Origin of the sequence: uncultured Sphingomonas sp. (genome assembly GCF_964243315.1) — a bacterium.
GTDB lineage: Bacteria > Pseudomonadota > Alphaproteobacteria > Sphingomonadales > Sphingomonadaceae > Sphingomonas.
The window spans coordinates 55657-111873 of the sequence record NZ_CAXTEM010000002.1; the positions used below are offsets into that span (position 1 = coordinate 55657).

Here is a 56217-nt window from a genome sequence, read left to right on the forward strand (position 1 = left end):
CGGTCGCGCCTTCGGCAAGCAGCGCGTGCTCTGGGTCGATTACGCCAATTCGGTGGCGCTGCACGCGGTGATCACCACCCACAAGGCGGAGCGCCGGATCGAGCGCCTGCTGTCGCCCACGCCCGACGACAATCGGATCAGCTTCGGCTGCATCAATGTCGGCTCGCGTTTCTATGCGAACCAGCTCAGCCCGATGTTCCGCAAAGCGGGCGGCCTGGTCTATATCACGCCCGATACCAGGAGCCTCGACGACGTGTTTCCCCGCGTGCGCCTGCTACAGTATCTCAGTCAGGCTCGCACAAATTGAACGGCGCGCCGTTCGGACGACCGAGGAACCGGATATGATCCTGCAGCTGCTGCTGGCGCTGGCGACGCCGTCCAAGGCACCGGTGGTCGTGAGTTCGCTGACCACGTCCGGGCTGATCGAGCAATGCCGCGGCAAGGACAACGACGCGACCGCCAATTTCTGCACGGGCTATATCCTGGGCGAGTTCGACACGCTCTCGCTGGCGCGGCAGATCTGCCCATCGCCACGGCGCGCGTCGAACATCGAGGTGGTTACCGTGACGCGCAAATATCTGCGCAAGCGGTCCGACAAGAAGGATGTCGCGCCGTCGTTCATCGTTCGCGATGCGTTGCGCGCCGCGTTCCCGTGCAAGCCGGTGAAGGCGCGCTAGGCGTTCAGCGCGATGCGGCTCGGGCTTTCGGCAAGCTGCGCGATCTGGCTGCTGGTCAAGGTCATCCGAGCGCCGGGTTCGTCGCCCTCGACCACCAGATAGCAATGCGCCCTCGCGACACCGTCCAGCGTGGTCCAACGCTCCAGGCACGCTGCCAAGGTCGAGCGCATGGGCTGGTGGATCGATTCGACGAGCTGCGCCGCGCGACTGGATTCGAGAATGGGCATGTGGGGCCACCGATGCTGTGAGCCGAAGCTTCTGACACGCCTGCCCTACCAACGCATTAACCTGCGGCGCAATCGGCGCCGCGAGCGGGATGAACCGATCGCGGCGCTGGCGGTTGATCGACCGGGTTGATGGTCGGATTGCTCGGCCATTCGCGTTCGGGAGCCACAAATGAGCGTTGAACCACTTAATCCGGGCGACGATGCCGCGCCCGGCACCCCGGGGACGGGCGAGAATGTCTGCCCGACATGCGGCGGCAGCGGCCGTATCGATAGCGCGGAATGCAACGTCTGCGGCGGCAGCGGCCGGGTGATCGAAGGCATCGGCGGCGGCTGATCTCCGCAGCCAGGTCACTCGCCGATCTTGCCCGGCTCCTTCCACCACGACAGCGTGTGGACGTCGTGCGAGCTCGTCCAGACGCCCGCATCGGTATAGCGCAGCGCGCCGCTGCCGGTCGCCTTGCCGACGCGGGTGCGGATCGCCAGCGTAGCGGGATCGATCACCACGAAAGTCTGCCCGGCGGTGGTGCGCAGCCAGATCTTGCCGCCGCCCGCGTCGATATCACCGTATTTCAGCGTCGGATCGACCGTCACTCGGCCCGAGACTTCACCCGTCACCGGATCGACCCGCGCGACGGTGCCGTCATCCTGTTCCTGCACCCACACCGCGCCCTCGCCCGCGACGAGGAAGCCCGGCGCACGGCCGAGCTTGGTCCGGTGGACGACCGCGCTGGTCGCGGGGTCGATCTTCTGGAGACTCTGCCCCAGCGCGCTGACCGCCCATAGCGAGTCGAACCCGAAGCTCAGATAATAGGTGCCCGGATCCACCGGGATCGACGCTGTCACCATGTTCGTCGCGGGATCGATGCGCGCGACCATGCCCTTGTCGTCGCTCGCCACCCAGATCGATCCGGCCCCCGCGGTGACGTTCAGCTCTCCCTTGGGGTTGGCGATGCCGGTGGCGATCGTCGCGATCTTCTTGGCGGTCTTCAAGTCGATGCGGCTCACGGTGCGCTCGTCGCAATCGGCGACCCAGAGCGATCCGAACGCGACCGTCATCGCACCGCACGGGTGCGCCATGGCTACGTCGGCAAGCTTGCCCTCGGTGGACCAGCGCTCGACACGCCCTTTGTTGGTCGCCCAAACCGACGATCCGTCGACCGCGAGGAAGTCGGCGAAGCCCGGGACCTGGATCACCTTCTCCTCGGGCTCGGCCGCGATCGCAGGCGCGGCAGTCAGGCACAAGGCGGCGATCGCCGCTGCTCGGTATGGCTTCACGATTTTGGTCCGATCATGTCAGCGTTCCGCGATCATGGCGGGCGAGGCCTCGTCGTCCGAGCTATGCCGGCGCCGGGCCGTCACCGCATCGATCATCGGTCGGAACGGAAATAGGGTCTGTTCGACGATCGACAGCCGCCGCCGCTGATCCTGGCCCACCGCCTCCGCCTCGCCGTCGCGGAAGGTGCCGAAGATCCGGTCGAGCAGGATCAGCGAGTTGCCGAAATTGCACCGCGTCTCTTCATAGCCCACCGAATGATGCAGGCTGTGGTTCTTGATCGTGGTGAAGAAGAACGCGTACCACCGCGGTGGATCACACCGGGTGTTGGCATGCGCGAAGGTCGATACCACCGACAATACGTTGAACGCGCAGAACACCGCCGGCACCGGCAGATCGAACAGCGCGACGACGCTGAGGCTGATCAGGAAAAGCTCGATCGGATTGCCGACCGCGCCCTTCATCGCGTTGAGCTGGGTCAGATGGTGATGCGGCGCATGCACCAGCCAGAGCGGCGCGGTGTTGTGCATCAGGCGGTGCATCCAATATTGCCCGAACTCGACGAGGAACACGACCAGCGCGACCTGCAATACGAACGGCAGGTGCATCGCCCATTCGGTGGTGATCCCCATCGACGCCTTCGCGGCCTTCAACGGCTCCTCGGCGAACTTCACCGTCGCCCACGAAATCGCGGTCAGCCCGAGGGTCAGGTAGAACAGGTCGGTGAAGAACTCCTTCGGGGTCAGCCGCCAGCTCGCATGCCGCTCGTTCGCCCATTCCAGCCCGAGCACCGTGAAGGTCGTCACCAGGATGGCGACGAGGAGCGACGATCCGTTCGTCGTCCAGGCGGTTGGCCCGAACGCCCAGAACAACAGCACCAGCCCTACCATCAACGGCTGCACGATGCTGAACATGAACCGCTTCATGGCCGTCGCTCCCGTTACCCTCATAGATGCACCCGGAAGTCGATGCCGACGCGCCGCGGCGTCACCACCCCCCGCGAATAATAGCGCTCGACCACATCGGTACGCACCTGGTTGAACGACGAGATGTCGTTGCCGATCGAGCTGATCGCGTATTTGTCGAACAGATTGTCCGCGAACAGCCCGATGTCGTAGCGATCGCTGGAATAGGTCAGCGAGGCGCTGTGCGTGACATAGCCCGGGATCTTCTCGCCATTGCCGCGCAGACCCACCCGCGAATAGATATTGCCACGGTAGATCGACGCCCAGATCGCCTGGATCGACCGCCCCTCGCCGAGCGGATAATTATAGACGAGCCGCGCACTACCGGAATTCTTCGCCGAGCCCGGCAGCCGGTCGCCCTTCGACGCGTCGAAGCGCTCGCCCTGACTAACGACCAGTCCGGCCACGTCCTGGGTCAGATGCGCGTCGACATAGGAATAGGTGCCGATCAGGTCGAGATCGGGGGTGATCTTGAGCGCCCCCTGGAAATCGAAGCCCTTGGACACCGCATTGGCGCCGTTCACGGTGATCCCGATCGCACCGTTGACGGTCTGGCTGGGCACCTGCACTCCCGTCCAGTCGACCTGGAAGCCATCGAGCGTCAGTTGCAGGCGTTTGTCGAACAGGCTCGCACGGGCACCCAGCTCGAAATTCCGGGTCTTGTCCGGACCGAAGATCAGCTCGTTGGGCAAGGCGCAGAGGTTCTGCCCAGGGGCGAGCGTCGGGGGACACGGGACCACGCGGTTGACCCCGCCGACGCGATACCCGGTCGTGTAGGTGAAGTAGGCCAGCAGATCGTCGCTGAACTTGTAGGAGGTGTTGCCTTTCCACACGAACCCGTCCTTGCCGGTCGACCCGGTGCGGATGCGGGAGGGCGCGATCGTGATCGACGGGAAGGGCATGCGCCGCAACCCGCCACCGGTCAGCGGCAGATCCGAACCGCCGGAGACGTCCGCGTCATATTTGAAATAGCGCAGCCCGCCGGTCACCTGCCACTTTTCGGTAAGATGGAGCGTGGCCTCGCCATAGGCCGCTTTCTCCACGAGCTTGGTATTCACCGCGGAGAGATATTCGAGATTGTCCGGGCGCGGGATGTCGAAATATTCGGCGAACCCCGGCGTATATTCGAAGCGGGTAGAGGCGAATTTCTGACGGTTGTAGAAGCCGCCGATCACCCAGTTGACCGGGCCGCCATGCGTCGACACCAGCCGCACTTCCTGGTTGAACTGCTTCGTCCGGCTCGCATTGTTGCCATAGGACGAGAAGTTCGGGAACGCTTCATAGCCATAGTCGAGATCGAGCAGCAGATCGGTGTTGTCGTCGACGCTGGTGTTTCTCTGCTTGGTATAGGCGGTGGTGCTGACCAGCTGCGCGACGTTGAACACGTTGGCGAAGATCTCCGCCGAGAATAGATCTGACTTGCGGCTGATCGGTTCGAGATAGCGCGCCGGCGACTCATATCGGTCGGTGCCGAGCACGCCTGCGCCATTGGCCTGGCGGCCGCCGGTCTTGGTGGTCTGGTGCGCGTAGGTCAGATACGCCTTCAGGTCGGGGTTGTATTCGAGCAGCAACTGGTTGCGCGTGGTGAAGGTGTGTTCGTAGTTCACATCCTCCTTGCGCTTGAAATTGGCCGCATAATCGTCGGTCGTGCCGAGCCCGCCCGGCGAGGTCGCGGTGGCGCGTACCGGCTGGGGATCCGACACGCCCGGCTGCTGCAACAGGTAGTTGTAGTCGATGAAGCCGGCGTTGCTGTAATAGCCCGTCGCGGTGCGGAACGCGATGTGATCGGCCACGATCGGCAGGTTGAGCGAGAAATCGCCGACCGCGCCGAACTGGTCGGAATGCGATTGCGCATAGCCGCGACCGTGTACTTCCGCGGCGATGTTGGTCGCGTCGGGGCGATTGGGAAGGTAGCGCACCGCACCCGCAAGCGTGCCGAGGCCGTAGAGCGTACCCTGCGGCCCCTGCAGCACCTCGACCCGCGCGATGTCGATCAGCTTGAAGTCGAGGTACAGCGGGACTTCGCCGAGATAGACGCCGACTGCGTTGTTGGCGTTGGCGCCGGTGTCGCTGGTGTCGGCCGAGGAGATGCCGCGCAGGATGATCCCGCCCGACGATGCCGGCCCGGTGTCGGCGACGGTTACTCCCGGCGTGAAGGACGCGAGCGACCGGATATCGTCGAGCCGCTGGTTCCTGATCGTCTCGGCGCTGATCGCGCTGATGTTGATCGGCGCGTCCTGCAGCGTGGTCTGCCGGCGGCTGCCCGTCACGATGATGTCATTGTTGTCGGCTTCGTCCGCGCCGGGGGCGGGGGCCGCGACCTGCTCGGTGGCGGGAGCCTCCTGGGCGAATGCCGGCGACATTGCGCCGCTCGCGAGCGCGGTCGCACATAGCAATGCGGTGCGAGGAAAACCTCCAGCCATAATCTTTGCCCCTTGTCTCGTTTTGTCTTGTTCTTTGCGTCGAGGCCTCCTGGAACACCCCCACCCTCCGGACCGGCTTCTTCGAACCGCTCGGATATTACCGATAAGCTAATCGATAATAATGCGCCGAAGACATGGGGTATTTGACGTAAGCGAGCGACCACTCTGATGGCCCGGTAAGCGGTGCCCCTACGTCAAACGGCCCATTTCGCCGCTCGCGTCCGTCACGCACTATTTCGCCATGCAAGATCGTTTCCCGCTTCCACCCATGTCCGTGATGTCGCAACTCGTCATCGGGCTCGCCTTGGTCGCCCTTCCCGGTATTGCCGCGGCCGGGCCTAGCGCGCGGCTGGTGCATTGCGGCAGCGATACGTGCCTGCGCCTCAGCGGCAACCGCGCCGACCCAGCGGCGACGGTCCGAATCGCGGGTCGTGTGATCCCCGTCGAAGGCGCGAAGGCGTGGCGCGCGACTCTGCCGCTCACCGCGGCGCGCGACATCGTCGATCGCTCGGGGCAGACGATGACGATCACGCTGACCGATCCTCGTACCGGAATCGAGCAGAGCGAAGCCGCGATGCTGCCGCCAGGCGCGCTGGGCAAGCCCGTCGAACTGGCGAGCCTCACCGTCTATGCACACTAAAGGATCAACTAGTATTACGCGTCACGAACAATACTACTGAGTCACTGCCAAAGTAATATCACTCGTCTTACTTGTGCTTGCACGGGTTGGGGACTAAATATTCGCGACCTACTCGCCACGGAGCGGGATGCACGCAGGAGACGATGATGATGATGAAGTTCGGGCTGGCGGCACTCGCCGCGATCATGGCGACCACTCCCGCACTCGCGGCGAACACCGACAATCCGTTCGCGGCGGACCAGGCAAAGCTCAGCCTGCGCGGTCTCGATCTTACCACCGTCGACGGTCAGCAGCGTCTCGCCATCCGCATGGATCAGGCAGCGCGCACCGTATGTGGCGAAGGCATGAGCTCGATCCATCTCGCGCTGGAAGCACAGGCGCGCTCGTGCCGTGCGGACGTGTTCGCCGACATCCGCTCGCGGATCGCGGTCGCAACGGCTGCCGCGACGCCCGCCAAGCCGACCCAGCTCGCGTCACGCTGACGCGTAGCGGGCTGGCTAAACACTGCGGCAATTACCGTGCTCCTGCGCATGCAGGAGCCTAGGATCACGAGTGTCCGCGCTCGTTACTCTGGGTTCCTGCGTTCGCAGGAACACGGCTAATTCTCTAACTCACCACACCGTCTCTTACTCCACAGCGATCCCCTGCGCCTCGAAGAACGCCCGCACGGGGCCAAGCAACGCCTCGTGCCGGCGCCACCGTGCCACCGAGTCGCGATAGATCGGACGCCGCACCTGCGCTGCGCTGGGCGTCGACACCGCGCCGGCATGGCGGTGGAAATCGAGGCAATCGTCGGTCCAGTCCAGCCCGCAATGCGCAAGCAACTTGCGGCTCTCACCCTCCTGATCGTCGATCAGCGATTCGTAGCGCAGCTCCAAGATTCGCCCGGGTAACGCGGCACGCCAGAACGCCATCAGCCGGTCGAACCGCGCATAATAGGCGGCGATGTCGAGCAGGTCGTAGCTGTAGTCGTAATAGCGCGAGCCGGTCGCGAACAGGTTGCGGAAATTGGCGAGCACCGTGTCCATCGGACTGCGGCGAAGGCAGACGATCGCCGCGTTCGGCAAGGCGCGCGCCGCGATCCCGGCATACAGAAAGTTGCCCGGAAACTTGTCGACGAAGCGACGTCCCGACTGCCGCCGGAAATGGACCGCCCGCGCAAGATAATCGCGTCCGATCTCGGCAGGATCGTGCGCCGCGGCGGCTCGGATGGTCTCGGCGTCGAGCACCGTCCGGGTCCGCGTTCCCGCCGCCGCCTTCACCGCCAGCGGCAGTGCCTGAAGTTCGCCGACGCTTTCCACATCGGAGTGCGACGCGAGGATGCGGTCGACCAGCGTCGTGCCGGTCCGCGGCATGCCGATCACCAGGATCGGTGCGTCGGTCGCAGGGCGATCGACCGGCGCCGCGGCGACGCTGGGCCACGCCGCCTCCACCGCATCGAAGATCGCCGCATCGCGCGCGAAGTCATAGGCCAGCCGCTCGCGGTGCGCCGCGTTGATCGCGACGAGCCGCTCCAACGCCTCTTCGCCCAGCCCGATATCCTCCAGCTCCTTGGCCAGTGCATAGCCGGTCAACAGCCGGTCCGGCCCCGGCGCGGCGCGATCATGGACCGCGCGGAGGCGCCCGACATGGTTCTGCGCCGGTGTCTGTTTGCGCAGCCCCGCCAAAAGATGATGCGCGCGCGCCGCGTCGGGAGTACGTGTGACGATCAGCTCCAGCGCGGACTCCGCCTCCTTGACCCGGCCGAGAAAGCTCAACGTCGCGGCGCAATTGTACCGGAAACTGTCGTTCGCCGGATCGAGATCGACCGCGACGAGGAAGTGCGGCAGCGCCGCTTCGTGATCGCCGAGCCGCGCATAGACGCACCCCATCGTGTCGCGCCCGAGCGCGTCGGCCGGCGGTGCATCCTCCGCCGTCGCCAACACCCGCGCGGCGTCGCCATCGCGGCGAACCAGCGTATACAACCGCGCCAATTGCGCGCGATATTCGCCGTGCGGCGCGCGGTCGACCGCCTGTTCGATCCGGCCGATCGCGTCGTTGATCCGTCCGGTCTCGGCGTCCGCCATGCCGATCAGGAAATGCCCCTCGGCTGCGGCCGGACCTTCCGCGATCAGCATCGCCCCACGCCGCCGCGCGCCGTCGAGGTCGTGCCGCTCGAGCAGCGCCAGGCTTTCCGGGCCGAGCGGCGGCGTCATTGCGACAAGGTGCCGACCGCGATCGCGGTGGCCGACGCGCGGTTCTCCACGCCCATCTTCTCGAAGATCTGCTCCAGATGCTTGTTCACGGTCCGCGGGCTGATCTCCAATATCTCGCTGATCTCGCGGTTCTGCTTGCCGCGACTGATCCAGACCAGCACCTGCGCCTCACGCGAGGTCAGCCCGTGACGCTCAGCGAGCAACCGCTCGGCGTCGCCCTCCCGGCGTTCGGCCAGCCGGAACAGCCATTGCCTCGCACTCGTCCGGCGCAGCATCGTGCACTCGATCGCGCAGCCCCCGATCTCCAGCGTCGCCTGCGCGCCCGGCGGCACGTCCACGCCGCGCAATCGCGAGACGATGGTGGCGAGCGCATCGGGCAAGCTACCATCGCGCGGCTTCCACCCCGCGAAGTTGCGCTCGATCACCGCGGAAGCGAGCGGCGTCAGCCATTCAATGGCGCCGTCATCGTCGAGTGCGAACGAAGGCCGGCCGGCGGTGTCGAGCGCGAGCTGGCTGCCCTGCGCGATGCGCGCATTCGCCAGGTGCACCGACACTCGGGCGAGCAATTCGTCGACAACGATCGGCTTGTGGACGTAATCGACACCGCCCGCGTCCAGGCCCTGCACGACATGCTCGGTCTCGGTCAGCCCGGTCATGAAGATCACCGGCAGATGGCGGAACCGGCCGTCCGCCTTGATCCGCCGCGTCGTCTCGAACCCGTCGAGCCCGGGCATGACGCCGTCCATCAGGATCAGGTCGGGCGTGATGTGGTCGAGCAGGTCGAGCGCCGCGAGCCCGTCGATCGCGATCAGCACGGTCATGCCGGCGCTTTCGAGCGTGGCGGTAAGGAAGCGCAGCGACTCCGGCGTGTCGTCGACTACCAGGATCGTTGGGCCGCGCCCGGCCGGGGGCGCGCTAGCCGACATCGTCGATCCTCCGCGCCAGGCTGCGCAAGTCGAAATGGTCGAGCATCCGCCGCATCTCCGCGACCGCGCCCTCGCTGTCCGGCACCGCGGTCTCCAGATCGTCGAGGACGGTCGCGATCGCCCTGACATGCCCGACCTTGATGTGCCGCCGCAGCGTCTCGAGGTAGGGCGCCGCCGCTGCGGGGAGCGCCGCGGGAGCGGTCGCGTCCTCATCCGCCGCGCCGTCGCTATCCGCAGCGATCCAGCCGATGCCGAGCTGGCGGCCGACGACATCGAGCAACGCGTCGAGATCGACCGGCTTGGTCAGGAACGCGTCGTGATCCGCGGCGCCGTCGCCGCCGGCGCGATATTCATGCGCGTTGGCGGACACCATCACGACTTTCAGTGTCGCACCGAAGGTCGCGCGCAGTTCGGTCGCGATCTCCCAGCCGTCGCGACCCGGCATCTGCACGTCGAGCAGGACCAGATCCGGCGCGCACCGCTCCGCCAGCGCCAGCCCCTCCGTCCCGCCGGTCGCCGCGAAGACGTGAAAGCCGAGCGGGCGGAGCAGGTGCTGCACCACCACGAGCTGTGCCGAATTGTCGTCGATGATCAGGATCGTCTTGCGATCGCCCCGATAGCCGACCAGCCGGTCGTGCGCCGGCGTACTTTCCGGCGCCTCCATCGGCTCGGGCAGCAGCATGCGGAACTGGAAGCTGCTCCCGCGCCCCGGTTCGCTGGTCGCGGTGACCTCGCCACCGAGGATCCGCGCGAGCACCCGCGTGATCGCGAGGCCGAGCCCGATCCCGGGCTGCAGCGCCGCCTGGGGCGAACTGCCGCGCTCGAACGGCTCGAAGATCCGCTCGATGTCCTCGGGGGAGATGCCGATGCCGGTATCGGCCACCTCGATCAGCGCGGTCTGGCTGCGATAGCGTACCGTCAGCGTCGCGCCGCCTACCTGGGTGTATTTGATCGCGTTGGACAGCAGGTTGATCAGGATCTGGCGCAGCCGCTTCTCGTCGGTCCGCACGAACGGCGGCAGCCGCCCCTCGACCTTATAGTCCAGCGTCAGGTTCTTGGCCGCCGCCTGCATCCGGAACATGTCGACGATGTGATCGAGCAATGCCGGCAGACGGACGACGTCGCGCCGCAACTGGAGCACGCCGCTCTCGATCCGCGAGATATCGAGCAGCCCTTCCACCAGATTGGTGAGATGCTCCGCCGACCGCCGGATCACGCCCCCGGCCTCGGCCGGCGGGATCGCATCGTCGCGTTCCAGCAGCTGGGCATAGCCGTAGATCGCGTTCAGCGGCGACCGAATCTCGTGGCTAACCGCGACCAGGTAGCGCGTCTTGGCGGCGTTGGCGGCCTCGGCGGCTTCTTTCGCCCGGCCGAGCTCGTCATGCGTCCGGCGGTGAGCGGCGATCTCGTGCTGCAACATCTGCGTCTGCTGCCGGCACTCTCCCTCCGCACTGCGCTTCGCCCGGTGCACCAGGAAGATCAGGACGCCCGCGACCGCGATCGCGACGAAGACCAGGATTACCGCAAGCGTGGTCGACACCGCGGCCCGACTCTCAGCGCCGGCCGTGGCGCGCAGAACGCTGCGCATGTGCACCGTCGGCGACCGATTTCATCATCCGCCAAGTGCGCGAATGACGCATTGCAGCATCCCGGTGCGAGGTGACACGAGCCATGAATTGACCCTATATGTTATTACTGGATTGCACAAACGTAATATCGGCGCCACAGTCCGACCACCATGTAGACCAGTCCTCGCACGAGCAACGGGAAATTGACGATGGCGAACCCGATCCTGAACCCGCGTACCGCACTCATGGCCATCGCGCTGCTGCTGACCAGCGCGTGCAGCGGCGGCGACCCGCAGAATGCTGCGCCGCGGAAGGATTTTTCGATCGGCTGGTCGATCTACGCCGGGTGGATGCCGTGGCCCTATGCGCAGCAGGCCGGGATCGTGAAGAAATGGGCCGACAAATACGGGGTCAAGATCAACTTCGTGCAGGTCAACGACTATGTCGAATCGGTCAACCAGTTCAACGCGGGCAAGCTCGACGGCGTGACCGTCACCAACATGGACGCGCTGACCATTCCCGCGGCGGGCGGCAAGGACACCAGCGCGATCATCGTCGGCGACTATTCGGACGGCAATGACGGCATCGTGCTCAAGAACGCTTCCAGCCTCGCCGATATCAAAGGCCGCACCGTCTATCTGGTCGAGCTGTCGGTATCGCATTACCTGCTCGCGCGCGGGCTCTCCACGGTCGGTCTGAAGCTCAGCGACGTGAAGACGGTGAACACCGGGGACGCGGACATCGTCGGCGCCTTCGCCAATCAGAATGCGACCGCCGCGGTCACCTGGAACCCGCAGCTCACCGAGATGGCGAAGATGCCGAACGCCAAGCTGGTGTTCGACTCGCACCAGCTGCCCGCCGAGATCCTCGATCTGCTCGCGGTCGACACCGCGACGCTGAAAGCCAATCCCAATCTCGGCAAGGCGCTGGCGGGGATCTGGTACGAGACCATGGCGCTGATGCAGCGCAAGGACGCCACCGGCGCCGCGGCGCGCGCGACGATGGCGAAGATGGCAGGGTCGACCCCGCAGGGCTTCGACGCGCAGCTCGCCACCACGCACCTCTACGCGACGCCGAAGGACGCGGTCGCCGCGGTGACCTCCCCCGCGCTTGCCGGGACGATGACCAAGGTGCGTGACTTCAGCTTCGCCAAGGGCCTGTTCGGGGCGGGCGCGAAATCCGCGGACGCGATCGGTATAGCGCTGCCCGGCGGCAAGACGATCGGCGATCCCGCCAACGTGAAGCTGCGCTTCGACCCGACCTTCATGGAACAAGCCGCGGCAGGCAAGCTCTGAAGGGGTCGCCGCGATGCGCTGGGTAAACGTCAGGCCAAGGCGCGGCAGCGCGATCCTGCTCGGCATCCTGCCGATGCTGGTCGCGGTGATCGCGTATCTCATCGCCTCCGCGGTACGTCATGCCGCGAATGGCGCGGACAAGATCCTGCCGACGCCGCTCGCGATGATCGAGGCGATGCGCGGCCTGATCGTCGACGTCGATCCACTCAGCGGCCGGATCGCGTTCTGGGCGGACACCGCCGCCAGCCTCGAACGGCTCGGCCTTGGATTAGGCATCTGCGCGCTGTCGGCGCTGCTGGTCGGCATGGTCCTGGGCGTGCTGCCCGCGGCCCGCGCGACCTTCGGCCCGCTGGTCACGACGATCGCGGTGATCCCGCCGATCGCGCTGCTGCCGATCCTGTTCATCGTCTTCGGCCTCGGCGAGACCGCGAAGGTCGCGCTGATCGTGATCGGGGTCACGCCCTTCCTGATCCGCGACCTCGCCGATCACATCGCCTCGCTGCCGCAGGAACAGATCATCAAGGCGCAGACCTTGGGCGCGAGCAGCCTGCAGCTCGCATTGCGCGTCGCACTGCCCCAGGCGCTGCCCCGCCTGATCGCCGGGCTGCGGCTGTCGCTCGGGCCGGCCTGGGTCTACCTGATCTCGGCGGAGGCGATCGCGGCTGATACCGGGCTCGGCTACCGGATCTTCCTCGTCCGCCGCTATCTGTCGATGGACATCATCATACCGTACGTCGCCTGGATCGCGCTGCTGGCGATCGCGATCGACGTCATACTCATGCAGATCAGCCGGCGCGGGTTCGCCTGGGCGCATCAGGTCGCGCGATGACGAGCGAATTGCTGACCTTCGAGAATGTCTGGCTGGAATATGCCGACAAGGTCGTGCTCGAACGCGTCAACGTCGGCATCGCGGAGAAGAGCTTCGTCTCGATCGTCGGTCCATCGGGGGCGGGCAAGAGCAGCTTCCTGCGGCTGACGCTCGGCCAGGAGGCACCGACCCGCGGCCGCATCCTGCTCGACGGCACCCCGCTGGCGCCCGAATGCGGGCCCGATCGCGGCGTCGTGTTCCAGCGCTATTCGGTGTTCCCGCACCTCACCGCGGTCCGCAACGTGATGTTCGCGCACGAATGCGCGAAGGCGCCACTGCTCGGGCGGCTGTTCGGCGGCGCCCGCCGGCGCGCGGCGGAAGAGGCGGAGGCGATGCTCGCCGAGGTCGGGCTCGGCGATTCGCTGCACCTCTACCCCTCGCAGCTGTCGGGCGGCATGCAGCAGCGGCTGGCGATCGCGCAGGCGCTGATTGCGCGGCCGCGGGTGCTGCTGCTCGACGAGCCGTTCGGGGCGCTCGATCCGGGCATCCGTCGCGACATGCATCGCCTGATCCTGGGGCTGTGGGAGCAGCATGCGCTGACCGTGATGATGGTCACCCACGACATCACCGAAGCCTTCAAGCTTGGCACCCGCGTGCTCGCCTTCGACAAGCGCCGGATCGATCCGCACGCTCCGCATCGGTACGGCGCGACGGCGGTCTACGATCTGCCGCTCAAGAACAAATTACCGCTCGATACGCCGGAGATCTCGATCTCCGGTATTACGATTGACACAATCAGTAATAACAACCAGAGGTGAATTCCGTGAAGGACACACTCTCCGCAAGCCTCGCCAGGCTCAGCATGAGCCTGCCGGCCGAGCTCTCCCGCCAGCTCGATCTGATGGTCGAGGAACGCGGCCTGCCCTCCCGTTCGCAGTTGATCGCCGAGCTGATCCGCAACGAACTCGCCGAACACGGCGCCACGATCCGCCCGGAGGACACGCTCGCGGGAACGATCACCCTGGTCTATCGCGGCGACATGGGGCGGGTGCGCCATCAACTCGCACAGACTCAGACCGATTATCTGAAGGAGGTCATCTCCTCCCAGCACGTGTTCCTCGAAGACGACCAGTCGCTCGAGGTGTTGCTGGTACAGGGGCCGGCGGCACGGCTGCGCGACCTGTGCGATTCGCTGCGCAAGCTGCGCGGCGTGCAGCAACTGCGGCTCTTCACCACGACTGCGCTGTTGCCGCCGCTGCATGAACAGGGCCGCGACGCGTCGCCTTCGCGGAGCAAGGCGGCATGAGCGCGACCCTGGCCGATCCGGGCGCCGCCCGCGCCCATGCCCGCGCGATGGAAGGCACCGTCGTCGAGGCGATGCCGATCCTGCCGCCGCGCGCCGACGATCTCCCCGCCGGGGTCGCTGCCGGCGACCTGCTTTGGGAGGAGACCATCGCCGGCGGCGGCTATGCGTCGCGCACCGTCGCGCGCGGCACCCGGCTGCGGCTGATCGACCTACGCGGCGATGCCTGCGCGTCGCTTCTCCTGTTCAACGCCGAGACGCCTGCCGAACGGCTCAACATCGCCGACACGATCAAGGTGCAATGGGACGCCTATCCCGCCGCGGGCAGCCTGTTGCTGTCGGACATGGGCCGGGTCATGGCCAGCATCGAACAAGATGAGGCCGGCACCCACGACGCGTTCTGTGGTCCGTCGAACGCGGCGTCCAACCAGCGCCGCTATGGTGACGGACGCAACTCGGGCGCCCATCCCAATGCGCGCGACCGGTTGCTGCTCGGCGCGGCCAAGCACGGGCTGGCGCGGCGTGACGTCCATCCCTGCATCAACCTGTTCAAGGGCGTGAAGATCGCCACAGACGGCGCGGTCGTGCCGCAGCTCGGCCCGTTCGAACCCGGCCGATCGCTCGTGCTGCGCGCGGAGATGGACCTGATCGTCGTCATCGCGAACTGCCCGCACGTGCTCGACGATCGCCCGTGGAGCATCGCCCCGCTGCGCGTCACCGCTTGGCGCGGCCCCACGACGGCGGAGGACGATCCGATCCGCACCGCGACCGCCGAACGCCGCCACGCCTTCCTCAACACCGAAGATCTGTATCGCCGCTGATGACCAACGATCCCCATCTCGATGGCCTCGCCGGCCCGATCCTCCACGACGAGACCGTCGCCGCGCGCGCGCCGTGGCGCCACCGCGTCAACGCGGGCGAGACGCTGCGTGTCGTCGACCTGGAAGGGAACCAGGCGGTCGACTTCCTGCTCTACGCTGCCGACGACGACGCCGAACGCTACAGCGCGCAGGACACGATCGCCGCGCAAGGCAACATCTTCCTGCGCACCGGCAGCATCCTGCTATCGAGCGAAGGGCGGCCGATGATGACGATCGCGGCCACCTCAGTCGACTATCACGACACGATCGGCGGCGCCTGTTCGTGCGAATCGAACAGCCTGCGCTACGGCCATCACACCGCAGCCCAGCACAGCTGCGTCGACAATTTCCTCGAGGCCAATCTCCGCGACGGCCGCGGCAAGCGCGACATGGTCTCTAACGTCAATTTTTTCATGAACGTGCCCGTCGAGCCCGACGGCGTGCTCGGCATCGTCGACGGCATCTCGGCGCCCGGCATGACCGTCGATCTGCGCGCCGAAATGGATGTGATCGTGATCGTCTCGAACTGCCCGCAGATCAACAATCCCTGCAACGGCTTCAATCCAACGCCTGTCCGCATGGTCGTCACCGCATGAAGTTCGACACGGTTCTGATCGCCAATCGCGGGGCGATCGCCTGCCGGATCATCCGTACCCTGCGCCTGATGGGCATCCGGTCGGTCGCAGTATTCTCCGAAGCCGACGAAGCGTCGCTCCACGTCGCGGAAGCCGATGTCGCGGTGCGGATCGGGCCGGGTCCGGCGGGCGAGAGCTATCTCGACACCGCTCGCATCCTCGCCGCCGCGCGGGAGACCGGCGCGAACGCGATCCACCCCGGCTATGGCTTCCTTTCCGAGAATGCCGGCTTCGCGGAGAGCTGCGAGGCGGCAGGCATCGCCTTCATCGGCCCGACCCCCGACAACATTCGCGCCTTCGGGCTGAAGCACAGCGCCCGCGCGCTCGCCGAAGCCGAAGGCGTGCCGCTCGCCCCCGGCACCGGGTTGCTGAACGATGCCGACGCCGCGATCGAGGCGGCGGCGCGGATCGGCTATCCGGTGATGCTGAAGGCGACCGCGGGCGGCGGCGGCATCGGCATGCGGGTGTGCACCGACGAGAGCGCGGTGCGCGAGGGCTTCGCCACCGTCGCGCGGCTCGGCGCGGGCAATTTCGGCGACGCCGGGCTGTTTCTCGAACGTTTCGTGCCGCGCGCGCGGCATGTCGAGGTCCAGATCTTCGGCGACGGCACCGGCCGCGTCGTGTCGCTCGGCGAACGCGATTGTTCCCTCCAGCGCCGCAACCAGAAGGTGATCGAGGAAGCGCCCGCGCCGCATCTGCCCGATCACGTCCGTGCCGCGCTGATCGACGCCGCGCTCAGGCTCGGCGCCGCCGCGCGTTATCGGTCCGCGGGAACGGTCGAGTTCCTCTACGATGCAGAGCGCCAGGACTGGTTTTTCCTGGAGGTCAACACGCGCCTGCAGGTCGAACATGGCGTGACCGAGGAGATCACCGGGATCGACCTCGTCGAATGGATGGTGCGCGGCGGGGCGGGCGATTACGCGTTCCTCGACACCCCGGTGCCCGCCCCGCGCGGCTGGGCGCTACAGGCACGCCTCTATGCCGAGGATCCTGCCGTCGATTTCCGCCCCGCGGCGGGTTCGCTGACCCAGGTCGCCTTCCCGGACGACGCGCGGATCGAGACCTGGGTGGAGAGCGGGACCAAGGTGTCGCCCTTCTACGACCCGATGATCGCCAAGCTGATCGTCCACGGCGAGGATCGCGACGCGGCGGTGGCGAAGATGCAGGCGGCGCTCGACGCCACGCGGCTCGCCGGGATCGAGACCAACCTGCGCTGGCTGCGCGACGTCGCGCGCAGCGGCGATCTCGTCTCGGGCAACGTCTCCACCCGCTCGCTCGACGCGGTCGAGCATCGTCCGCGCAGCATCTCGGTACAATCGTCGGGCACACTGACGACGGTGCAGGATTTCCCCGGTCGTGTCGGCCTGTGGGACGTAGGCGTACCGCCGTCGGGGCCGATGGATTCGCGCGCGTTCCGCCTCGGCAACGCGCTGCTCGGCAACGATCCGGGCGCTGCGGGACTCGAGATCACCGCCACCGGCCCGACGCTCGGCTTCAACACCGATACCCGCATCTGTATCACCGGTGCGGATTTCGGTGCGACGCTCGACGGCAAGCCCGTGCCCCGCAACCAGCCGGTTGCGATCGCCGCAGGGCAGGTGCTCGCGCTCAGCCGCGTCGGCGGCGGCGGGATGCGCGGCTACATCCTGTTCGCGGGCGGGCTCGACGTACCCGCCTATCTCGGCAGCGGCAGCACCTTCGATCTCGGCGAATTCGGCGGCCATGGCGGTCGCCGCCTCCTGATCGGCGACACCCTCCATCTCACGCCGAACTCGCCTGCGGTGATCCCCGGCCAGCGCGCGGTCGACCAGCCCGCGCTCGGCCCCGACTGGACGATCCGCGTCCTGTACGGCCCGCACGGCGCGCCCGACTTCTTCACGCCCGACGACATTGCGACGATCCTCTCCGCCGACTGGCGGGTCCATTACAACAGCAACCGCACCGGCGTCCGACTGATCGGGCCCAAGCCCCGCTGGGCGCGGCAGGACGGCGGCGAGGCGGGGCTGCACCCGTCCAACATCCACGACAATCCCTACGCGATCGGCGCGATCGACTTCACCGGGGACATGCCGATCATCCTCGGCCCCGACGGTCCGTCGCTCGGCGGCTTCGTCTGCCCGTTCGTGGTGATCGCCGCGGACCTGTGGAAGGTCGGACAGCTCTCACCCGGCGACCGCATCCGCTTCGAGCAGGTCGCGCTCGAGGAAGCGGCCGCCGCCGCCGCGAGCGAGGAGAGCCTGATCGACGGCCGCCCGACCCCGCACCCCCAAACCGCGCCGGCCATCGCCACCCGCGACGCGATCCTCGCCGAGATACCGCCCGCCGGTCGTCGGCCGCGGATCATCTACCGTCGCCAGGGCGACCGCAATCTGCTGGTCGAATATGGCCCGATCACGCTCGACCTCGAACTGCGGCTCCGCGTCCACGCCGCGACCACTGCGCTCGCCGGGCTGGACCTGTCGGGTATCCTCGACATCGTGCCGGGCATCCGCTCGTTCCAGGTCCATTTCAACGGCATCGGGCTCCGCGAGGCCGACCTGCTCGACCGGCTGATGGCAATCGAGGAGGACCTGGGCGAGCTCGACGACTTCACCATTCCCTCGCGCATCGTCCACCTGCCGCTCAGCTGGAACGATCCCGCGATCCACCAGACCATCGAACGCTACATGGCGGTGGTGCGTGACGACGCGCCCTGGTGCCCCGACAATATCGAGTTCATCCGCCGCGCCAACGGCCTCGACAGCGTCGACGACGTCCACCGCACCGTCTTCGACGCGGCCTATCTCGTCTATGGCCTGGGCGACGTCTATCTCGGCGCGCCGGTCGCCACGCCGATCGATCCGCGGCACCGGCTGGTCACCACCAAATACAACCCCGCGCGAACCTGGACGCCGCCCAACGTCGTCGGCATCGGTGGCGCCTATATGTGCATCTACGGCATGGAGGGGCCGGGCGGCTACCAGCTGTTCGGCCGCACCATCCAGGTGTGGAAGACGCACCAGCCGACCGGCGCGTTCACCGACGGCAAGCCGTGGCTGCTGCGCTTCTTCGACCAGATCCGCTTCTTCCCCGTCAGCCATGACGAGCTGACCGAATGGCGCCGCGACTTCCCGCTCGGGCGCCGCCATATCGAGATCGAGGAAACCGAGTTCAGGCTCGCCGACTACCGCGCCTTCCTCGCCGACAATGCCGCGTCGATCGAGGCCTTCGAGGATCGCCGCAATGCCGCCTTCGCCGCCGAACGCGCCGAATGGGAGCGTCGTGGCGAGTTCGACAGGGTCGCCAGCCTGACCGAGGAAGCCGACGACAAGCCCGCCGCGGATCTGGTGCTGCCAGACGGCGCCGATCTGGTCGAGGCGCCGTTCGGCGGCAGCGTCTGGCAGCTCCTGAAAGCGCCCGGCGATACCGTCGAAGCGGGGGAGACGATCGCGATCCTCGAGGCGATGAAGATGGAGTTTCCGGTTGTCAGCCCCGCCGCGGGGACGGTGGCCGCGCTCTACGTCGCCGAGCGGCAGAGCGTCACGCCGGGCGCGCCGATACTGGCACTGATGCGCACATGACCGATCTCACGCCGCTGTCGGTCGCCGCGATCGCCGCCGAGGTGCAGTCGGGTCGCCGCACCGCCGCCGCGGTGATCGACGAGGTGATCGACCGCCTCGCCTTCTACGACCGGATCCAGCCCGCGACATGGATCTCGCGCTTTGAAACCGACGCCTTGCGCGCTGCCGCCGAGGCGGTCGACGCCCGGGTTGCAGCGGGCGAGATCCTGCCGCTTGCGGGCGTTCCCTTCGCGGTGAAGGACAATATCGACGTCGTCGGGCTAGACACCACCGCCGCCTGCCCCGCCTTCGCCTATGCCCCCACCCGCAGCGCGACCGTCGTCGAGCGGCTGGTCGCCGCGGGCGCCATCCCGGTCGGCAAGACCAATCTCGACCAGTTCGCGACGGGACTGAACGGCACCCGCAGCACGTACGGCATCCCGCGCAACGCCTATAATCGCGTCTATGTCAGCGGGGGATCTAGCTCCGGCTCGGCCGTCGCGGTCGCCGCCGGGCTGGTCGCGTTCTCGCTAGGCACCGACACCGCGGGATCGGGCCGGGTGCCGGCCGCCTTCCAGCACTTGATCGGGTTCAAGCCGACCCGTGGCCGGTGGAGCAACCGCGGTCTCGTCCCCGCCTGCCGCACCCTCGATTGCATCACCGTGTTCACCCGAACCACGCAGGATGCCGCGCTGGTCGACGACATCGTCGCCGCCCTCGACCGCGAAGACAGCCTGTCCCGCCCGGTTCCGGATGCGCCGCGCGACCGCCGCCGCATCGGCGTGCCCCGCGCCGATCAGCGCCTTTGGTTCGGCGACATCGAATCAGCCCACCTCTACGATCGCGCATTGGCCGATATCGACGCCGAACTGGTCGAGATCGACATGGCGCCCCTTAATGAAGCGGCTCGCCTGCTCTACGATGGTCCCTGGGTGGCGGAACGCACCGCCGCGCTGGTCGACCTGCTGCGGGACGATCCCGACGCTATCCATCCGGTGGTGAGGTCAATCGTCGAGCAGGGCACAAGATATAGCGCCATCGACGCATTTACGGCTTCGTACCGCCTCGCCGATCTCGCCCGCGTGGCCGAGGAGATGTGGGCGTCCGTCGATCTCCTCGCGCTGCCAACCGCACCGACCAGCTACCGCGTCGTTGAGATGCTCGCCGCGCCGGTCGCGCTCAACGCGACGCTCGGCGCCTATACCAACTTCGTCAACCTGCTCGACATGGCCGCGATCGCGGTGCCGGTGGGCCGCTACCAGAGCGATGTCGGCTTCGGCATCACGCTGATGGGCCCCGCCGGCAGCGACCGCAGCCTGATCGATGCGGCGACAGCCTTATTCCCCGCGCCGGCAACCCCGCCGCCGCTCGACCTGGAGGGACGAATGGACACAGTGAAGCTGGCGGTAGTCGGTGCGCATCTAAAGGACATGCCGCTGCACTGGCAGCTCACGTCCCGCGACGCGCGCTTCGTCGAGGAAACCACGACCGCCGCGACCTACCGCCTCTACGCCATGGCCGACAGCGTTCCACCAAAACCAGCGCTCATCCACAGCCAGGACGGCGCGCCGATCGCGGTCGAGGTCTACGAGCTCGACATGGCGGCCTTCGGCAGCTTCGTCGCCGAGGTTCCACCCCCGCTTGCGATCGGCACGGTAACGCTCGCCGACGGCAGCCAGGTGAAGGGGTTCGTCGCCGAACCCCGCGCGATCGTCGGCGCGGAGGACATCACCGACCTCGGCGGCTGGCGCCGCTTCGTGCAGCGTTAACACACAATCCTCCCCTGGAAGGGGAGGTGGCTGGCGAAGCCAGACGGAGGGGTGACCCGCTATCCGGAGAGGGGATCACCCCTCCGTCAGTCCTTCGGACTGCCACCTCCCCTTGCAGGGGAGGAATCGGTCCGCGCCAGCTTTCAGCGCTGCAACGGTCCGTGCTCGATTTTGGGCAGCACGTGGCGCGCGAAGAGGTCCGCCTCCGCTGCGTGCGGGTAGCCCGAGAGGATGAAGGCTTCGATCCCCATCGCCTGGTACATCCGCAGCTTGGCTAGGACCTGATCGGGATCGCCGACGATCGCCGCACCGCAACCCGATCGCGCACGGCCGACGCCGGTCCACAGATTCTCCTCCGCATAGCCGTCGTCCGCGGCGCTCTCGCGCAACGCCGCCTGCGCCGCGACGCCGGCCGAGGTGGAGTCGAGCGACTTGGCGCGGATCGCCTCGCCCTGGTCGGCGTCGAGCTTCGACAACAACCGGTCGGCATAGGTGCGCGCCTCCGCCTCGGTGTCGCGGACGATGACGTGGGCGCGGTAGCCGAAACGGATCGCGCGGCCGTGGCGCGCTGCGCGCTCGCGCATGTCGGCGATGATCGCAGCGACGGTTTCCTTCTTGTCCGGCCACATCAGGAACACGTCGCACCCCTTCGCGGCGACCTCGCGCGCGTCGGGCGACAAGCCGCCGAAATAGAGGAGCGGCGCCTTGCCCGACACCGTGCCGACCCGCGGCGGATCGACCTTCAGCTTCCAGAACTCGCCGTCGTGATCGAGCGCCTCGCCGTTCAGCAGCGTCTTGAGGATCCGCATAGCCTCCAGCGTTCGCGCGTAACGCGGCGCCGACGCCAGCGTCTCGCCCGGCATGTCCGACGAGATGATGTTGACGGTCAGCCGCCCGCCCAGCATCCGGTCGATCGTCGCGATCTGCCGCGCTAGCTGCGGGGGCCAGGTCTCGCCGATCCGCACCGCCATCAGCAGCGCCATCCGCCGGAGCATCGGCGCGATCGCCGCGGCGAAGGCGGTGGTGTCGATGCCGAGCGCATAGCCGGAGGGCAGCAGGATATTGTCGAAGCCGCCGGTCTCCGCCTGCATCACGATGTCGCGACAATGCTCCCAGCTCGACTTCAGCTGCGCGTCGGGCACCCCGAGAAACTCGTAGTCATCGTCGCACAGCGCGGAGAACCAGCTAATCTCGCACGATTGATCGGTCACGGCAGCTTCTCCCCACGCGACGCGACGAGCACGTCGTACCAGTCCTGCCGGCTCCAGCGGAGCCGGAACACCTCGGCCAGATCGGCGATCCGCGCCGGGTTCTGCGTGCCGACGATCGGGATGACCCGCGCCGGGTGCGCCATGATCCAGCCATAGGCGGCGGCGGTGCGGCCGACCCCGAACTTCGCCGCAACCCTGTCGAGAGCGGCGGCGACGGCCTGCTCGCGGTCGTTCGTAGGCGTCGCGATCCGCCCCCCGCCGAGCGGCGACCAGGCGAGGATTGCGGTGTCGCTCGCCATCGCCGCATCGAACAGCCCGTCGGTCATCGGCGCGGTGCACAGCGGCGAGAATTCCGGCTGCTGGGTCGCGATCGGCATCGACAGGAAGGCGGCCAACGCGCGGCTCTGGTCCCCGGTATAGTTGGACACGCCGATCGCGCGGACCTTGCCCGACGCGACCATGTCCTCGAGCGTGCGTGCGACCTCCTGCGGGTGGGCGAGGATGTCGGGACGGTGGATCTGATAGAGATCCACCCGGTCGACGCGCAGCCGCGACAGCGACGCGTCCAGCGCGGCCATCAGGTAATCGCGGCCCGAGTCATAGGGCACCGGCGGGGTGATCCCCCCCTTGGTCGCGAACACCATTCGGTCGCGCAGGTCGGGCGCCTCGGCGAACACCGCACCGAGCAGCGCCTCGGCATCCCCGAAGCCGCCGCTGCCGTCGAAGCCGTAGATATCGGCGGTGTCGAACAGCGTGATCCCCGCCGCGAACGCCGCCTCGACCAGTTCGCGACCCCGCCGCACGCCGACACCGGCGAAGCGCCACATGCCCCAAGCGATGGGGCCGACGGCGATTCCGCTCTTGCCGAGCGGGCGCGGATCAGGTGTAAGTGCAATTTCAGACATCGTTGTCATCTTAAGGGTAAAGCGTGGCGGAGCAAGTGCGATACGGCCTGGTCGGCACCGGCATGATGGGGGTGGAGCATCTCGCCAACCTCGCGATCACGCCCGGCGCCGTGGTGACCGCGATCGCGGATCCGGTCGCGAGTTCGATCGACTGGGCGCGGACGGCGCTGGGCGAGCGTGCTGCCGATGTAAGTGCGTTCGGAAGTTCGGCCGAGCTTGCCGCGAGCGGCCTGGTCGACGCGGTGATCGTCGCCAGCCCCAACCATACCCACCGCGAGGTGCTGGCGCCGCTGTTCGACGCGGGCCTCCACATCCTGTGCGAAAAGCCGCTTGCGACGACGATCGACGATGCGCGCTGGATCGTCGAACACGCCGCCGCGTCGCCCGGCATCTTCTGGACCGCGATGGAATATCGCTACATGCCCCCCGCGGCGCGGTTCATCGCGGCGATCCACGACGGCTCGATCGGCACGCTGCGGATGCTGTCGATCCGCGAGCATCGCTTCCCGTTCCTTGAAAAGGTCGGCGACTGGAACCGCTTCGCGCGCAATACCGGCGGCACGATGGTCGAGAAATGCTGCCATTTCTTCGATCTGATGCGGCTGATCACGCAGAGCGAAGCGGTGCGCGTCTATTGTTCCGGCGCGATGGATGTGAATCACGTGGACGAACGCTATGGCGGCGAACGCCCGGACATCATCGACAACAGCTACACGACCGTCGATTTCGCCAGCGGCGCGCGCGCGATGCTCGACCTGTCGATGTTCGCCGACGGTGCCGAGAACCAGGAGGAGATCACCGCCGTCGGCGACACCGCACGGCTTGACGTGCTGATCCCCGAAGGCGCCATCGTGCGCAGCCCGCGGGTGGGCTTCCGTCAGCCGAAACGTGCCACGCGCGAGGTCGTCGAGGTCGATCCCGAGGCGCTCGATGCGGGCAGCCACCACGGCTCGACCTTCTACGAACACCAGCGCTTCATCGCGGCGGTGCGCGGCGAAGGCGCGGTCGAGGTCACCGCGCATGATGGCCTGATGGCCGTCGCGATCGGCACCGCGGCGGAGATCAGCGCGCGCGAACACCGCGTCGTGGAAATGGCCGAACTGGGTTTCTGAACGAAGCGGGGCTTTCCCGCAGGCAAGACGAACGACCCGTGCAGAGACGGGAGAAAACAATATCCACCGCAAGTGTGGGAATTAGGGGAGATGGACGATGTTGAAGGCATTCTGGCTGGCCGGCGCAGCGACGCTGGCGCTCTGGGCTCCCGCCGTGGCCGCGCAGGACACGACGACCGCGGGCGCTGCCGCCGCCGCGCCGGCGCAAGCCGATGACCCCGCCACCAGTGTCGACGCCGACCAGCCCGGCGACATCATCGTCACCGCGCAGAAGCGGTCGGAACGGCTGCAGGACGTGCCCGTCGCGGTATCGGTGATCTCCGGCGATGCGATCGCGCTGAAGGGCGGCGTCAATCTGGAAAGCGCACAGTATCTCGTCCCGACGCTCAACTTCCGGAAATCGGGCACCGCGATCAACCAGTCGCTGTTCCTGCGCGGGGTCGGCACTTCGACCTTCTCGATCGCGGGCGAGCCGTCGATCTCCACCGTGGTCGACGGCGTCGTCTACAGCCGCGCGGGCGAAGCGTTCAGCGACCTGATCGACATCGACCGGATCGAAGTGCTGCGCGGACCGCAGGGCACGCTGTTCGGCAAGAACACCAGCGCGGGCGTGATCAACATCGTCACCAAGCGACCGGGCAGTGATTTCGGCGGCTTCGTCGAGGGCGGCTATTACACCAACGGCAACGAATACCGCGTCCGCGGCGCGGTCGACGTGCCGCTCGGCGAGCTGGTGAAGAGCCGCGTCACCGGCTTCTACAGCAATTACGACGGCAACATCCGCAACATCGCCAAGGGCAACCGGCGGGTCAACGGCTACGAACATTACGGCGTCCGCGGGCTGATCGTCGCCGATCCGACGCCGAACCTGACGCTGACGCTGATCGCCGATTACCGGAAGAGCGACGACGATTGCTGCGCGGAGGTGATCGGTACGCGACCAACCAACCTGACCGCGACCGTGCTGCCCGACATCAACGGCGACAGATCGCGGACGGTGAACCAGGATCTGGTCACCAGCACCACCGAGAATAGCTGGGGCACGTCGCTGCAGGCGGATTGGACGCTCGGCAACCAGACCGTGACGTACATCGGATCGTACCGCGAATACGACAACACCGAGATTCGCGACGGCGACTGGCTACCGTCGGCTTATGTCGGGTTCAACCAGCTCCACGATGTCGGGCCGCAGGTGTCGAACACCTTCACCCAGGAGATCCGGCTGACCTCGCCCGCCGAACAGTTCTTCAGCTACGTGCTCGGGGCCTATTACTCGCGCGCCTATACCGAGCGGACCTTCACCCGCGACGACGTGGTCTGCACCGCGACGCCGACGCCCACGGTGCTGACGCCGTGCGGTGCGCCCGGCACGGTGACGACGCGGCCCAGCGGGACCGCCAATTTCGGCTCGACCTTCAAGAATTTCGCGCTGTTCGGGCAAGGCATCGTGAACCTCACCGACAGTCTGCGGCTGATCGGCGGGATCCGCTACACCACCGATCAGCTCGACGTGTTCCACCAGCGCGTGACGACGCTCGCCGGGCCTGGCATCAACCCGAGCTTCGGGCCGTTCACGGGCAAGACCACCAACGACAACTGGTCCGGCAAGGGCGGCATCCAGTACGACATCGTGCCGCAATCGACCTTCTACGCCACCTATGCGCGCGGCTATAAGGGGCCCGCGTTCAACATCTTCTACAATCTGACCGCGACTGGCACCAACGTCGTCGAGCCGGAGACCGCCGACAGCTACGAGGCGGGGCTGAAGAACACGCTGTTCGATGGCAAGCTGACGATCAACCTCGCCGCCTATTACGCCAAGTACGACAATTTCCAGGCGAACAACCCGGACATCGTCGCGGGCGTACTGGTCACGCGCTTCACCAATGCGGGTCGGATCTCGACCCGTGGCGGCGAGCTCGACCTGCTGTTCCGGCCGCTGCGCGATGTCACCATCTCGGGCGGCGTCGCCTATACCGATGCGCATATCGACCAGTTCAGGGTGCCGACCAACGGCGTCACCACGGGCGTGATCCCATCGGGCACGCCGCTCGCCTATGCCCCCAAATGGAAGGGATCGCTCGGCGCCGACTACCGCATCCGCACCGGCGGCCCGGTGGACTTCACCGTCGGCGCGCAGGGATCATATCAATCGTCGCAGATCTCGCAGCTCGATGCGAACGCCGCGATCCGCGCGGCGACCACGATCAAGGCGTACGGGCTGGTCGATCTCACCGCGGGGATCGCGGATCCCACCGACAAGTTCCGGCTGCTCTTCCAGGTCAAGAACCTGTTCGACGAGAGCTTCGCCTCCGCGATCACCAGCGGCGGCGCCGGCGGCAGCTACCGCTACCTGATCCCGCGCGACGCCGATCGCTATTACGGGGTGACCGCGCGGATGGGGTTCTGATCTAGAGCCAGGTGAGTTGAGGTAGAACCGGACAACTTCTCCGTCATTCCCGCGCAGGCGGGGATGACGGAGAGGGTCGATCCAACGTCATCCTGCTCAATGCGCCATCACTACCGCGTCGCTGCCGTCACTCTCGATCGGCACGATCCGCCCGAGCAGCAGCTGGATCATCCCCAGCGCCACCAGATAGGAACAGGCGCAGATCGCCAGCATCGGCGCGTAACCCAGCCCGCGGCTGAGCGACCACGAGAACTGGATCATCCCGATCGAGCCCATGTTGCCGCAGAACGCGGCGATGCCGATCGTCGAGCCGACGTTGCGCGCGGGCACGATGTCGGTCGTCAGCGCGAACACGTTGGTCGAAAATCCCTGGTGCGCGAACAGCCCGAGTCCGAGGATCAGCGCTGCGGTCCACGGACTCGCCACGTACATCACCAGCGGGATCGGCAGGATCAGCAGCGCATAGACCAGCATCGCGGTCTTGCGCGCGCGGTTCACGCTCCACCCGGACGCCATCAGTCGCTGCGGGATGTAGCCTCCGGTCAGCGCCCCGCACGCCGCACAGGCATAGACCAGCGCCACCGGCAGCCCGAGCGTGCCCTGCTTCATCCCGAACAGCCGGTGGAACAGGTCAGGCAGCCACAGCAGCATGAAGAACCAGACCTGATCCGACAGCACTTTGGCGATCGCGATCGTCAGCGTCTCGCGGCTGCGCAGCACCGTCAGCCACGGCACCCGCACCGGGGCGACCGCATCCTCCGCCACCGGCGCAATCCGCAGAGCGAACCACACCGCGACCCAGACCAGCCCCGCGCCGCCCGCGACGAGGAACGCCGCCTGCCAGCCGAACGCCACCGCCAGCGCGGGGATGAACAAGGGCGTCACCACCGCGCCTACGTTGGGCGCGGTATTGCCGATGCCGAGCGCCATCTGCCGATCATGCCGTTCGAAATAGGTCGCCGCGGTCTTCACCGCCGCGGGCGTCCCGACCGACTCCCCCACCCCGAGCACGACGCGCGCCGCGATGAAGCCCGCGACACCGCTGGCGAAGGCATGCGCCATTCCCGCCAGGCTCCACACCGCGACGCCGAGCGCGAAGCCGAAGCGCAACCCGACCCGATCGATGAACCAGCCGGTGCCGAGGAACGCCACCGCGGTCGCGAACTGGAACGCGGTTCCCATGTTCGCATAATCCTGGTCGGTCCAGGCGAACTCGGTCTCGAGCGTCGGCTTCAACAGCGCGAGGATCTGGCGGTCGACATAGTTGAGCATGATCGCGAAGAAGACCATCGCCACGATCACCCAGCGTCGGCGGTCGATCGTCCGTGCCATGCCTGCTCCCCCCATTTTCGTCGTTGCTGATAACGCTGTCATAGAATTCGCGGCCGGGCTAGTCCGGCAACGCCGGGCGCCTGCCGGGACATAGACCAGGGAACCCGAATGCGCGCCACTCCTCGCCCGTTGCCGATGGCCGCCGACCTCTACGGCGACATCGAGCCGACGCCGAGCGCGCGGTTCCGCGATTATCTTCCCGGGCTGACGATCGTCGTGCTCGGGACATTGGCCGCGGGGTTCATCTCCGATCATTATGGCGCGCCGCTGACGCTGATGGCGCTGCTGATCGGACTGGCGCTCAACTTCCTGTCCGCCGATGCGCGGCTGACCCCTGGGCTGGCGTTCGCCTCGCGATCGCTGCTGCGCTGGGGGATCGTGCTGGTCGGGGTGCGGATCACCTTCGGGCAGATCCTCGCGCTGGGGCCGGTGGCGCTCGCCTGCGTGATCGTGACCGTGGCGACGACGATCGGCATCGGCATCCTCGCGGCGCGACGGCTGGGCTTCGACAGCGCGTTCGGCATGCTGGCGGGGGGCGCGGTCGCGATCTGCGGCGCGTCGGCGGCGATGGCGCTCGCGACCACGCTCGGCGAACGGCGGATCGGCCAGGCGCAGCTCACCCTGGTGCTGGTCGGGATCTCGGCGATGAGCGCCACCGCGATGGTGGTCTACCCGATCATCGCGCACGCGCTGTCGCTCGGCGATCTGCGTGCGGGGTTCATGCTCGGTGCATCGATCCACGACGTCGCCCAGGCATTGGGCGCGGGCTATTCCTATTCGGATGCGGCAGGGCAGATCGCGGCGATCGTCAAGCTGACCCGCGTAGCGCTGCTGGCGCCGGTGCTCGCGATCGTCGCGATGTTCCTGCCGCGTGGCGACAGCGCGGCGCGCGGCGCGGTGTTGCCATGGTTCGTGGTCGGCTTCTTCGTGCTGGCGGGCGTGAACTCGACGGGGGTGATCCCCGCGATCGTCGCCACGCTGGCGCAGCAGACCGCGACCGGATTGCTGGCGGCCGCCGTGACCGCGACCGCGATCCGATCCCCGCTCGGTCAGCTGCTGGAGGCGGGACCGCGGCCGCTCGCGGTGATCCTGATCGCGACGATCGCCGCGCTGCTCCTGTCGCTCGCCGCGGCGCTGCTCTTCATCGGCTGAAAGGCGCGGTCGAGGCGCGCACGATCAACTCGAACGGGCATTCGCGATATTCGGGCTGCTCGGTCGCGGTCAGCAGCAGATCCGCGGCGTTCCACGCCAGCGATCGGGTCGGGTGGCGGATCGTCGTCAGCGGCGGCCAGACATACCCCGCGAGCGCATCGTCCCCGAATCCCGCAACCGAGCAATCGCGCGGCAGGCTCAGCCCCAGGCCGTGCGCCGCCGCGAGCACCCCCGCGGCCATGTCGTCGCTGCACGCGAAGATCGCCGACGGCGGCCGGGCGAGCGCCAGCAAAGCCGCACCCGCGCGCGCTCCCGAGGCGAAATCGTAATCGCCGCGCACCTCCAGATCCGGGTCGCTCGCGATGCCCGCGGCCGCCAGCGCGTCGCGATAACCCACGGTCCGCTGGACGCTGGTCGCATAATCCGGATGGCCGGTGACGAGCCCGATACGGCGATGGCCGAGCGCCAGCAGATGATCGGTCATCACCCGCGCCGCGCCGCGATTGTCGATGAACACCGACGAGGAATCGGGCAGCTGTGCCCCCGGCGAGACGCGGACGAAGCGCACCGATCGCCGCGCCAGCAGATCGAGCACCGCGGCGCGATCGGTGATCGGCGGGGTCAGGATCAGCCCGTCGATGGCGGTCGCGTCGATCAGGCCTTCGAGGTCGTCGAGCAGCCGTTCGGAGCCGCGATCATAGGGCTGCGCGATCATCCGCACGCCATCCGCCTCGCACCGGTCGCGAATGCCCGACTGCATCTCGTATACGTAATGCGGGCTGGGATTGTCGCAGACCAGGCCGATCTGGAAGCTGCGCTTGCCGCCGAGCGTGCGTGCTGCGGTGCTGGGGCGAAAGCGGAGTGCCGCCACCGCCGCCTCGACCCGCACGCGGGTCGCCTCGCCGACATAGCGTTCCTTGTTGAGCACCCGCGAGACGGTCTTGATCGAGACGCGGGCTTCGCGCGCGACGTCCTTGATCGTCATCCGCACGCGTTCGTCTCCGCGATCGCCCGGCGGCGGCGCCCGTCCCAGATCATCATGCGCCCGCGTTCTTCCGACCAGCCTCTACGATGCATCGTAAGCAGCCCGGGTGACGCGTCAACGAAGCAGGTCGCGAGGGCGCTTCACGCCGAAACGGCAACGCCGATCACCAGGCCTTCCGCCGCCACCGATACCGTCAGTCCGCGATAGTCGCGGATCGACGGGTGTGCCGTCGCGATCGGATGCTCGTGCGTGAAGGTGATCGCGAGGCCCGCCGCCCCCGCGGCATCGGCGGCGGTCAGGCCGGCGACCGTATCCTCCAGGACCAGGCAGCGCGACGCCTCCACGCCCAGCCGCTCGGCACCCAGCAGGAAGCAGGATGGGTCGGGCTTGCCGCGGACGACATCGTCGGACGTGACCAGGATCGTCGGCACGGCGATACCGGCCCTCGCCAGCCGCGCCTCGGCGAGCGCGCGCGACGCCGAGGTGACGATCGCCCAGCGATCGTGCGGGATGCCGGCGAGGAAATCCTCGACTCCCGCGATCGTCTCTACCCCCTCGGTATCCTCGATCTCGCGACGCGTGATCCATGCAGCCTCGGCTTCCGGATCGCTCACGCCGAGGCGCTTCATGGTTTCCACGGTCCGCACGCCGTGCATGATCGAGATGACGTAAGCCGGATCGAAGCCGCGCATCTCGGACCAGCTCGTCCAGGCGCGATTGGCGGAATCGATGCTGGTGATCAGCGTGCCGTCCATGTCGAACAGTAAAGCGGCGAAATAGCGCCCCGCGTACGGCGGCACGGGCGAAGCGGAGGCAGGCACGTCCATAAGCCGATCGTCCATAGGGACGCGGGCAGATCGTGCAAACGCTTCCTCCCCTATCGCCTGCCCTCCTCGCGGATCCGGTCGGCGAGCGCGCGTTCCGCCGCGGCGGCATAGGACCGGCATGCGCCCGGCGTCGTGCGGAACCGATCCTTCGCGCCGCCCTGGTCGGCATGCGCGGTCACGAGAATATCGCACGGCACGGCCTTCATCACCGCATAGCTGCGCCGAAAGCCCGTGACGATCGCGCGGCTGGTCGGCGCGGTGTAGCGATAGCCGTCAGCCGATACCGGGTTGAGACTGGAGGCGAAGACGATCGACTTGCAGCGCCGTGCCTCGCACGATCGCCAGCTCCAGCTCATGCTGCCCATCGTGTGACCCGGCGTTGCACGCGCGGTCACGATGGTCCTGCCCAGTCGCAGCGCTTCGCCGTCGCGGACGATCCGCACCTGCGGCACCGCGGGGAAGCGGCCGTCGTAACCGCGCTGCGGATCGTCGGCCGCAAGCCGACCGGAGCGCAGCCCGTCCGCGGCCCGTGCGCTGGCGATCACGACCGCGCCGGTGTCGCGAGCCAAGGCGGCGATCCCGCCGGCATGGTCGAAATGCGGTTCGGTGCTGAGGATGTACCTGATGTCGCGGGGCTTGAAGCCGAGCTTCGCGACGTTAGCGAGGATCGCCGGTGCCGCCTGCGGCAAGGCGCCGTCGACGAGGATCAGTCCGTCACCGGTGTCGATCAGAACGACGCTGAGCCCGCCGAAGCCGACGAGGTAGCTGTTGCCGAACATGCGCACAGGCGGCCGAGGAGCGAGCCATTCCGCGGCGCGTTCGACCGCGATCGGCCGGGTCAGCGGATCATCCGCCGCCTCCGCCATGGTGGCGCCGATCAGCGCCAGAACCGCCATCGCGGCGACCCTGGCGGCAACGAAACCGTTCTTGCGATTCATCATGCCGGCCCCTCGTTCGAACTCATTTTCTCCGACATCTCCATCAGCGTCCTGGCGGCATCCCGATCCGCCGGATCCTTGAACACCACATCGAGATCGGGTGCCGCATCGAGCGTGAACAACAGAGTCCACAGCGCGAACCGCCGCGACCTATCCCTCTCCAGCCCGAGGTCGACCCGCACATGCTCCAGCCCGGCGGCAAACGCTTCGGCGGGCACGGCGCCGAGATCGGCCGTGCCGAAGTAGCGGCGCATCTGGTCGTCCAAGTCCATCCGGCTCACCTAACGAAACGCGGTGCCGCGGCAAGCCCGGCCACTGGCGATCGGGTTCGGCCGATACCGCTCCGTTCGCCCTCCACACGCAGGAGTCGAGACGGCTTATCATGCGTTAAGTGATGCAGATTCCACGGAACTGTGCGTGCGGAGACGGGTTCGTTTTGGCGAACGAAAAGGACGATGACCATGGCTCAGAAAGGTGCAGGCAGTAATCCTGGTGCGATCACCACCAAGGGCGGAGACGGTGCGAGCGGCAGCACCGGGACCGGCCGAGGCGGCGGCAATAACGGGCGCGGCAGTCAATCGGCTTCCAAGAAGAAGTCGCCCGACAAGGACGGCAGCAACGAGGCCGGGGCGAACCGCGAGGGTTGATTACGGCCTCGCTTCTTCGAGACTCTGCAAAACTCACTCCGTCATCCCGGACTTGTTCCGGGATCCACTGGTCCGCAGGAGCATCAGGCGTTGATCATGCGGCACCGTGGACCCCGGAACTAGTCCGGGGTGACGAGTGGGTTGGGCATCGTTAGCGACTTTGGTGACGATTTCGCTTCCTCGAGCGGACCGTCACTCAGCCGGGCACCTTCCACACATAGACGATCAACCCGACGAGGATCGGCAGCACGCAGGCGATCGCCAGGGCCATGCCGGCGCGGCGGCCTCGCAGACGCCCCTTTCGGTGCAGCGCAAAGCCGACCGCTGCAACCGCCAGGGTCGCGGCGATCACGATATAGAGAAGCGCGACGATATCGCTGCTGGTGCCGGGTCCCATCGCCTCTCTCCTATCGTCGACCGTCGCCGCCAGCGCCGGCCGGCGCCGCTTTGCCGCTGGCGGCGGCATCCTCCGCCTTCATCCGCGCGCGAACGCCCCCATCGACGCCGGTTCCTTCCTGCATCGGCTGGTGCACCGAGCCGGCGGTCGCCGAAACCGGCGTACCCTTCTTTAACTGGGCACGGTGGATGTTGGCGGAGATCGCCTCGGTCAGGTCGGGGAAGAGGTGATGCGCGGACGACGCCGCCTGCGCCTTCCAGCCCACCGGCACTTCCTCCTTCGGATGCACCGACGCCCACAGCAGCGCCTGGACGACCTTTTCCGGCCCGTCCATCAACACCATACGATCGGCATGGCCGCTGTAATTGGCGGTGTGCTGAAAGAACGGCGTGTCGACCGCCCAGGGCATCACCGTGGAGACCTTCACCGATCGCGCCAGGCCGGCATGGCGGATCTCCTCGTTCAGCGAACGGCCGAGGCTGAGCACGCCCGCTTTCGTGGCAGCATAGGTGGCGTGGTAGGCGAGCGGAACCTCGCTCTCGACCGACCCCATGTTGATCAGGGTCCCGCTCCGCTGCGCGATGAACCGCCGGAGCGCGATCTGGCTGCCGTAGATCACGCCCTTCAGATTGACGTCTACGATACGCGAATAATCGGCTGCGGGCACGTCCCAGAAGCGGCCATTGGCCCCGACACCCGCGATGTTCATCCAGACGTCGAACCGCCCGAACCGCTGTTCCGCCGCACCGGCCAGCGCCTCGACCTGATCGACCTGTGCGACGTCGGTGCCGACCACCAGCGCCTGGCCGCCGGCCGCGCGGATCTGCCCCGCGATCTCCTCGAGCTGGTCGGTGCGCCGCGCCGCCAGCACGACGTTGGCGCGCAACTGCCCCAAGCGCAGCGCGATGCCACGACCGAAGCCGCTCGATGCGCCGACGACGACATAGGTGCGCCCGGCGACGCGTTGATATTCGGACGAGCGCAAATGCGTCGACGTCGCACACCCGCCCAGCGACGCCGCCGCGAGGCATAGAGCACCGACGATATGGAAGCCCGGGTGCCGCACGCGTCAGGAAACCGCGTGCGCGGGTTGTAGGCGATGATCCAGCATGATGATCCTTTTCGCGAGCCGCCGCGGGCGCGGCTGCGGGGGGGCACCGGTCGGCCGACCCTCCCCCACGCCTGCAAAGCGTGAGAAAGGGTCGCGTGGCGACGCTCTCCGGCAGCGTCCCGATTATTGTGGCGTGGTCGACGTGCCGGTGCTGCCCGAACCGCCGGTGCTGCCCATGCCGCTGCTCCCGCTGCTCGTGCCCGATCCGGTGCTGCCGCGCGACCGGCTGCTGGAACCGCGTTTCGCTTGCTTGCCGCGGGTCGAGCGCTGGCTCGATGCGCTCGTGCCGCTGTTGTAGCCGCCAGAGCTGGCGGACGTACCACCCGTTGAGCTCCCGCCCGTTCCGGTCTGGCCCGTTCCCATGCCACCAGATCCGCTCTGGCCCGACCCGGTCTGGCCGGACGACGAACCCGTCCCGCCGGCGGTGCCGCCGGTCTGCGCCGGCGCTGCGGCAGCGAAGCCGAAGGCAGCGGCAATCAACGCGAACTTTGCTGATCTCATCATATTGGCTCTCCGTTACCCCGCTCGACCCGAACGAGCTCGTCGGCGCGAGTTTCCACGGAAAACGCAGTCTTTGCTTGATCTTAACTTGCTTAACGATGATTCACGACGGGTGTTTCGGCACCCGGATGCTCGCTCTCGACCGCCGTCACATGGTCGCTTGCAATTGCGCGAGATAGTCCTTCAACGGCACGCCCGTGTCGGCGAGAGCTTGCGGCTCGTATCGCGCTCGTGCCTCGACGAGTTTGCGCCCCTGGACATAATCCCTGACCATGTTGACGCAGTCGAGCGCAACGACGATGCCGCGCCGGCCATAGACGACCGAAAAGGCGCAGTCCGCGGGATCGCCGCGGAGGACGCAGGAGTCGAAGCCGGTCGACAGGCCGACGGTCTGTAGCTTCAGGTCGTACTGGTTGGACCAGAACCACGGTGTCGACCCGTACGGGGACGGTTCACGCCCCGTGATCACGCCGGCGACCAGCGCGGCTTGATCGTTGGCGTTCTGCACCGATTCGAGCCGCACGGAAGACCCGGGGGAAAACGCGTTGTGGTGGGCGGCACAATCGCCGATCGCATAGATATCGGGCAGGCTGGTGTGGCCGTAGCCGTCGATGTCGACACCGTTGGTGCCCGTCGCGCCGGCCGCAAATAGCGGTTCGACGTCGGGGACGATCCCGATGCCAACGATCACCGCGTCGGCGTCGATCGTCTCGCCGGTCGCGAGGAGCACCGACGCGACCTTGCCATCGCTGCCGACGATGCAGTCGACCGCGGTCGACAGGCGGATGTCGACGCCGTGCGCACGATGTTCGTTCTCGAAGAACCGCGACAAGGGCTCGCCGGCGACGCGGGACAGGACCCGGTCGAGCGCTTCCAGCACGATCAGGCGCTTGCCCAGCTTCGACAGCACCGCCGCCGCCTCCAGCCCGATATAGCCGCCACCGACCACGACCACGGTGCGGATCGCAGGCAGTTCGCTCGCAAGTCGATCGACGTCGACGCGAGTGCGCACGGTATGCACGCCTTGCAGATCGGCACCGCCGCAGGTCAGCCGGCGCGCCTGCCCCCCCGCCGCCCAGACGAGGGTGCCATAGCCGAAGGTCTCGCCCGCGGCGGTGCTGAGCATATGCCCCTCAGCATCGACCGCGGTCGCGCGGGTGCCGAGGTGGAGCTCGATATCCCGCTCCGCCCAGAAGCCCGCCGGACGGATCAGCAGGCGTTCGAAGGTCTTGCCGCCTGACAGATACTCTTTCGACAAGGGCGGACGTTCGTAAGGTGGATCTGGCTCGTCGCCGATCATCACGACCGATCCCGCAAAGCCCTGTTGGCGGAGCGCAATCGCGCAGGCCGCGCCGGCATGGCCGGCACCGACGATCACGACATCATAATGGCGCATCGATACTCCGAAACGATGAAGAACGGTCAGGCCGTCGCGGCCCGGCATGACCGCGATCTGGCACGAAAGCCGGCATCTGTCTTTACGCCATTCGCGCAGATCGTTCGGTTCGGCGCGCCGGGATTGTCAGGGTCCGTGCCGGTCGGCTAGCGTCGCGACGGCATTTCCCCTCGTCCGGTCCGCAGGAACAAGCATGAAGTCGACCTTCGCGTGATCACGATATTCGACCATCGCCAACTGCTGCACGCACCGGTTCGCGAGCTGCACAATGGCGGGTGGACCGCCTATGCCGAGACCCCCGATCGGGCCGAGACGATCCTGGCCGCGATAGGCCCTGCGCTGCCCGCGCGCGACTTGGGCCTGGCGCCAATCGCGGCGGTGCACGACGCGGGCTATCTGCGATTCCTCGAGGCGGCGCACCGCGACTGGCTCGCGGCGGGTCGAGAGGGCGATGCGATCGGCTATGCCTGGCCGGTGGTCGGGCGGCGCGATGTCGATCTGACGCGGATCGACGCGCGGCTCGGACGCTACAGCTACGACGCGTCGACACCGATCGCCGAGCATAGCTGGACCTCGGCCTATTGGTCGGCGCAGACCGCCCTTACCGCGCTCGACGAGGTCGCGCGCGGGTCCGACGGCCTGGCCTTCGCACTGTGCCGGCCGTGCGGCCATCATGCCGGCGCGGACTATCTGGGCGGCTATTGCTTCCTCAACAACGCGGCGATCGCAGCGGCGGAGGCGCGCGGTCGTGGGCTCGGCCCCGTGGCCATCCTCGACATCGACTATCATCACGGCAACGGCACGCAGGACATCTTCGTCACCGATCCGGACATGTTGTTCGTGTCAATCCACGCCGATCCGGCGACCGACTACCCCTTCTACTGGGGACATGCCGACGAGCACGGCAGCGGTGCGGGCGCGGGCACCACGCTGAACCTGCCGCTGCCGCGCGGCACCGATTGGGCGGCCTACGAACCCGCGCTCGACCAAGCACTGGCGGCGGTGAAGGCATTCGACACGCGCTTCCTCGTCGTGTCGTTCGGCGCCGACACCTTCGTGAACGACCCGATCTCGCACTTCCGGTTGCAACGGTCCGACTTCGTACGGCTGGGACAGCGCGTGGCCGCGCTCGCCCTGCCGAGCGTGATCGTCATGGAAGGCGGCTACGCCACGGCGGACCTGGGACACAACGTCGCTGCCTTCCTCGACGGCTTCGAGGAGGGTCGCCGCGCATGATGATGACGCAGACGATGCGCTGGTTCGGGGCGGCGGACCCCGTGACGCTGAGTGGCATCCGCCAGGCGGGCGCGACCGAGGTCGTCACCGCGCTGCACGAAGTCCCCAATGGCGAGATCTGGACCGCTGACGCGATTACCGCCCGTCGTGCGGAGATCGAACGCGCCGGCCTCGGCTGGACGGTCGTCGAAAGCCTGCCGGTGCACGAGGCGATCAAGCTCGGCGCGCCCGATCGCGACCGCCTGCTCGATCATTATCGCACCAGCCTGCGCAACCTCGCAGCGGGCGGGGTCAGCGTGATCACCTACAACTTCATGCCGCTGCTGGATTGGACGCGCACCGACTTGGCATGGGCACTGCCCGACGGCGCGCTGGCGTTGCGGTTCGAACCGGTCGCGCTCGCCGCCTACGACATCCACATCCTGCGCCGCGGCGGCGCCGAGACCGACTATGCCGACAGCGTCCGCGAGGCGGCGGCACAGCGCTTCGCCGCAATGGACGACGATGCCCGGCTTCGGCTGGAACGCACGATCATCGCCGGGCTGCCGGGCAGCGAGGAGAGCTTCACCTCGGCCGCGCTGCTGCGCGCGATCGAGGGCTATGGCGCGGTCGATGCCGATCGGCTGCGCGATCACCACGCGTATTTTCTCGAGGCGGTCTGCCCGCTCGCCGACGAACTCGGCATCCGGCTGGTGGTCCATCCCGACGACCCGCCCTTCCCGATCTTCGGCCTGCCGCGCGTCGTCAGCACGGAGGCCGACGTGGCGGCGTTGTTCGCGCGCGTGCCGAACGCCTCGAACGGCCTGTGCTTCTGCACCGGATCGTTCGGGGCGCGCCGCGACAACGACTTGCCCGGCATCGTTGCCCGGCACGGCGACCGCATCGGCTTCGTCCATCTCCGTTCGGTCCAGCACGAGCCCGGCGGTTCGTTCCACGAGGCCGCGCATCTCGAAGGCGACGCACGCATGCCCGAAGTCGTCGCCGCGCTGGTGACGCTGCAACGCGCCAGCGGCCGGTCGATCCCGATGCGCCCCGATCACGGGCACCAGATGATGGACGACCTGACCAGGCGGGCCAACCCGGGCTATTCGCTGCTGGGGCGGATGCGCGGGCTCGCCGAGTTGCGCGGGCTGGAACGCGGGATCGTCCACGCCCTCCGCTGACACGCAAACGACGACCGAGGATGGATGATGACGAAGACGCCCGACATCCTCATGCCGGCCCCGATGGCGCCCGCTGTGATCGCCGCGCTCGACGACCGCTTCGTGCTGCACCGGCTGTGGGAGCAGCCCGACTCCGACGCGTATCTCGAAAGCCATGGCCCGATCATCCGCGGCCTCGCCGCAAGCACCCTCGCCGGGGCGATCGACGGCGCCTTGTTCGATCGTCTGCCGGCGCTCGAGATCGTCGCCAATTTCGGCGTCGGCTACGACAAGATCGATGCGGCGGAGGCCGCGGTTCGCGGGATCGTGGTCACCAACACGCCCGGCGTGCTCGACGACGAGGTGGCCGACCTCGCTATGGGTCTGTTGCTGGCCACGCTGCGCCGTCTCCCCCAGGCGGACCGCTACGTCCGGGATGGGCTATGGCCCACCGGCCCCTTCCCGCTATCGCCGACGCTGCGCGGGCGGCGGATCGGCATCCTCGGCCTCGGCGCGATCGGTAAGGCCGTCGCCCGGCGCCTGACGGGCTTCGACGTACCGATCGCCTATCACGGCCGCTCCCGCCAGCCGGATGTCGACTATGATTATCATGCCACCCCTGTCGCGCTGGCGACCGCCTGCGACGTGCTGATCGCGATCGTTCCGGGTGGGGCTGCCACCAAACGCCTGGTCGACGCCGAGGTCCTCGCCGCGCTCGGGCCATCGGGCGTGCTGATCAACGTGTCCCGCGGCAGCGTCGTCGACGAAGGCGCACTCGTCGCGGCGCTCCAGACCGGCGCGATCCTGGGCGCCGGCCTCGACGTGTTCGAAGACGAGCCGCACGTCCCCGAAGCGTTGCGCGTGATGGAGAATGTCGTGCTCCTCCCGCATGTCGGCTCCGCCTCGCAGCATACCCGCGCGGCGATGGGCAAGCTGGTGGTCGACAATCTCATTGCCTGGTTCGACGATGGACGGCCGATCACGCCGGTAACAACGCCCGGGTAACGCAGCAGCGCGTCCGTTAACGACGCGAAAAACTCGATTTGCGGTGTAAAGCAGACAATCGAAACAACATCGGGTTTTTGCGATTCCCTTAAGGATGCGACCCTAGCCTCGCTGACTATGGCGCTCCGTCATTCGAGCGTTATTTGATGAGGATAGGTCTCTTGACGCTCTCTGCACGCCAACGCTTCCATAGCCGCCGTTCGCTCGCTGCTGTCGCAGGGTGCGCATTGTCGCTGATCGCGTCGATGTCCCCCGCTGCCGCGGCGACCCAGGGCAGTCTGGGGTCGACCTCGACCGGCAGCATCAGCATCTCGGTCAGCGTCGCCAATCGCGCGCAGATCACCGGCCTGACCGACGTCGCCTTCACCAACATCGATCCCTCCGCGGCAGCCACCACCGCGCAGAGCAACTGCGTGTGGAGCAACACTGCGACCAAGGGCTACAGCATCACCGCGACGGGCAGCGGCACCAGCGGCGCCTTCACGCTCGCGAACGGCGCGCTGTCGGTGCCGTACAGCGTGCAGTGGAGCGCGAGTTCGGGCCAGAGCAGCGGCACTGCGCTGTCCGCCGGCACCGCACTCGCCGGGCTGACCAGCACCGCGGCAAACCCGACGTGCAGCACCAGCCCGACGACCTCGTCCAGCCTGGTCATCTCGATCGCCGCACCGAACCTGCAGAACATGCAGTCGGCGACGAGCTACACCGGCTCGCTGACGCTGCTCGTCACGCCGCAATAGCCGTTGCAGTAGGCGGAGGGGATCGTGCGCGGCCGACGGTTCGCCCGGCTGATCGCGGGTCTCACCACGATTGCCGCCGCGACGCAGGCACAAGGCCAACTCGTCCAGATTTCCGGGTTGAGCGATAACGCGTTCGGGACGGTCACCAGCTTCGCTGCCGATCTCAGGATGAGCCAGTCGGTCTGCGCCTTTAGCGGGGTGCTCGGAGGCCGCTACACCGTCGGTGCGGTGGGATCGGGCGCCGCGGGCGCGTTCACGTTGGCGAACGGCACCGCCCGGCTGCCCTATGAGGTGCAGTGGAGCAGCTCTGCCGGGCAGACATCTGGCACCAACCTGACACCGGGCGTGCCGTTGACCGGGCAGACGATGCTGCTGGGCTGCCCCCTCCTCCAGGCCAACAGTGCGAGCCTCACCGTCATCCTGCGCGCGGCGGCGCTCAGTACCGCGACCGCGGGCAATTACAGCGGCACGCTCACGATCATCCTGTCGGCCAACTAGCGTGAAGAGGAGGACCGCAGGCGCGGCGCTATGGCTGGCGGCATCGTTGCTCGGCGTCGGCACCACGCCGGCCACGGGCGCGCCCGCCGCGACCGTCGCGCATGCCCCCCCACCAAGCGTGGAGCATGTCGCCGCCGCCATGCCCGCCGAATTCGCCGCCCTTGCCGAAACCCGCCATTCGGTGGTCGATGCGTTCTTCGGCGATCGGCGAATCGGCCAGTTCCAGATCGAAGCGACACCGGACACGGTGCATCTGATCGAACCGGCCGCCATGATCGCTGCCGTTCCGGATCTAATCGATCGACCGGCGGTGATCGCGGCCCTCACCGGTCCAAAGCCCGCCAATGCGCGCTACATCTGCAACCCCTCCGAACCGGTCTGCGATCGACCCCATCCCCTCGTCGCCACGCTGGTCTATGATGCCGCGCGCTTCCGTATCGACCTGATCGTCAATCCGCGATTGCTGCGGGTAAATGGCGCCGCGTCCGCCCGCTTCCTGGAACCCGGGCCGGCCGCTCCGTCGCTGGTCGACACCGTCAGCTTCGCCATCGCGGGTGGTGACGGGCAGCGGACCGCATATAATCTGCGCAACCGCTTCGTCGCGGGCGCAGGCAACGCGCGGCTGATCGCCGAGGTATCGGCGTCGTCGGCGCAGGCGCTGGACGTGGAGACGCTCGGGGTTCAGCTTGATCGACCAAACGTCCGCTATGCAGCCGGGCTCTTTTACGCCCCCGGTGCGGATCTCGTTGGCCGGCGCAGGATCCTGGGCGTCGGCATCGGATCGCAATTCGACACGCGGCTAGATCGAACCGCGCTGATGGGGAGTCCGATCATCGTCTTCCTCACCCAGCGGTCGCGCGTCGATCTCTATGTCGAGGGCCGGCTGGCGACGTCGAAGACCTTCGAGAGCGGCAATCAGCAGCTCGACACCAGCGGACTGCCCGACGGATCCTACGCGGTCGAACTGAGGATCCAGGACGCGACCGGCGCGACCCGGCACGAGCAGCGGTTCTTCACCAAGAGCGCATCACTTGCGCCGGTCGGGCGCTTCATCTTCCATGCCGAGGCGGGGATGATCGCCGCGACCCGCAACCATGCCCCCTTCGTCGTATCGCGTGTGCCGTTGGCGACCGCCGGTGTCGCCGGTCGCTATGGCGCGCACCTCGCCTGGGATGCGGCGGCGATGGCCACCGATCGGACGGCGCTTGCGGAGATCGGCGTGTCCGCGATCACCTCGGCCGTGCAGGCTCGCGTCGCGATCCTGGGGTCGTCCGCCGGCGATCGCGGTGCCGCGGTCCAGCTCAGCTCCGCCGCAAGCGGCAGGCTCAACTACTCCTTCGACCTGCGGCAGGTACGCAGCAAGCGCGAGAACGGCTTGATCCCGCTCGACACCGATGCGGCTGGGCGCTTCGCACGCAGCGGCCAAGCACAGCGGCTCGGCACCACCGCCGCCGACTACACGCAATTGATCGGCAACCTGTCCTACCGTCTGGCGAGCGCCCAGATTTCGGCGACGGGCTATTACAGCCGCGGCGCGAGCGGGCGATCTTCCTATGCGGTCGGCCCGGCGGTACGATGGTCGATCATTCACCGCGACCGCATGCAGATGAGCTTCAACGGCAGCTATGTCCGCACCGATCGCGGCCCGGCGACTTCGTTCGGGCTGCAACTGCAGGTGCTCAATCCCCGCGCCTCGTTCAGCGCGTCGGTCGGGGCGAAGACCACCAATCGGCCGGGCGATCGCTCGATCGGCGATTATGTCGAGCTCGGCGCATCGGTGCAGCGCGAGAACGTCCTCGGCGGCGACCTCAATGCCGCGGCGGTCGTTCAGCATGGCGAGGATGGGCTGGTGCTACAGGCGTCCGCGGACGAGCGTGGCGCACCGGGTTTCTTCACCGCCAGTCTCGTCGAGCGGGTCGGTGGCCGGACCGCGGGCACGCAATTCGGCCTGGCCGGCCAGACCATCATCGGCTGGAGCAAGGGAATGGTCAGCATCGGCGCGCGCGACCAGGCCGACAGCGTGATCGCGGTGGCGCTGCGAAGCCCTGCGCCTGGCGCGAAGTTCGAGGTACTGGTCGACGATGCGGTCCGCGGCACCGTCACGGCGAACCGGCGCCTGGTGATCGCGGTGCCGCCGTACCGGCGCTACAAGGTACGCCTCCGCGCGATCGGTGGCGATCTGCTCGCGTTCGACACCCGGACCCGCACCGTCGACGTGTTGCCGGGATCGTTCGCGCGGCTCGACTGGCGAGCGCAGCCGGTGGTGGCGATGTTCGGGCGCCTGGTCGGCCGCGACGGAATGCCGGTCGCCGATGCCGACATCGTCACCGACGGCGCGATCGCGGCAACCGACAGCCGCGGCTATTTCCAGCTTCAGGCTGCACGGGACGCGGTGCTGAAGGTACATGCGCGCGGCGGCGTCGACTGCACCGCCACGGTGAACGCCGGCACCGCGCAGCAATCCTATGTTCCTCTTGGAGACGTACCATGTCGCGGATGATCGGTTTCTTCGTTCCGTTGGCTGCGATCGCCGCGGCCGCGCCCGCGCAGGCCAGCATCGTGCTGAGTCAGGTCGTCGTCGACATCCTGCCGACCAGCGACGTGGCGCAGAATATCGAAGTCTCGAACGACGGCACCGACGTCGCCTATGTGGTCGCGGAACCCGCCGAGATCATCGCGCCGGGGCAACCGGCCGAGGCGCGTACGCCGATCGTCGATCCCGGTGTCGGCGGGTTGCTGGTCAGTCCGCAGCGGCTGATCCTGCAGCCGGGCGAACGCAAGACCGTCCGCATCGCCGCGATCGGACCACGCGGCGCAACCGACCGCGTCTACCGGGTCACGATCAAGCCGGTTGCGGGACCGGTCACCGCGGCGGTATCGGCGCTGAAGCTGCTCGTCGGCTACGATGTTCTCGTCATCTACCGTCCCGCGGCACCCGCTCCGAAGATCGTCGGCGAACGGAGCGGCGACGTTCTCACCCTGCGCAACACCGGCAATACCAACGCCGATCTGTTCGACGGCCGTGCATGCGCGGGCAGCACAGCCGCGACGTGCAAGGCGTTGCCGTCGAAACGCCTCTACGCCGGACAGGCCTGGCGGCAGACGCTGCCCGGATCGGGCACGATCCGCTACCGCGTCGCCGTCGGCTCCGCTTCGTCGGAGCAGCAGTTCTGAAACGCGGCGACGATCGAACCAACCTCGCTGCGAATACAACATATGTGAGTTTTTAGAAAAGCCGTAACCGTCCCAACGCCTAATGCGCCGCTTAACGGCATCAGATGCCGCGCAAATCCGACGACAGGCTAGGACGACGACATGCAGGATTCCCGGTCAGAGCGGCGTGTCGTGATCGTCGACGATTCCTGGACCATAGAGGCGTTGCTCAACAGCGCGCTCAGCAAGCGCGACGACTTCCGGGTGGTCGGCTACTGCAGCGACGTGTCCGCCGCCGCGGAGATGATCAAGCGGCTGATGCCCGACATCGTGATCATCGATCTATGCATGGCCTATCTCGACGGCGCAGCGTTGCTCCATGCGGTCTGCGACCTCGATCAGGTCTGCAAGATCATCGTGTCCGATCATTCCGCGCGCAACGCGCTGCTCAGCGCGAAGCTAGTGGAGGCAGGTGCCGCCGCTTGCCTTCCGAAAACCGATCTCATCAGCGATGCCCCCGCCTTCTTCGACAAGATAAACGAGCTATCCGGACGCTTCGCCAACCCCGATCGTCATTATCTCGCCAGCGTGGGCGGCAAGATCGACAATGTTCCACAGCCCGTCGCACGCATCGCGGCGAATGCCGGCGGCGACTTCCCGCGGCCGGCGGACGAGAAGCGGCGCCTGCAACGGATCCTTGGCAAGAAGCTAGCGAACAGCGTGGCCGAGCGGCAGTTCGATCTGATCACCGCCCATGTCGCCAAGGTCACGGCCTACCCGATCTGCCTGCTCACCGTCATCGACCAGGATACGCAATGGATCAAATCGTCGATCGGCTTCGGCCTGACGAGCACGCCACGCGATCAGGCGATCTGCAACTACACCATCGCCCAAGGCGGTGCCTTCGTCGTCGCGAACGCGGCGACCGATGCCCGCTTCGCACAAAATCCGCTGGTCACGGCCGGTCCCGCCATCCGAACCTATGCAGGGCATCCCATAGTCAGCTCGGACGGCGTCGTCGTCGGCGCGCTATGCGTCATCGACAACCGGGTGCGCACGGTCTCCCGGCACGTGCTCGACCAGCTAGCCGGCATGGCCGCGATCGTCGGGGAATTGATCGATCAACGCCCGCTCGCGGCATGATCTTGTTGGCTACGGACGGCCCATCGTGCTGACGTACAACTGCTCCACGCATTGTAGTTCCGCCCAGGCCATGCCGGCGGACTCGGCCGCGTCGACCGTGTCGTACGTGCCGCCATCCACCATCGCGACCGACTCGACCTCGTCATTGTCGCCGCAACTGATCAACGCGGAACCCTCCAGCCGGTAACGCCCGTCGTCCATCCGCTCGATGCTGATGCAATCGCTGTCCTTCGGTGCTTCCTGGCCGATGGGGAGCTTCACGATGTCCATGGCACTATCTCCTGCAATAGCGGGCATAAGGAGCGAGAACCGTCGCCAGCGCAAGGGCGGCATGCGCCGTTGGATTACCCCACATCATCGCAATCCCGGTCGATCGCCTGCTCGGCTCGTGCTTTTCGGTTGATCCCGCGGCCTCGCACGCCGACACCGTCGACGCGCTTACCATTAGGAGACGGACGATGATCGAAGCACGATGGAACGGCGCGGTGATCGCCAGCAGCGATGACACCGTCGTCGTCGAGGGCAATCATTACTTCCCTGCCAACAGCGTCGACGCCGCGCTGCTGCGTCCGAGCAGCACGACGACGATCTGCCCCTGGAAGGGGACCGCGCACTATCACAGCCTCCATGTCGACGGCGCCGACAACCCGGATGCCGCCTGGTATTATCCCGATCCCAAAGCGAAAGCCGAGAACATCCGCGATCGCATCGCCTTCTGGAAGGGCGTGACGGTAAGCTAGCCGGTCCTGTCGGGGGCGGCACACAAGGCGAAGGCGCCACGGCCTCGCAAGCCGCAGCGCCCCCGGTTGACCACGCTGGCTCAGATCTGCGCCAGACCACCGTCTACGAAGATCTCGCCGCCGGTCATGTAGCTGCTGTCGTCCGACGCTAGGAACGCCGCTGCGCCTGCGGTCTCGGCCGGTTCGCCGAGTCGCCCGAGCGGCGTGATCGCGCCCAGTTCCTCGAAGGCCGCCTCACCGACGACTTCCAGCGCGAGGTCGGTCCGCGTCGGCCCGGGCGACAGCACGTTGACGCGAATGCCGGTGCCGCGCAGGTCCTGCGCCCAGCTACGCGCGAAGTTGCGGACCGCTGCCTTGGTGGCGCTGTAGACGCTGAACTGCGGCGTCCCCATCTCCCCCGTCGTCGATCCGGTAAGGATGATCGATCCGCCCGCCTTCATGAGCGGCAAGCCCTTCTGCACGGTGAAGAGCAGCCCCTTCACGTTGACGTCGAAGGTCTGGTCGTACTGTTCAGGTGTGATCGCGCCGAGGGGTGCGAACGAGCCGGTGCCGGCATTGGCAAGCAGGATGTCGAGCCCGCCCCGCTCCGTCTTCACCGTCTCGTACAGACGGTCGAGGTCGGCAAGGTCGCTCACCGAACCCTGCACTGCCCGGGCATTGTCGCCCAGCGTTTCCAGCGCTCGGTCTAGAACCTCCTGCCGCCGCCCGAAGATGTAGACGAACGCACCTTCTTCGATGAAGCGTCGTGCGGAGGCGAGGCCGATCCCGCTGCCGCCACCCGTCACAACTGCCGTCCGGCCTGCCAGTCTGTCCACTTCACGTCTCCAAATAACAAGGAGACGCTTAGCTGGCGTGGTGCATACCTATGGACAAGTATGCACCTTTTGGTAAGTACCAAGTCATGGTAGATACTCAGCCCGTTGCCGGCTTCTCCTGCGGCCTTGATGCCACGCTCAAGGTGATCGCGGGAAAGTGGAAACCGTTGATCGTCTACTTCCTGGCACAAGGCCCGAACCGATACGGTGAACTGAAGCGGGCAGTCCGCGGCGTAAGCGACAAGATGTTGATTCAGCATCTCAAAGAGCTGGAGGCCGACGGCCTGATTTCTCGCACGGACTACAAGGAGGTGCCTCCGCGAGTGGACTACGCGCTGACCCCGCTCGGGCGCAGCCTGTCGGAAGCTCTGGCGCCGCTCTGCGCCTGGGGTGCCGAAAACATGGACGAAGTCGCGCGCGTGTTCGCGGAGCGCGAGCGGTGGAACCGGCAGCTCGCTTGACCGGTGCAGCTTCGGCCGCCGTAATCCTAGATCATCTCCAAAGGCACCGGGTGCGCCGGCGCCGGAAACAGCGCATCGAGACGCGCTAGCGTTTCTGCGCCGATCACGAGATCGGCTGCGGCCCGGTTCTCGCGAACATGCTCGATCGACCCCGCCTTTGGAATGGCGACGACCCCGTCGCGCGCCATCAGCCAGGCGAGGGCAAGCTGTGCCGGTGTGGCGTTCAGGTCGGCGGCGACCGCGATCAGGTCGGGGTGCTCGATGAGCCTACCCTGCTCGACGGGACAATAGGCCATGACGGGGACGTTCCGGTCCGCCAGCCATGGCAGCGTGTCGCGTTCCGGACCCCGCCGGGTCAGATTGTAGAGGATCTGATCGGTCGCACAGGCGTCTCCGCCAACATCGTCGAGCTCTTGCATGTCCGCGGCGTCGAAATTGCTGACACCCCAGCGCAGGATCTTGCCCGCATCGACCAGGCGCTGCATCGCCTCGACCGTCTCGGCAAGCGGCACGCCTCCTCGCCAGTGAAGCAGATATAGGTCCAGCCGGTCGGTCCCCAGACGCTCCAGGCTGGCGTCGCACGCCCGTGGCAGTCGCGCCGACGAGGCATTCTGCGGATACGCCTTGCTGACGAGGAAGACTTGATCGCGGATGCCGGTGATCGCTTCCCCCACCAGCCGCTCGCAGTCGCCGTCCGCATACATCTCTGCGGTGTCGATCAGCGTCATGCCGAGCTCCACGCCGGTGCGCAGGGCAGCGATCTCGTCCTTGCGGCGCTTGCGGCGCTCGGCCATCTTCCAGGTGCCCTGACCCAGAGCCGGCACTTCGAGCCCGTCGCGGAAGCATACCGATCGCATACTGATACAACGCGCGCGCGCCGAATACGCTGCGTGCGCACCCTCACCAGCATTGCCACGACCGCCATCGAACATAAATTAGAACTGTACGTGCTTTGTTCGTGACGGTAGCAAACTATCGAGAGCAGCCGCGTGCCGCCCGCGATTCTCGAGTCTCTTGTCTGTGGATGCAGGATCGTGGTTGCCGATGAATAAGTTCGAACACGACCTCGCTGGAACTCCTGGTCGGGACCGCGCCGAGCGCCACCTAGAGGGCGTTAGGCTTCAGGGCGGCGTCTTTGTCGAGGCCGTGCGGGTCACCCGCATGCCGATGATGGTCACCGATGCCACCCTCCCCGGCAACCCGATCGTCTTCGCCAATGAAGCATTCTTGGAGCTTTCGGGCTATCCGATCGAGGAACTGCACGGGCAGGACCCGCACTTCATGAACGGCGATGGCACCGACGCGGCTGCCATCGACAGTTACGAAGCTTCGATGAGAGACGGCGAAGACGCGACGCTGGAGCTCGTGCAGTATCGCAAGGACGGCAGTCCGTTCCGCGCGATGCTCTTCGCCACTGCTTTGAGCGACGGGCAGGGTACCGTCACCAACCATTTCCTGTCCTATCTCGACATCACGCGGCGTTACGATGCCGAGGAAGAGCTTCGGCTGATGACCGAGCAACTCGAGGCCAGGATCAAGGCCCGAACGCGCGACCTCGAAGCTGCGAACGAAGCGCTGTCCAAGCTGGTCGACGAGCGCGAGATGCTGGTGGCCGAGGTCAATCATCGCGCGAAGAACAGCCTGGCGATCGCGGCCTCGCTGATCAGCCTTCAGGCACACCGACAGATCGACGGCAACGTGAAGGCCCTGTTCGTGGAAACGCAGGAGCGGCTGACCGCGATGGCGCGGGTCCACGACCTGCTGTCGAAGTCGGAGGCGATGCAGCTGATCGACGTTTCGACCTATATCCGCGACCTTTGCGAAGCCCACCGTCCGATCGCCGGCAGCGAGGGGCGGATCCGGATCGACACCGACCTCGAACCCGGCATTCTGGTCGACCCCGACACCGCCGTGCCGCTCGGCATCGTGCTCACCGAACTGATCACCAATGCCTTGAAATATGCGTTCCCGGGAACCCGTTCGGGACGCCTACTTGCCGAGCTGCGTCGCCAGCCCGACGACGTCATCGAAGTAGTCATCTGTGACGATGGCGTAGGGATGGCGGAGGCGCGGGAAGGGTCGCTCGGCTATGGCATCATCCGCTCGCTCGTCCGGCAGATCGGCGGCACGCTCGACATCCGCAGCATGAAGGGGCTGACGGTGACGATCACCTTCACTCAGAAGCAATCCGCGGCGACCCCTTAGCCCCGGTCCTCGGGCCTCATTGCCGCGGGCGCACGGCTTCGCGGACGACCGGCATGAACCTCTTCGATAGCGTCTCGTTCTCCGAGGACAACGATGCCACGGAATGGAACGCCGATGATCGAACCGCACGAAACCAACGCCGGCAAATTCTTTCGTGGCGCGCTCGCCGGCGCAGTCGCGGGCGTCGCCGCCTCGTTCGCGATGGATGCCTTCCAAGCCGCAGTCACCGCCTTGTCGCCGTCGAACGACGATGACGAGCCAGCCGAGCCCGCGACGGAGAAAGCAGCCGACAGCGTCGCGAAGACGGTGACCGGCAACGAACTGGCGGCCGGCGATAAACCGCTTGCCGGTCAGAGCATTCACTATGCGCTGGGGATCGGCCTGGGCATCGCCTACGGCATCGCGGCCGAGTTCCAGCCCAAGGTAACCGCCGGCCTCGGCACAGCCTTCGGACTGACCACGGCGACTCTGCTCGATGAAGCCGCCGTACCTGCGGTCGGCCTCGGCCAGGCGCCTTGGAAGGCGGGGCTGACGAGCAATCTCTACGCTTACGCGTCGCATCTGGTGTTCGGCAGCGCGACCGAACTCGTCCGCCGGCAGGTCGCGGGATCATTGCGGGACTGACCTGAGCGACCCGCCACCGGCCAGGGCTGCGTGGGTCACGTGCTCCACCGCTCAGCCGACCAGCCCCATCAGGTGCAGCACCACGCCCGCAGCCGACGCGCAGAGCAGGGTAACGATGACGTTGGCGCGCAGCGCGAAGGTGGCGACGATCGCCCCTGCGGCCAGCAACGTCGCCCAGGGATCGATGCTGGACAGCACCGGTGCGTCGAAGCGGATCGGTCCGGCAGCGAATTCTGCGGTGCGGCGGAACAGCGTGTGCAGCGCGAACCAGATCGCGAGGTTCAGCACGACCCCCACCACCGCCGCGGTGATCGCCGACAGGGCACTGGCGACCGCGGCATTGCCACGCAGCCGCTCGATAAAAGGGGCACCGAGGAAGATCCACAGGAAGCACGGCACGAACGTCACCCAGGTCGCGAGCAGCGCGCCGAGCGTTCCCGCCAGCAGCGGCGACATACCCCCCGGGTCGCGATAGGCGCCCAGGAAGCCGACGAACTGCAGCACCATGATCAGCGGCCCCGGCGTGGTCTCCGCCATCCCGAGCCCGTCCAGCATCTCGCGCGGCGACAGCCAGCCATAGCTCTCGACCGCCTGCTGCGCGACATAGGCGAGGACGGCATAGGCGCCACCGAAGGTCACCATCGCCATGGTCGAGAAGAAGGTGGCGATGCGCGTGAACACGTCGTCCGGGCCTAGGACCGCCAACAGCGAAGCGACCGGCAGCAGCCATAGCGCGAGCCAGATCGACGCCGTGCGCACCGTCTCGCGCCAGGTCGGCCGCGCATGCGCCGGCAGTTCCTCGCCGAGCAGCGTATCGGCATCGGCGACGGCGCCCCCGGTGGATCCCCCGTGCGCGCCCCCGCGAAACGCCGCATAACCTCGCCGGCCGGACCACCAGCCGATCAGCCCGGCGCCTAGGATGATCAGCGGAAATGGCGCACCGAGGAAGAAGATGAGGATGAAGGCCGACGCGGCCAGCAATCGAGCGGAGGCGCTTTTCAGCGCCCGCCCTCCGATCCGCACCACCGCTTGCAGCACGATGGCGAGCACCGCCGCCTTCAATCCGAAGAACAAGGCCGAGACGATGCCGACGCGTCCGAACAGCACGTAGATCCAGCTCAGCGCCATGATCGCGATCGCGCCGGGAACGATGAACAACACGCCGGCCACGATGCCGCCCCGCGTGCGGTGCATCAGCCAGCCGATATAGGTGGCGAGCTGCTGCGCCTCCGGCCCCGGCAGCAGCATGCAATAGTTCAGCGCGTGGAGGAAACGCTGCTCGCCGATCCATCGTTTCTCGTCGACGAGGATGCGGTGCATCACCGCAATCTGCCCCGCCGGCCCGCCGAAAGACAGCATCGCGATCCGCAGCCATACCCAGAACGCCTGGCCGAGCGACGCCGGTTCGGGGCGGGCGGGCGCGACCGCGCCGGTCGTCGCCACCGTCATGCCGACACCTTCGCGCGCGGCGGCTGGTGCGACGTCCAATTATGCTTCTCGCCCTGCGCATCGCGAGACCAGCGGTAGAGCGCATCGTAGACCGCCATCCCCGCGTCGAGCTGCGCGTGGTCGTCGGTATGAAGCCGCGACAGGCCGAGCGAGATCGCGAGCAGTCCCGCCGCTTCCGGCGCAACATCGAGCCGGTCGGTATCGGCGCCGCGCACGATCGCCGCGAGGCGGCTCAGCGGCGCATGCGTCGCCAGCCCGAACGCCTCGACCATGACGTCGAACGTACACAGGTCGCCGCGATGGCTCCAGAACACGCCATCATCCGCGACATCGAACGGCTCGGCCTGCTGCTGCGCCGCGACCGCCATCACCTCGGCAGGCGGCACGAACAGGAAGCGCGCGTCGGGATCGACGAAGCGGCGGATCAGCCAAGGGCAGGCGATCCGATCGACCTTGGGCCGGGCACGCGTCACCCACCAGGTCCGCCCATCGTCGTGACGTGCCGGCAAACGAGCCGGCGAGATCGTCGGCAAGCCTGCCGCTGCCCAAGCCCCGAAGCCGCCCTCCAGGATCTCGGCGTCGACGCCATCGCTGCGCAGGATCGCGGCAAGCGCGACCGCAGCGGCACCACCGTCGCCATCGACGACGACGACGGACTCTCCCGCGTCTCTCGCTATCGCGCTCGGCCCCTCGACCGAAGCGAACCGCGATCCGGGGATCGCGTCGGAAGGAACGGCGCGAACATCGAGGATGCGCGGCGAACCGGGCAGCGCGATGAGGCGAGCGAGCTTATCGGCGGTGATGGCATTGTGAGCAGGCATGGCGCGTCCCTGGCGTGTCTAGCTGGACGCGATGCTTCAGCCGAGGCCTCGTGGGGAGATCGCCGTCCCCATGCCGCCAATCAGCCACGATCGATGCCGCCTGTCAATAATGACGTCGTCGCACCCACGGCGAACATCCCTTCTCTTCGCCGCCGATCGTCGCCGCCCGGCGCCAGGTGAGTCCCCCCCTAGGCTGCCATCACGAAGGGCGAGACGAAGTCGCGCAACGCGGTGCCGCGCGTGTCGTTGTCCGAGGTGATCGGCCTCGCTCCCATGTCCGGCCACGGCGCCGCTACGTCGGGATCGTCCCAGGCGATGATGACCTCGGTTGCGGGATGGTAGATGTCGGTCAGCTTGTTCAGCACATGGGTTTCCGGCTCCAGCGTCATATAGGCGTGGGCGAAGCCGGGTGGCATCCACAGTTGATGGCCGTTCTCTACCGAGAGCAAGGCCTGCGCGAATTGACCGTAGGTGGGCGAGCCGCGACGGATATCGAGCGCGAAGTCGAGTATCGATCCTCGCATCACCTTCAACAGCTTGCCCTGTGGACGGGGCGATGACTGATAATGGAAGCCGCGGATGGTGTTCGGGCCGGGTGAGTAGAGATGGTTTTCCTGAACGAAGGTAATGGCTTTGCCGACCGCCTCCTGGAATTTGTCCAGCCGGAAAGACTCCGAAAAATACCCCCGCCGATCCGGATTTCGCGTCGGCTTGACGAGAATGACGTCTGTGATGGCGAGGCGTTCGAAATGCATGCTTGATCCCCCAATCGTTCGACATGCCAGCTCGCAACAGCTGTCCGGACGATGCGTAAGCTGACCACGACCGGCAGACCAGCTTAAACCCATGCTCGATACGGGACGGTCGTCAGCACTATCGGCTGGATCGACGTTGCAGTCCGTCTATTGTGGTGAGCCAGTGCCGCTGCATCTTCGTCATCATTGACCATAGGAAAGCCGATCCCCCTATTCACCATTATGCTGCCGATCGTGCGCCCGCCCGCAATGCTGCCCTATGCGGTGCGCTCGGTGCAGGACCAGACGGTTACCGACTGGGAGCTGTTCATCATCCTGGACGGCGCGCCTCCGGAAACGTTGGCGGTCGCGACTGCGCTGGCGGCGGCAGACCCGCGGATCAGGGTTCGCCCGTTCGCCAAGGGTGAGCGCAACGGCGAGGCGCATCGGCACGTCGTCCTCGGCGAAGCGAACGGGCGCTATGTCGCACAGATCGCGGACGACGATCTTTGGTTTCCCCGTCATCTGGCGGAATTGAGCCTGCTGCTGGCCGACGTCGATTTCGGCAACCTGCTGCAATGCGAAATCGCGCCCGATGGCCGGCCAACGATATTGTACGGGGATTTGGCGTCGATAAAGACGCGCAAGGCGATCATGACGAAGCCCGTCAGCTTTTTCGGCCCATCCTGCGCTGGATACCGTCGTGAGGCATATGACCGGCTGCCGGTCGGCTGGAGCCCGGCGCCGGTGGGCATCTGGTCGGACCTGTTCATGTGGCGCAAGTTCCTGGCTCTGCCGGATCTACGCGCGGCAACGCGCTTCTCGATTGAGGCGGCGAAACTCGAATCGCCGGTACGACGCCACCTGTCCCTGGAGGAGCGCGTGGCCGAGACCGCCGCGATGGCGGAGCAGATCGCAACAGTCGACGGTCGGTCCGAAATACGGACGCAGGCGTTGCGCAACGCGACCTGGGTCAAGGCGCCGAATTCCCCACCGACCTGGCCAGCAAGGGAGCGCGTCCGGCGCTTATGGCGGGTGTTCCGCGATTTCGAATGATTATCCACGCCGCGACCGAAGCAGCAGCGCTTTCCTGATGAGCGTGCCGACAATCGCGTAAAATGACGCAATCATTGAACTCGACGCACAAGCCAGCCGACGTTGCGTCGGCGCGTCGCCCCGACCCCATCGCTCGTCGGCGCTGTCATCGTTCTTACATCGACCCGACGCGCGACTGTCATCACGACGTCGCGAGCCTGTAATCCACGACCGCTAGCCCGCCCTCAACGATCTAGGGGGTTCCATGCTTACTTCATGCTCGCGGCTCACGCTCGCGACACTCGCTGCCGCGTGCTCGACGACCGCGCTGGCGCAATCGACCGCGCAGCCCGACATCGCCGCCGACGATATCGTGGTCACCGCGCAGAAGCGCGAGCAGCGGATCGAGGACGTCCCGGTCACCGTCACCGCGCTGACCGGCAGGCGGCTCGCCGAGATCGGCGTCTCCGAACTCGACGAGGTCGCCGCCTTCGTTCCCGGCCTCCAGGTCCAGGAGCAGAGCGCCAACAACCCGGGTTTCGTGATCCGCGGCATCACCTCCGACAACGGATCGTCGCAGCAAGGCGCGCGGGTAACGCTTTACTATAACGGCGTCGACATCAGCCGGTCGCGCGGTGCGTGGCAGGATCTGTACGACCTCGAGCGCATCGAGGTGGTGAAGGGCCCGCAGGCGACCTTGTTCGGCACCGCTGCCGCGGTCGGCGCGATCAGCTTGATCTCGGCCCGGGCGAGCGCGGGATCGTCCGCCGCAATCAACGCGTCCTACGGCAATTTCGACCGCACGCAGGTGTCGGGCTTCGTCAACGTCGGCAACGACGTGCTGGCGGCTCGCCTCGCGGGCGCCTACAAATACCGCCGTGGTTATGTCCGCAACATCGCGGGCGATCCGAACATTCCCAACCAGAACCAGGGCGGTGTCGATCAGGACGACCTGAACGGTCAGGATCAACGCGGGCTGCGCGGCTCGCTGCGGTTCCGGCCCGATGATCGGATAACCGCCGATCTCGTCCTGACCTATGACGGGCAGCGCAATCCCGGCACCGCCTTCAAGAGCCGTGCGCACGCGCCGACCGGCGGACAGACCGGCGATTATGGCTATGCGGAGCTTTCCGGGTCGCCGAACAGCCTGGCGGTGCTCGGCGCGCGCAAGCTCGGTCTCGACCGCAACGTTTACGATGCCAATCTGACCGTCTCGGTCGATCTGTCGCCCGGCGTCACCTTCACGACGGTCAACGGCTATCGTCGCTTCGACGCGCTCGAGGTGTTCGACGCCGATGGCGGCCCCGCCGCCTATCTGGAGTTCGCGGAAGACGCGAAGGGCGACCAGTGGAGCCATGAAGCGCGCTTCGCCTTCGACGGCCCCACCTATCGCGCGTCGTTCGGGTGGAACGCGTTCTTCGAGAACGGCTTCCAGCGCGTGCCGTTCGCGACCGAGGAGGGCACCTATCTGGCCTGCTCGGTATCGGGTGCTTACGCGCCGGTGCGGACGGTGCTCAATGGCGCCGGCATCCCGACGGGCCCGGCCTGCGTCGCACCGAACGGGACGATCCCCGCGCTACGTGCGACTGCGGTGCTCAGCGGGGGTCGGCTGACGTCACTGCCCTATTCCGCGGTGTTCACGAATTTCGGTCGGAACAATACCTATTCGGTGTTTGCAGACGCGACCTACATTCCGATCCCGGCGCTGGAACTGACTGCAGGCGCGCGTGTCCTGATCGAGCACCGACAGTCGGGCTATTCGTCGGTGCAGCCGAACTCGCTGCTGCTGGCGGGGCTCGGCGTACAAAGCAGCCTGCTCGGGACCGCGAATACGGCGGGCAACAAGTTCGTCGCGCAGAAGAGCTTCACCGCGGTCCTGCCGCGCTTCAACGCGCTGTTGAAGCTCGGCGACGGCCTCAACCTCTACGCGACGATCAGCAAGGGTCGTAGGTCACCGGTCGTCCAGCTCGCCGCCGCCCGCACCGCGTTCGGGGTGGGGCCGAACCTTCAGGTCGTGCCTGAAGAGAATGTCTGGAACTACGAGGGTGGCATCAAGGGGCGCGTCGGTCCGCTCACCGCGGCGGCATCGGTGTTCTACCAGACCTATGACGGCTTCCAAGTCTCGGTGACCGAAAACGGCGTCACGACGACGCGCAGCGCCGGGTCCGCCAAGAATGTCGGCGTCGAACTCGAAGGCGATCTGCGGCTCGCCGACTATCTGTCGGTCTTCGGCACCTTCGCGTACATCGACGGCGGCATCGGCAAGGATGCCTCGAACGGTGTGTTCGCCGGCAACCGTTTCCGCCTCCAGCCCGAAGCCACCGCATCGGGCGGCGCGATGCTGCGCCTGCCGGTCGGTGGCGCGGTGGTCTATGCTACGCCCAGCATCACC

Annotated in this window: 55 protein-coding genes (2 of these 55 cut by a window edge); 32 read left to right on the forward strand and 23 right to left on the reverse strand. The window is 67.0% G+C overall.

Features of this window, described 5'->3' with window-relative positions; translation table 11 throughout:
- Both ACFE77_RS00970 and ACFE77_RS00975 read left to right on the forward strand, forming a co-directional pair.
- On the forward strand, positions 1–307 hold the final stretch of the coding sequence (locus ACFE77_RS00970) for a hypothetical protein (RefSeq protein ID WP_375419746.1). Its footprint begins 401 nt before the window's first position; only the last 307 of its 708 coding nucleotides appear in the window; the start codon falls outside the window, past its left edge; the stop codon is at positions 305–307.
- A 34-nt stretch (positions 308–341) separates the two neighbouring features.
- Positions 342–677: a Rap1a/Tai family immunity protein gene (locus ACFE77_RS00975; RefSeq protein ID WP_375419747.1), complete on the forward strand. Its 336-nt coding sequence runs from the start codon at positions 342–344 to the stop codon at positions 675–677.
- On the opposite strand, the gene ACFE77_RS00980 is transcribed toward ACFE77_RS00975, so the two are convergent.
- On the reverse strand, positions 674–904 hold the full coding sequence (locus ACFE77_RS00980) for a hypothetical protein (RefSeq protein ID WP_375419748.1): 231 nt from the start codon (positions 902–904) through the stop codon (positions 674–676). The genes ACFE77_RS00975 and ACFE77_RS00980 overlap by 4 nt on opposite strands.
- Before the next feature lie 169 nt (positions 905–1073).
- Between ACFE77_RS00980 and ACFE77_RS00985 the strand changes: the two genes are divergently transcribed.
- Entirely contained in the window at positions 1074–1238 is a 165-nt protein-coding gene (locus ACFE77_RS00985; RefSeq protein WP_375419749.1) for a hypothetical protein, read from the forward strand.
- A gap of 14 nt (positions 1239–1252) precedes the next feature.
- Here the strand turns inward: ACFE77_RS00985 and ACFE77_RS00990 are convergent, their stop codons facing one another.
- Genes ACFE77_RS00990 through ACFE77_RS01000 form a run of 3 tightly spaced genes read right to left on the reverse strand, consistent with a single transcriptional unit; the run spans position 1253 to position 5505 of the window.
- Complete coding sequence (locus tag ACFE77_RS00990; RefSeq protein WP_375419750.1) at positions 1253–2179, reverse strand: YncE family protein; 927 nt, start codon at positions 2177–2179, stop codon at positions 1253–1255.
- An 18-nt stretch (positions 2180–2197) separates the two neighbouring features.
- Positions 2198–3103, reverse strand: a complete 906-nt coding sequence (locus ACFE77_RS00995) for a sterol desaturase family protein (protein WP_375419751.1) — start codon at positions 3101–3103, stop codon at positions 2198–2200.
- A 20-nt stretch (positions 3104–3123) separates the two neighbouring features.
- Positions 3124–5505, reverse strand: a complete 2382-nt coding sequence (locus tag ACFE77_RS01000; protein WP_375419752.1) for a TonB-dependent receptor — start codon at positions 5503–5505, stop codon at positions 3124–3126.
- Positions 5506–5842: 337 nt separating this feature from the next.
- On the opposite strand from ACFE77_RS01000, the gene ACFE77_RS01005 reads away from it, so the two are divergent.
- Positions 5843–6205 (forward strand): hypothetical protein, encoded by a 363-nt coding sequence (locus ACFE77_RS01005; RefSeq protein ID WP_375419753.1) that lies wholly within the window; start codon positions 5843–5845, stop codon positions 6203–6205.
- 146 nt (positions 6206–6351) lie between these two features.
- Positions 6352–6687, forward strand: coding sequence for a UrcA family protein (locus tag ACFE77_RS01010; RefSeq protein ID WP_375419754.1), 336 nt, complete (start codon positions 6352–6354; stop codon positions 6685–6687).
- 144 nt (positions 6688–6831) lie between these two features.
- On the opposite strand, the gene ACFE77_RS01015 is transcribed toward ACFE77_RS01010, so the two are convergent.
- From ACFE77_RS01015 to ACFE77_RS01025, 3 genes are read right to left on the reverse strand one after another with little or no spacing between them, the layout of a single operon-like run.
- Entirely contained in the window at positions 6832–8400 is a 1569-nt protein-coding gene (locus tag ACFE77_RS01015) for a sulfotransferase (RefSeq protein ID WP_375419755.1), read from the reverse strand.
- Positions 8397–9326 (reverse strand): response regulator, encoded by a 930-nt coding sequence (locus tag ACFE77_RS01020; protein ID WP_375419756.1) that lies wholly within the window; start codon positions 9324–9326, stop codon positions 8397–8399. The genes ACFE77_RS01015 and ACFE77_RS01020 overlap by 4 nt, the downstream gene beginning before the upstream one ends.
- Positions 9316–10914: a hybrid sensor histidine kinase/response regulator gene (locus ACFE77_RS01025; protein WP_375419757.1), complete on the reverse strand. Its 1599-nt coding sequence runs from the start codon at positions 10912–10914 to the stop codon at positions 9316–9318. Before ACFE77_RS01025 ends, ACFE77_RS01020 begins: the two co-directional genes overlap by 11 nt.
- A 189-nt stretch (positions 10915–11103) precedes the next feature.
- Between ACFE77_RS01025 and ACFE77_RS01030 the strand changes: the two genes are divergently transcribed.
- From ACFE77_RS01030 to atzF, 8 genes are read left to right on the forward strand one after another with little or no spacing between them, the layout of a single operon-like run.
- Entirely contained in the window at positions 11104–12189 is a 1086-nt protein-coding gene (locus ACFE77_RS01030) for a putative urea ABC transporter substrate-binding protein (RefSeq protein WP_375419758.1), read from the forward strand.
- 13 nt (positions 12190–12202) lie between these two features.
- Positions 12203–13018 carry an ABC transporter permease gene (locus tag ACFE77_RS01035; RefSeq protein ID WP_375419759.1) on the forward strand — a complete coding sequence of 272 codons (816 nt, stop codon included), beginning with the start codon at positions 12203–12205 and terminating at the stop codon, positions 13016–13018.
- Complete coding sequence (locus tag ACFE77_RS01040) at positions 13015–13815, forward strand: ATP-binding cassette domain-containing protein (RefSeq protein ID WP_375419760.1); 801 nt, start codon at positions 13015–13017, stop codon at positions 13813–13815. Before ACFE77_RS01035 ends, ACFE77_RS01040 begins: the two co-directional genes overlap by 4 nt.
- A gap of 44 nt (positions 13816–13859) precedes the next feature.
- Positions 13860–14303, forward strand: a complete 444-nt coding sequence (locus ACFE77_RS01045) for a CopG family ribbon-helix-helix protein (RefSeq protein WP_375419761.1) — start codon at positions 13860–13862, stop codon at positions 14301–14303.
- Entirely contained in the window at positions 14300–15121 is an 822-nt protein-coding gene (locus tag ACFE77_RS01050) for an urea amidolyase associated protein UAAP1 (protein WP_375419762.1), read from the forward strand. The genes ACFE77_RS01045 and ACFE77_RS01050 overlap by 4 nt, the downstream gene beginning before the upstream one ends.
- Positions 15121–15756 carry an urea amidolyase associated protein UAAP2 gene (locus ACFE77_RS01055; protein WP_375419763.1) on the forward strand — a complete coding sequence of 212 codons (636 nt, stop codon included), beginning with the start codon at positions 15121–15123 and terminating at the stop codon, positions 15754–15756. The genes ACFE77_RS01050 and ACFE77_RS01055 overlap by 1 nt, the downstream gene beginning before the upstream one ends.
- Positions 15753–19355 (forward strand): urea carboxylase, encoded by a 3603-nt coding sequence (gene uca / locus ACFE77_RS01060; RefSeq protein ID WP_375419764.1) that lies wholly within the window; start codon positions 15753–15755, stop codon positions 19353–19355. The genes ACFE77_RS01055 and uca overlap by 4 nt, the downstream gene beginning before the upstream one ends.
- Entirely contained in the window at positions 19352–21103 is a 1752-nt protein-coding gene (atzF, locus tag ACFE77_RS01065) for an allophanate hydrolase (RefSeq protein ID WP_375419765.1), read from the forward strand. Before uca ends, atzF begins: the two co-directional genes overlap by 4 nt.
- 143 nt (positions 21104–21246) lie before the next feature.
- On the opposite strand, the gene ACFE77_RS01070 is transcribed toward atzF, so the two are convergent.
- Positions 21247–22314: an LLM class flavin-dependent oxidoreductase gene (locus tag ACFE77_RS01070; protein WP_375419766.1), complete on the reverse strand. Its 1068-nt coding sequence runs from the start codon at positions 22312–22314 to the stop codon at positions 21247–21249.
- Positions 22311–23219 (reverse strand): aldo/keto reductase family oxidoreductase, encoded by a 909-nt coding sequence (locus tag ACFE77_RS01075; RefSeq protein ID WP_375419767.1) that lies wholly within the window; start codon positions 23217–23219, stop codon positions 22311–22313. Before ACFE77_RS01075 ends, ACFE77_RS01070 begins: the two co-directional genes overlap by 4 nt.
- A 35-nt stretch (positions 23220–23254) precedes the next feature.
- Here ACFE77_RS01075 and ACFE77_RS01080 point away from each other — a divergent pair, with 35 nt between their 5' ends.
- Positions 23255–24331 carry a Gfo/Idh/MocA family protein gene (locus ACFE77_RS01080; RefSeq protein ID WP_375419861.1) on the forward strand — a complete coding sequence of 359 codons (1077 nt, stop codon included), beginning with the start codon at positions 23255–23257 and terminating at the stop codon, positions 24329–24331.
- A gap of 97 nt (positions 24332–24428) precedes the next feature.
- Positions 24429–26741, forward strand: a complete 2313-nt coding sequence (locus ACFE77_RS01085; RefSeq protein ID WP_375419768.1) for a TonB-dependent receptor — start codon at positions 24429–24431, stop codon at positions 26739–26741.
- 96 nt (positions 26742–26837) lie between these two features.
- Here the strand turns inward: ACFE77_RS01085 and ACFE77_RS01090 are convergent, their stop codons facing one another.
- Positions 26838–28073, reverse strand: coding sequence for an MFS transporter (locus ACFE77_RS01090; protein WP_375419769.1), 1236 nt, complete (start codon positions 28071–28073; stop codon positions 26838–26840).
- A 108-nt stretch (positions 28074–28181) separates the two neighbouring features.
- Here ACFE77_RS01090 and ACFE77_RS01095 point away from each other — a divergent pair, with 108 nt between their 5' ends.
- Positions 28182–29225, forward strand: a complete 1044-nt coding sequence (locus tag ACFE77_RS01095) for a YeiH family protein (protein ID WP_375419770.1) — start codon at positions 28182–28184, stop codon at positions 29223–29225.
- On the opposite strand, the gene ACFE77_RS01100 is transcribed toward ACFE77_RS01095, so the two are convergent.
- From ACFE77_RS01100 to ACFE77_RS01115, 4 genes are all read right to left on the reverse strand, one after another.
- A complete protein-coding gene (locus ACFE77_RS01100) occupies positions 29215–30210 on the reverse strand; it encodes a LacI family DNA-binding transcriptional regulator (RefSeq protein ID WP_375419771.1) in 996 nt (331 codons plus the stop codon). The genes ACFE77_RS01095 and ACFE77_RS01100 overlap by 11 nt on opposite strands.
- A 140-nt stretch (positions 30211–30350) precedes the next feature.
- Positions 30351–31037 carry an HAD-IA family hydrolase gene (locus ACFE77_RS01105; protein ID WP_375419772.1) on the reverse strand — a complete coding sequence of 229 codons (687 nt, stop codon included), beginning with the start codon at positions 31035–31037 and terminating at the stop codon, positions 30351–30353.
- A 50-nt stretch (positions 31038–31087) separates the two neighbouring features.
- A complete protein-coding gene (bla, locus tag ACFE77_RS01110) occupies positions 31088–31933 on the reverse strand; it encodes a subclass B3 metallo-beta-lactamase (protein WP_375419862.1) in 846 nt (281 codons plus the stop codon).
- A gap of 41 nt (positions 31934–31974) precedes the next feature.
- Positions 31975–32247 (reverse strand): hypothetical protein, encoded by a 273-nt coding sequence (locus ACFE77_RS01115; protein WP_375419773.1) that lies wholly within the window; start codon positions 32245–32247, stop codon positions 31975–31977.
- A gap of 189 nt (positions 32248–32436) precedes the next feature.
- Between ACFE77_RS01115 and ACFE77_RS01120 the strand changes: the two genes are divergently transcribed.
- The gene (locus tag ACFE77_RS01120) at positions 32437–32622 is read left to right on the forward strand and encodes a hypothetical protein (RefSeq protein WP_375419774.1); all 186 of its coding nucleotides are present in this window, start codon (positions 32437–32439) and stop codon (positions 32620–32622) included.
- Positions 32623–32818: 196 nt separating this feature from the next.
- Here the strand turns inward: ACFE77_RS01120 and ACFE77_RS01125 are convergent, their stop codons facing one another.
- Together ACFE77_RS01125 and ACFE77_RS01130 are read right to left on the reverse strand one after the other, a co-directional pair.
- The gene (locus tag ACFE77_RS01125; protein ID WP_375419775.1) at positions 32819–33019 is read right to left on the reverse strand and encodes a hypothetical protein; all 201 of its coding nucleotides are present in this window, start codon (positions 33017–33019) and stop codon (positions 32819–32821) included.
- Positions 33020–33029: 10 nt separating this feature from the next.
- A complete protein-coding gene (locus ACFE77_RS01130) occupies positions 33030–34085 on the reverse strand; it encodes an SDR family NAD(P)-dependent oxidoreductase (RefSeq protein ID WP_375419776.1) in 1056 nt (351 codons plus the stop codon).
- A gap of 43 nt (positions 34086–34128) precedes the next feature.
- On the opposite strand from ACFE77_RS01130, the gene ACFE77_RS01135 reads away from it, so the two are divergent.
- Positions 34129–34428: a hypothetical protein gene (locus tag ACFE77_RS01135; RefSeq protein ID WP_375419777.1), complete on the forward strand. Its 300-nt coding sequence runs from the start codon at positions 34129–34131 to the stop codon at positions 34426–34428.
- A 351-nt stretch (positions 34429–34779) separates the two neighbouring features.
- On the opposite strand, the gene ACFE77_RS01140 is transcribed toward ACFE77_RS01135, so the two are convergent.
- Entirely contained in the window at positions 34780–36027 is a 1248-nt protein-coding gene (locus ACFE77_RS01140; protein ID WP_375419778.1) for an NAD(P)/FAD-dependent oxidoreductase, read from the reverse strand.
- Positions 36028–36237: 210 nt separating this feature from the next.
- Here ACFE77_RS01140 and ACFE77_RS01145 point away from each other — a divergent pair, with 210 nt between their 5' ends.
- The 8 genes from ACFE77_RS01145 to ACFE77_RS01180 all read left to right on the forward strand — a co-directional run bounded on the left by ACFE77_RS01145 (position 36238) and on the right by ACFE77_RS01180 (position 44941).
- Complete coding sequence (locus ACFE77_RS01145) at positions 36238–37263, forward strand: histone deacetylase family protein (protein WP_375419779.1); 1026 nt, start codon at positions 36238–36240, stop codon at positions 37261–37263.
- Positions 37260–38426, forward strand: coding sequence for a mannonate dehydratase (gene uxuA, locus ACFE77_RS01150; RefSeq protein ID WP_375419780.1), 1167 nt, complete (start codon positions 37260–37262; stop codon positions 38424–38426). The genes ACFE77_RS01145 and uxuA overlap by 4 nt, the downstream gene beginning before the upstream one ends.
- 27 nt (positions 38427–38453) lie before the next feature.
- Positions 38454–39410 carry a 2-hydroxyacid dehydrogenase gene (locus tag ACFE77_RS01155; RefSeq protein WP_375419781.1) on the forward strand — a complete coding sequence of 319 codons (957 nt, stop codon included), beginning with the start codon at positions 38454–38456 and terminating at the stop codon, positions 39408–39410.
- Positions 39411–39571: 161 nt separating this feature from the next.
- Positions 39572–40147, forward strand: coding sequence for a hypothetical protein (locus tag ACFE77_RS01160; RefSeq protein WP_375419782.1), 576 nt, complete (start codon positions 39572–39574; stop codon positions 40145–40147).
- Positions 40148–40171: 24 nt separating this feature from the next.
- Positions 40172–40645 carry a hypothetical protein gene (locus tag ACFE77_RS01165; protein ID WP_375419783.1) on the forward strand — a complete coding sequence of 158 codons (474 nt, stop codon included), beginning with the start codon at positions 40172–40174 and terminating at the stop codon, positions 40643–40645.
- A gap of 1 nt (position 40646) precedes the next feature.
- Positions 40647–43145 carry a TcfC E-set like domain-containing protein gene (locus tag ACFE77_RS01170; RefSeq protein ID WP_375419784.1) on the forward strand — a complete coding sequence of 833 codons (2499 nt, stop codon included), beginning with the start codon at positions 40647–40649 and terminating at the stop codon, positions 43143–43145.
- Positions 43133–43819 carry a molecular chaperone gene (locus ACFE77_RS01175; RefSeq protein WP_375419785.1) on the forward strand — a complete coding sequence of 229 codons (687 nt, stop codon included), beginning with the start codon at positions 43133–43135 and terminating at the stop codon, positions 43817–43819. Before ACFE77_RS01170 ends, ACFE77_RS01175 begins: the two co-directional genes overlap by 13 nt.
- 141 nt (positions 43820–43960) lie before the next feature.
- The gene (locus ACFE77_RS01180; protein ID WP_375419786.1) at positions 43961–44941 is read left to right on the forward strand and encodes a response regulator; all 981 of its coding nucleotides are present in this window, start codon (positions 43961–43963) and stop codon (positions 44939–44941) included.
- A 9-nt stretch (positions 44942–44950) separates the two neighbouring features.
- Here ACFE77_RS01180 and ACFE77_RS01185 read toward each other — a convergent pair whose 3' ends face one another.
- Positions 44951–45211 (reverse strand): hypothetical protein, encoded by a 261-nt coding sequence (locus ACFE77_RS01185; protein WP_375419787.1) that lies wholly within the window; start codon positions 45209–45211, stop codon positions 44951–44953.
- A gap of 188 nt (positions 45212–45399) precedes the next feature.
- Here ACFE77_RS01185 and ACFE77_RS01190 point away from each other — a divergent pair, with 188 nt between their 5' ends.
- The gene (locus tag ACFE77_RS01190) at positions 45400–45681 is read left to right on the forward strand and encodes a DUF427 domain-containing protein (RefSeq protein ID WP_375419788.1); all 282 of its coding nucleotides are present in this window, start codon (positions 45400–45402) and stop codon (positions 45679–45681) included.
- A gap of 80 nt (positions 45682–45761) precedes the next feature.
- Here the strand turns inward: ACFE77_RS01190 and ACFE77_RS01195 are convergent, their stop codons facing one another.
- Positions 45762–46496 (reverse strand): SDR family NAD(P)-dependent oxidoreductase, encoded by a 735-nt coding sequence (locus tag ACFE77_RS01195; protein WP_375419789.1) that lies wholly within the window; start codon positions 46494–46496, stop codon positions 45762–45764.
- Between the two features lie 50 nt (positions 46497–46546).
- Here ACFE77_RS01195 and ACFE77_RS01200 point away from each other — a divergent pair, with 50 nt between their 5' ends.
- The gene (locus tag ACFE77_RS01200; protein WP_375419790.1) at positions 46547–46957 is read left to right on the forward strand and encodes a winged helix-turn-helix transcriptional regulator; all 411 of its coding nucleotides are present in this window, start codon (positions 46547–46549) and stop codon (positions 46955–46957) included.
- A gap of 26 nt (positions 46958–46983) precedes the next feature.
- Here the strand turns inward: ACFE77_RS01200 and ACFE77_RS01205 are convergent, their stop codons facing one another.
- A complete protein-coding gene (locus ACFE77_RS01205) occupies positions 46984–47814 on the reverse strand; it encodes an aldo/keto reductase (protein WP_375419791.1) in 831 nt (276 codons plus the stop codon).
- A 187-nt stretch (positions 47815–48001) separates the two neighbouring features.
- Here ACFE77_RS01205 and ACFE77_RS01210 point away from each other — a divergent pair, with 187 nt between their 5' ends.
- Positions 48002–49162 (forward strand): histidine kinase dimerization/phosphoacceptor domain -containing protein, encoded by a 1161-nt coding sequence (locus tag ACFE77_RS01210; RefSeq protein ID WP_375419792.1) that lies wholly within the window; start codon positions 48002–48004, stop codon positions 49160–49162.
- Between the two features lie 114 nt (positions 49163–49276).
- Positions 49277–49786, forward strand: coding sequence for a DUF1440 domain-containing protein (locus ACFE77_RS01215; protein ID WP_375419793.1), 510 nt, complete (start codon positions 49277–49279; stop codon positions 49784–49786).
- Between the two features lie 51 nt (positions 49787–49837).
- Here the strand turns inward: ACFE77_RS01215 and chrA are convergent, their stop codons facing one another.
- The 3 genes from chrA to rfbC form a co-directional block, all read right to left on the reverse strand.
- Entirely contained in the window at positions 49838–51235 is a 1398-nt protein-coding gene (chrA, locus tag ACFE77_RS01220) for a chromate efflux transporter (RefSeq protein WP_375419863.1), read from the reverse strand.
- On the reverse strand, positions 51232–52056 hold the full coding sequence (locus ACFE77_RS01225) for a chromate resistance protein ChrB domain-containing protein (protein ID WP_375419794.1): 825 nt from the start codon (positions 52054–52056) through the stop codon (positions 51232–51234). The genes chrA and ACFE77_RS01225 overlap by 4 nt, the downstream gene beginning before the upstream one ends.
- Before the next feature lie 188 nt (positions 52057–52244).
- On the reverse strand, positions 52245–52811 hold the full coding sequence (rfbC, locus tag ACFE77_RS01230) for a dTDP-4-dehydrorhamnose 3,5-epimerase (protein ID WP_375419795.1): 567 nt from the start codon (positions 52809–52811) through the stop codon (positions 52245–52247).
- 222 nt (positions 52812–53033) lie between these two features.
- Here rfbC and ACFE77_RS01235 point away from each other — a divergent pair, with 222 nt between their 5' ends.
- Positions 53034–53846: a glycosyltransferase gene (locus ACFE77_RS01235; protein ID WP_375419796.1), complete on the forward strand. Its 813-nt coding sequence runs from the start codon at positions 53034–53036 to the stop codon at positions 53844–53846.
- A gap of 244 nt (positions 53847–54090) precedes the next feature.
- On the forward strand, positions 54091–56217 hold the 5' portion of the coding sequence (locus ACFE77_RS01240) for a TonB-dependent receptor (RefSeq protein WP_375419797.1). The gene runs 249 nt beyond the window's last position; 2127 of the gene's 2376 nt are visible here — the first part of the coding sequence; the start codon lies at positions 54091–54093; the stop codon falls past the right edge of the window.

Coding starts and splice junctions, on each gene's coding strand:
- ACFE77_RS00975 (WP_375419747.1), top strand. CDS start 342: ATGATCCTGCAGCTGCTGCTGGCGCTGGCGACGCCGTCCAAGGCACCG.
- ACFE77_RS00980 (WP_375419748.1), bottom strand. CDS start 904: ATGCCCATTCTCGAATCCAGTCGCGCGGCGCAGCTCGTCGAATCGATC.
- ACFE77_RS00985 (WP_375419749.1), top strand. CDS start 1,074: ATGAGCGTTGAACCACTTAATCCGGGCGACGATGCCGCGCCCGGCACC.
- ACFE77_RS00995 (WP_375419751.1), bottom strand. CDS start 3,103: ATGAAGCGGTTCATGTTCAGCATCGTGCAGCCGTTGATGGTAGGGCTG.
- ACFE77_RS01000 (WP_375419752.1), bottom strand. CDS start 5,505: ATGTCGCCGGCATTCGCCCAGGAGGCTCCCGCCACCGAGCAGGTCGCG.
- ACFE77_RS01005 (WP_375419753.1), top strand. CDS start 5,843: ATGTCGCAACTCGTCATCGGGCTCGCCTTGGTCGCCCTTCCCGGTATT.
- ACFE77_RS01010 (WP_375419754.1), top strand. CDS start 6,352: ATGATGATGAAGTTCGGGCTGGCGGCACTCGCCGCGATCATGGCGACC.
- ACFE77_RS01015 (WP_375419755.1), bottom strand. CDS start 8,400: ATGACGCCGCCGCTCGGCCCGGAAAGCCTGGCGCTGCTCGAGCGGCAC.
- ACFE77_RS01020 (WP_375419756.1), bottom strand. CDS start 9,326: ATGTCGGCTAGCGCGCCCCCGGCCGGGCGCGGCCCAACGATCCTGGTA.
- ACFE77_RS01025 (WP_375419757.1), bottom strand. CDS start 10,914: ATGCGCAGCGTTCTGCGCGCCACGGCCGGCGCTGAGAGTCGGGCCGCG.
- ACFE77_RS01030 (WP_375419758.1), top strand. CDS start 11,104: ATGGCGAACCCGATCCTGAACCCGCGTACCGCACTCATGGCCATCGCG.
- ACFE77_RS01035 (WP_375419759.1), top strand. CDS start 12,203: ATGCGCTGGGTAAACGTCAGGCCAAGGCGCGGCAGCGCGATCCTGCTC.
- ACFE77_RS01040 (WP_375419760.1), top strand. CDS start 13,015: ATGACGAGCGAATTGCTGACCTTCGAGAATGTCTGGCTGGAATATGCC.
- ACFE77_RS01045 (WP_375419761.1), top strand. CDS start 13,860: ATGAGCCTGCCGGCCGAGCTCTCCCGCCAGCTCGATCTGATGGTCGAG.
- ACFE77_RS01050 (WP_375419762.1), top strand. CDS start 14,300: ATGAGCGCGACCCTGGCCGATCCGGGCGCCGCCCGCGCCCATGCCCGC.
- ACFE77_RS01055 (WP_375419763.1), top strand. CDS start 15,121: ATGACCAACGATCCCCATCTCGATGGCCTCGCCGGCCCGATCCTCCAC.
- uca (WP_375419764.1), top strand. CDS start 15,753: ATGAAGTTCGACACGGTTCTGATCGCCAATCGCGGGGCGATCGCCTGC.
- atzF (WP_375419765.1), top strand. CDS start 19,352: ATGACCGATCTCACGCCGCTGTCGGTCGCCGCGATCGCCGCCGAGGTG.
- ACFE77_RS01075 (WP_375419767.1), bottom strand. CDS start 23,219: ATGTCTGAAATTGCACTTACACCTGATCCGCGCCCGCTCGGCAAGAGC.
- ACFE77_RS01085 (WP_375419768.1), top strand. CDS start 24,429: ATGTTGAAGGCATTCTGGCTGGCCGGCGCAGCGACGCTGGCGCTCTGG.
- ACFE77_RS01090 (WP_375419769.1), bottom strand. CDS start 28,073: ATGGCACGGACGATCGACCGCCGACGCTGGGTGATCGTGGCGATGGTC.
- ACFE77_RS01095 (WP_375419770.1), top strand. CDS start 28,182: ATGCGCGCCACTCCTCGCCCGTTGCCGATGGCCGCCGACCTCTACGGC.
- ACFE77_RS01100 (WP_375419771.1), bottom strand. CDS start 30,210: ATGACGATCAAGGACGTCGCGCGCGAAGCCCGCGTCTCGATCAAGACC.
- ACFE77_RS01105 (WP_375419772.1), bottom strand. CDS start 31,037: ATGGACGTGCCTGCCTCCGCTTCGCCCGTGCCGCCGTACGCGGGGCGC.
- bla (WP_375419862.1), bottom strand. CDS start 31,933: ATGGCGGTTCTGGCGCTGATCGGCGCCACCATGGCGGAGGCGGCGGAT.
- ACFE77_RS01115 (WP_375419773.1), bottom strand. CDS start 32,247: ATGGACTTGGACGACCAGATGCGCCGCTACTTCGGCACGGCCGATCTC.
- ACFE77_RS01120 (WP_375419774.1), top strand. CDS start 32,437: ATGGCTCAGAAAGGTGCAGGCAGTAATCCTGGTGCGATCACCACCAAG.
- ACFE77_RS01125 (WP_375419775.1), bottom strand. CDS start 33,019: ATGGGACCCGGCACCAGCAGCGATATCGTCGCGCTTCTCTATATCGTG.
- ACFE77_RS01135 (WP_375419777.1), top strand. CDS start 34,129: ATGATGATCCTTTTCGCGAGCCGCCGCGGGCGCGGCTGCGGGGGGGCA.
- ACFE77_RS01140 (WP_375419778.1), bottom strand. CDS start 36,027: ATGCGCCATTATGATGTCGTGATCGTCGGTGCCGGCCATGCCGGCGCG.
- uxuA (WP_375419780.1), top strand. CDS start 37,260: ATGATGATGACGCAGACGATGCGCTGGTTCGGGGCGGCGGACCCCGTG.
- ACFE77_RS01155 (WP_375419781.1), top strand. CDS start 38,454: ATGACGAAGACGCCCGACATCCTCATGCCGGCCCCGATGGCGCCCGCT.
- ACFE77_RS01175 (WP_375419785.1), top strand. CDS start 43,133: ATGTCGCGGATGATCGGTTTCTTCGTTCCGTTGGCTGCGATCGCCGCG.
- ACFE77_RS01180 (WP_375419786.1), top strand. CDS start 43,961: ATGCAGGATTCCCGGTCAGAGCGGCGTGTCGTGATCGTCGACGATTCC.
- ACFE77_RS01185 (WP_375419787.1), bottom strand. CDS start 45,211: ATGGACATCGTGAAGCTCCCCATCGGCCAGGAAGCACCGAAGGACAGC.
- ACFE77_RS01190 (WP_375419788.1), top strand. CDS start 45,400: ATGATCGAAGCACGATGGAACGGCGCGGTGATCGCCAGCAGCGATGAC.
- ACFE77_RS01200 (WP_375419790.1), top strand. CDS start 46,547: ATGGACAAGTATGCACCTTTTGGTAAGTACCAAGTCATGGTAGATACT.
- ACFE77_RS01205 (WP_375419791.1), bottom strand. CDS start 47,814: ATGCGATCGGTATGCTTCCGCGACGGGCTCGAAGTGCCGGCTCTGGGT.
- ACFE77_RS01210 (WP_375419792.1), top strand. CDS start 48,002: ATGAATAAGTTCGAACACGACCTCGCTGGAACTCCTGGTCGGGACCGC.
- ACFE77_RS01215 (WP_375419793.1), top strand. CDS start 49,277: ATGATCGAACCGCACGAAACCAACGCCGGCAAATTCTTTCGTGGCGCG.
- chrA (WP_375419863.1), bottom strand. CDS start 51,235: ATGACGGTGGCGACGACCGGCGCGGTCGCGCCCGCCCGCCCCGAACCG.
- ACFE77_RS01225 (WP_375419794.1), bottom strand. CDS start 52,056: ATGCCTGCTCACAATGCCATCACCGCCGATAAGCTCGCTCGCCTCATC.
- rfbC (WP_375419795.1), bottom strand. CDS start 52,811: ATGCATTTCGAACGCCTCGCCATCACAGACGTCATTCTCGTCAAGCCG.
- ACFE77_RS01235 (WP_375419796.1), top strand. CDS start 53,034: ATGCTGCCGATCGTGCGCCCGCCCGCAATGCTGCCCTATGCGGTGCGC.